Raw genomic sequence first — 57,671 nt, 5'->3', positions numbered from 1 at the left:
CGTATTCCTTGCCGTAATGCGTATTCGGCAACACCAACGGCTGATGGTTGTACCCGTGATATCCGATTTCGCCGTTTTGCCGAAGCAACAATCCTCCGTAATACTCGAATTGTGTGTTGTCCGTCTGTCGTACCGGATCATCCTTGGTGTCATCGCCGTAATTCTCAATCATCACACCGGTGAAACGAATACCGTACCGTTCCGCAAGACGCACCAAATCCGGCCACCATACTTGAGAATAGAATTCAGAAATACTCATGTTGTAGTCACGTTTGATGTATTTGCCATTGCCAGACGGTACCGGAGAGGGAAAATCATCCAAGTAGAACGCCGCGCTGTTAATCACCGGATAGGCCATGGCAGAACCGAGCAGACTGAACGCCGAAGCGTAAAATCCTCGAAACACCTTGCCGTAAATGCCGATATTGCACATCACAGCCGTTCCTGACTCCACCGCGTTCCTCCACACCAATGGCGTTCTGCCATTGCTGCTGACCGCTTCCACCTGTGCACGATCATTCAATGCGACGCTCAGCGACGATTTGAACGGGTCACTGAATGTGTATGTCTGGCCGCCACCCAACATAAAATCTCTGGACGGTGTAATGCCTTTAGTCGCCACATATTCGTATGTGGACGATTCAATGCCGATCTGCGGGCCGATCACGTCCAAATAGCCGGTTTTTTCGGGAGTCATGGCAAACATGACTCCGCCGCCCTTTTTGGCCCATTGCATGATTTGCAGCACGTGCTCGCCCAGACGGTCGAGATTAGGCATGGCCACCACTATGGTGCTGTAGTGATTCAACGCTGGAAATTCAGCGTTTTCGTCAGCCACGTCAACCGTAGTGGTAGGGACTTTCATATCAAGCAGAATCTGGTCGAGCATGGCTTCGGCATCGCTGACACCCTCCTGCGAACTGTCAACCACCAACAGATTCGTGGCTTTTTGTCCAGCGATGGCATTGGCAGCAGGAATGGCTTTGGCTCGATCCAAATACGTGATGTCGAACCGCGTGGCACCATAATGCACGCCCAGGCTTTCCACCAGCAACACCAATGCAATGGCCATAAACACAGCCCAGACCTTGACCAGACCTTGCCAGCGGAATCGCTTCCACTTGGCCAACACGTCTGACAGGAATCCTCTGATCATGCGCGTTCAGCCTCCTTGGTTCCAGTCCAGAACCGCAGCGTGCGTCTTCCTTGGCCACCGAGATAAATATGCTTGCTTTCAATCTGCTGAACGGTTTGACGCAACGCATCGCCATCATTGCGTGCGGCATCGAGCCGTAGACGCATCAGCCATACATCGCCTTGATCCGGCCACCGTTCCATAGCGCCGTCAATAGTGTGCGCGGCATCATCAAAGAGTCCAAGATCGATCTGCATTTGCGCAAGACGGCATGCAATGTAATAATCGTCATGTTTGCGAAGTCGTTCCTGCAATACTTCGGCATATCGCTGCTTCTGCAACTGCAATGCGTATCCTTGCGCAATACCGGAATTGACATATCGTTCCAACGCATCGCAATAGCGTTCCAACACCGTTTCGGAATTTCGATGCTGCAGATAATCGTTACGGCAGCGCTGCAATGCAAGATCTTCTTTGGCACTGATCTGCGCCATGGCGGTAGCCGCGTAATGCACGACTTCCACATCCTCATTCAGTCTGGCCTGCGACAGCACATCGATATAACGGCTGGGATTGTCGTTGAGAATGGACATCACCAGACTGCGCCGCTGACTCGAATCGTTGACGATCAGTGCCTCTTCCAACGGCACTGTATTGGCGAAATCAGCTCGTTCCTCAACCAGGATGCTTCGACGTTCCTCATCATCCACACGCATTTGCTCAAGCCCCGGAGCCGTGTGCTCACCAGCGCGAATCAGCGTGCGCGTATGCAGCATCAGCACACATAACGCCCCCCCCCCATGGCACCAGCAGCATGAAAGGAAGCAGCCGCCCCTCCACGCGAAGCACGCCAACGCGAGACAATACGCACAGCAGCACGCATATCATTACATGCACGGCGATAAGCAGCATCGCCATCACCGTCGCGTTCACACTGTGCCGCCTTCATGCGATGCAGAATCATTCGGCGCAACGTTCCTGCGCAGCGTTTCATCCGCTTGCGATTCGGCAGCCACTTGTTTCGAAGCCTCAGCCAGCAACGAATCTTCCTCGTGGTCTGAAACCAGCGTCACATGCAATCCAGCCTGGGTCAAACGCTTGTTGATGATCGGCAGCTCATGCTCGCTGGCCTGATTCATGAGCACATACACATTGCCGTCCTGCAGCACACCGGCCTCATCCGTTTGGCGAATGGCTCCCATCAGGCGGCTGCCATCGTCTTGCCAAGCGTCTGCCACACGCAGCAGCAGATGATCGCCCATATGATCGTGCTTGAGCTCGTTTGCAGCCAACACTTTAGGCAGAAACTCCTGGGCGTTCAAGAATTCAGTGCCGGGCACCAGCATCGTCTGCCGTGCAACATTCTCATAATCGAAGGCACGCACCATAGCGGATTCCACCAAGCCGCACATGATGGTGAACAGATTCTGGAAGTACAGGTTCATTTGGTCGGGCTGGGCTTTGGCAAGCACAATCACCACGGCCAGCTTGCCATTGGCATGCACGCCCGCCGCATACATTGGAAGGTTTTGTTCGAGATTGCGGTTTACCCACAATCCGCCATGATCCAAGGCAATGACAACGTTGGCATAATTCTCAAGCAACGTAGATTTGCTGAACAAAGATTCAGTCTGCGGGCTTGCGGCCACCAAACGCGCGAAACGACCACCATTATCGATTCGGTAAATACCGAAACTATCGCCGCCCAACGTATCTTGCATAATGCGAATGGCCGCACGATACAGCTTTTGAGGCTGCACTTCGTCCAATTCACGGGTCATCGCATACATTTTGCCGAAACTGTCACGTCTGCCGATAATCTGCCCGCGCAACATACGACGATCATCGAGCACATCGTGGTACAGGTCACGCAGGAACGCAAGTCGTTCACGCAGCAAACTGTTTTCGTCACGCATGAATCGCAGGTTTTCGCGATTGCGCATCTGTACATACCCACATACTGCGCCCGCAACGAAATACACCACAAACGTAATCCAGTTCGACGTATCGTAAAACAGTGGCGCGAATGACGCACCGTTCGACACGTACGACAACGCCATGCCGGCACATGCGAGCGCGGCCGCGAACACGCCTGCGTTCAGTCCGTACATCGTGCCGACGATCACCACGAAAAACAGGCGCAAATCCACGGTTCCCAGCTGACTGTTGCCTTGTACCGCGGTGCGAAGCAGTTCCTCCAGTATGAACGTGACGCAGATTTCGAATGCGATCCATGGTTTCGAATGGTTGCGCAGAAAATCCCAGATCAGGTGCTTTTCGGACTGTTCCTGCGCACGCGCCTCTTTCCAGCGTTGCAGCACCAGGGGAAGATCCTGTTTGAGCGAATATCGCGGCGACCAGCCATAACGCAAGCGCAGCGCATGGTCGTCTGCCGGGTAATGCCGTGTCCTGTCTTCGCCAAAAGTCACCGATAATCCAGGAAATGCCGCGCTAATCACATCAGCCAAATCACCGTATGTGAAGTCAAACGCGTTGGGCACGTGGAATACTTCGCTTTCAGCGGTCCAATCGTCGAACATGCGGTAGATCAGTTCGGCAAGATCGTCGGCGCAGAGAAAGCATGTCTGCTGCTGTTCGCGTTCGCAGAATGAGATCGACCCTGCTGACGCCTGTTCGAACAGTCTGCCGAAATATGCGGTTACCCCATTGCGTTCGGGTGCATACAAGTATGGGCAACGAATGATTTTCGCTTCCAGACGGTAGGTGCGCGCGTAATACAGGCAGAGTTCTTCCGATGCTCGAGACATTAGGCTTTTGCTGGTATCGCTTACGTCGTCGTTTTCCGGATAAGTGAATTCGGATTCGGGGCCGCTGACCATCAGCATTTGCGTTTGCCTGTTGCGAATGGCATGCAGAAGTCTTCGCAATGCTCCCAGGTCGCCGTCTCTGTCGCTGCGTGGGGTCAGATTTTCGGAAAAGAATACGATGCGATCAAATTCGTATGTGGTAAGGGCTTCGGCAAGGGCGTTGGCGTCAGACATGTTGACGATTCTGAGATGGTCATTGCCGTCTACGGTGCCTTCGCGTTCCGCTATCACCACATGGTCTCGGGGAAAGGCATGCTGAATCCACTGTTTGGTAATGAAATCGGTATTACCGACCAAGAGCACTTCCATGCTACCGCCCCAGTGAATATTCCCTTAACGGGGTTTGGCATAGCTCTGCCCACAAACCCTCCATTGTTCCTGTCTTATGGTATTCCAGTGTAATCCGCCAACAGACAAATTCACCCTTCAACGGGGGTTTCTTAGTCATTTCTAAGTAAAGCATAAGATGACACACCCGTACGGGGCATTGACACGCCCACATCACGAATTCAGCAAGACATGAGATTGAGAGAGCCATGACCGAAGAATCTGCCCCTTCAAAAAGTCATGGCCTCTCTGCAGTCAGTCCGCCGTAATTTTGGTTCCTATATGACTTAAAAGTGATGAAAAACAAAAAACCTCGGAGATTTCCGAGGTTTAAAGCCATGGTGGCTCCGAGCGGCATCGATCCGCTGACCTAACGATTTTCAGTCGTTCGCTCTACCAACTGAGCTACAGAGCCATGAACAGGAACCTGTTCGAGCGACCCCGGCCGGACTTGAACCGGTGACCTCCGCCGTGACAGGGCGGCGCTCTAACCAACTGAGCTACGGGGCCATTGCCACCTTGTTACCAAGGTAAGTACCCCCTGAGAGAGTCGAACTCTCGTTGTCAGATTGAAAGTCTGGTGTCCTAACCGTTAGACGAAGGGGGCGCTTTCAGCGTTTCCGCTTGACAACTCGCTTAACTATACGCGAATCATCGAAACATGCAAGTCTCGGCGTGTCGCAACGTTGCGGAATTGTGGAAACCATGCTGTCCACATGTTGAAGATCGTTGGAATAAAGCCATTTCAACACATGAACAGCACAACATGAAGCCTCATACGCGGCGATAGGTGAAGTCATGAATCACACGACCGGCAGCAAGTCCTTTTTTCTCGAAATTCGTCAAAACTCGACCAGAAAAACGTTCGGATTCACTGAAATCGGCGTGTCGCAGACTTGCGGCTTCGCCGGCATTTCCCTTGCCGACATGCTCAACCGGCAGACTCACCGTCAACGTGCCGTCATTATGGAAGCCTTCAATACCATCCATGACCTCATGCACATGCAATGCATAGTCTTCAATATCGGTAGCGATACGCCACACTCCTCCAGCCTGCAGCGTGCGATGAATCTCACCGGCAAGCTCCGGTTGTACGATGCGGCGCTTGTGATGACGCATCTTGGGCCATGGATCAGGGAAGAAAGTCCACACTTCGGCGATCGAGCCATCTGCGGCGGCTTTGAAGAGTTCGGGAGCGTTGACCTGTGCGATGCGCAGATTGGCAAGGCCTTGCTTGCCCGCAAGCAGCATGGTGTGCGCCACACCTGGATCGTAAACTTCGAGCGCCAGAAAATTCATTTCTGGGTGTTCGGCGGCCGCGGCAACCACGTTTTCGCCCTGACCGGTGCCAATTTCCACAATCAGAGGATTGGCATTGCCCCACGCTTCCGCAATATACGGCCGGTCGAACACCAGATCGTTTCGCACGTCAAGGGAGCCTTCACCTGCATTGATATTCAAAAGATAGGTATCGGCATAGGTATCCCATGCACGCTGCAAGCGCGCGTCGAGCCTGGCGGAACGACGCACGAAGGAAAGCACCTTGCGCCCATACAAGGCAGGACGCCGACCAGCATCAGCCTGTAGTTCACCTTGCGTTTTTGACATGTTTTGTTCGTTTTCGCCGTTTACTTGATTTTCAGTCGGCGTGTTCACATCTTCTTGCATACCCTATTTATAGAGGAAACGCAGGAACGGGGCGATTATGTGCGTTACTGTTCATGTGTTATACTCAGATTGTTCAAAAAGTAACAAACTAGAGCAAAAGTGAACAATGTTCGTTGAACGTTCGTTTTTCGAACCAAAGCGCTTTATCGCTCATTTGGAGGAAAGGCCAGAACATGACAGTTCTCGTCACTGGTGGGTGCGGCTACATCGGCGCCCACGTCGTCCACGCTCTTCATCAGGCCGGCGAACAGGTCGTCGTCGTTGACGATCTGAGCTACGGCAAGCCAACCCGCATCGAAGGCTCCCGCCTGTACGGCATGGATATCGCCGCTCCGGGTGCCGGCGAACGTCTCGCCGAAATCATGAAGGCCGAAGGCGTCGACTCCGTCATTCATTTCGCCGCTCGAAAGCAGGTCGGCGAATCCGTTGAGAAGCCGCTGTGGTACTACCAGCAGAACATCAACGGCATGCTCAACGTACTCATCGGCATGCGCGACTCCGGCGCCAAGAAGCTCGTCTTCTCCTCTTCCGCAGCCACCTACGGCGTTCCGCCGGTCGACGTGGTGCCGGAAGACGTCGTTCCGATGCTGCCGATTAACCCGTACGGCCAGACCAAGCTGTTCGGCGAGTGGATGGCTCGCGCCTGCGAAGAGCCGTACGGCATTCGCTTCTGCGGTCTGCGCTACTTCAACGTGGCCGGCTGCGGTCCGGTCGAGCTCGAGGATCCAGCAATCCTGAACCTCATTCCGATGCTGTTCGACCGCCTGAAGAAGGGCAAGGCTCCGGCGATCTTCGGCGACGACTACCCGACTCCGGACGGCACCTGCGTGCGCGACTACATCCACGTCTCCGATCTGGCCGACGCCCACATCGCCGCCCTGAAGTATCTGGACCGCGACGAGCGCAAGTACGACGCCTTCAATGTCGGCACCGGCGAAGGCACCTCCGTGCGCCAGATCGTCGATGAGGTCAAGAAGGTCACCGGCCTGCCGTTCAAGGAGGCCGTCATGGGCCGTCGCGCGGGCGATCCGCCGCACCTGATCGGTTCCCCGAAGCGCATCAACGAAGAGATGGGCTGGCACGCACAGTACAGCGTGGAAGACATCGTGAAGTCCGCCTGGGCAGCATGGCAGGCCAATCCGGAACACCACATCGACGTCGAAACCTGGAAGCAGGCCGACTGATTTCAACAAAACGTAGTGTCGTGAGCGACAACACGGCACCGCAAACGTAACGGCCGGTCGTATATGAGAAGTTTTCCCCTCATATACGACCGGCCGTTGTTTTGTTTTCCCGCTATTTTCCGATTCCACAAATTTTTTCCTTCGCCGATCCATGCAAATATTCGCCGATGACACGCCGTGATTTGCACAATGGCGACTTTGCCGTAATATATACATCTGTTGTCAGTTGCAAGACTGAAACAACGGCCCCGTAGCTCAGTTGGTTAGAGCGCCGCCCTGTCACGGCGGAGGTCACCGGTTCAAGTCCGGCCGGGGTCGCTTTTTTTATTTCTTTTTTAAATCTTTTCAAATATCTTTTTGCAATTGTCGTATTGCGGTCGCCGCGCGAGCATATCTCTCATACAAAAAGCCCGGTTCAAACGAACCGAGCTTTTCAATCACCTCGAATGGCACATTCAACATAGGTTCAGAGCCGCTGTTCGACCCAATCGACGATGAACGGAGCCACTTCCTCAATCTGATCGATCGCCACTTCGAATTCATGGGCGCCACCATACCATGGATCGACCAGGTCAATCTCGCTTTCGTAACCTGCAGCAGGCTTGGTGAGGTTCGGATCGAAACTACGGTACATATGCACGTTCTCACGCTTGACCTGCGGAAGCTGACGCAACAACGCACGCATGTGGGAAGCGGTCATCGGCAGGAACAGGTCGGTACGCTCGATCTCATCATGAGTGATGCGGTGCGCGAAATGGTGCGCCGGAAGCTCATATCCACGCTCACGCAACACCTTGACGGCGCGACGATCGATAGGATTGCCGTATTCCTCATCGCTGACGCCGCTGGATTCGACATTGACCTTGTCGGCGAGTCCACGACGCTCGAATTCGGTGCGCAGAATGATCTCGGCCATGGGAGAGCGGCAGATGTTGCCGGTGCACACGGTCATCACGGTATACATGGGTTTACTCCTCGTGATTTCTTTCAAAGGTTATGAAACGGAATCCAGCAATATCGTCGGAACCTTTTCTTGTGCCCTGCCATACGCCTTCCTCGGCCACCTTCCACGCCCCAGACTCCACCAGTCCTTTGATGTCAGGCGCATAGGTGTCGGCATCAACGTGCATGCTGATTTGGGTCACGTACGCCTTGTCCGCAAACGGCATCGCCTCGTGGAACAGCTGACCGCCACCGATGATCCAGATTTCACTGCGATCGAGACCATCATCCGGAATGGCTTCCTGACGGGCCAGATCAAGCGCATCGTCCAAACTGTCGACCACGGTCGCTCCAGGCGCCGTATAAGACGAATCGTGCGAGACCACGATATTGTCTCGATTTGGCAACGGACGATACTTCAGGCTCAGGGATTCCCACGTCTTACGCCCCATGATGACCGGATGCGAGACGGTAAGCTCCTTGAAACGCTTCATGTCTTCGGGCAGATGCCACGGCATACCACCCTTAAATCCGATGGCGCCGTCATGACCTTCCTTGTCACAAGCCTGCGCCCAAATCAGATTCACCGAGAACGTCTTGGGGAAATCATCACCCCAATCCTCCTCGTCCTCAAGCCCGGCATGTCCGGGCTCGGGTTCGTGATAGCCACTGCGGCTACTGTCATGCTCCATTTCACTCACTCCTTGAAGTTGAACTAGGGTCAGTAGTCTAACGTCTGGCGACGACTCTCAGACCGCCACCGGCGCCTTGATGGTTGGATGGTGCCGGTAGTCGACGATTTCAAAATCACTGTAATCGTAATCGAACAGAGAAGCGGCTTTGTTAATGCGGATATGCGGATACGGATATGGATCGCGGCTCAATTGCTCCAGAACCTGATCGATGTGATTGTCGTACACATGGCAGTCGCCACCCGTCCACACGAACTCCCCCGGCTGCAGTCCGGTCTGCTGGGCAATCATCAGCGTCAGCAACGAATAGGACGCAATATTGAACGGCACGCCGAGGAACATGTCGCAGGAACGCTGGTACAGCTGACATGAAAGCTTGCCATCCGCTACGTAGAACTGAAACAGCGCGTGGCATGGCGGCAACGCCATATTCTCCACTTCGGCTGGATTCCAGGCAGACACGACCATACGGCGGGAATCCGGATGGTTCTTGACCAGATCGAGCACATTGCTAATCTGATCGATGGTGCGATTGGGATCATCAGGCGTAGGCGCCGGCCAGCTGCGCCACTGCGCACCATACACGGGGCCCAAATCGCCGTTCTCATCGGCCCATTCATCCCAAATATGCACATTGTGTTCCTGCAGCCAACGCACATTCGTGGAACCCTTCAGGAACCACAGCAACTCATAGGCAAGTCCCTTGAAAAACACCGTTTTCGTAGTGAGCAGCGGAAAATACTCGCTCAGGTCGAATCGCATCTGCTGGCCGAACAGGCTGATGGTGCCCGTGCCCGTGCGATCGGACTTCAACGTGCCCTCCGTCAGGATACGACGCACCAAATCCTCATATGGCATGGGAATGCCGGTTTCCGGGCGTGCCGGAATGCGAGTACGAATATCTGCAAGTTGTTCAGGTGTCAAAGCCATGCTTGCAAGCTTAACAGCACAGAATCGCAGGTCAAGCATATACCGTCCGCGCGTTGATGTTTCTTGCGCTTTCGGAATACTTCACGGTGAATGGACATCGATGGATTACATTAGGTATGTAAGCGAGGAGCGAATGGCGCTCCCGGCAAGACGATGAGGAGTTCACCATGGGCAAGAGACTGTGGGTCGAGCGTAACAAAGACGGTTCTTGGGATGCGTTCAGCGAGGATGGCGCGCATATCAAGTTCGGCAAAGGCCGCGGCCAGTTCACGCCTGGCGACCTGATGAAAATCGCTTTGGCCGGCTGTGCCGCACTGTCGAGCCAGTTCGCCGTCGAACATACCTTGGGCGAGGGCAAGGGTGCGAAAATCGTTGTGGATGGCACCTATGACGCCGACAACGACGCTTATATCGGTTTCGACGAGCAGGTGGTCATCGACGCTTCCGACGCCGGCCTGAGCGACGAGGATGCCGAGAAATTCAAGGAACGTGTCACCCGTCATATTGACAAGGGCTGCACGGTGAAGCATACGTACGTGGAGAAAACTCCGGTCCGTATGAACGTCACCATCAAGCACTGACGTTTTCTTTGTAAAAGATTTTTTAAAAATAAATGGCGATTGCGACGCTTTTCACAGCGCTGCAATCGCCATTTTCATATATATTTATTGATTTTACTGACGTTTCGGGTCGATCTTGGTTTCGATGGCTTCGACCACTTCCGGCTCGGCCTTGGCGACCGGCACCTCTTCTACACCCTTGATATCGTCGAGTGCCTTCGGCTTGACCTCGGCCGGCGAACTCGGAACCGTGTCAAGACGGGTTTCCGCAGCCTCGACATACTTGCGGGGCACCACATACACCGGGCCGACCGCGTGCTGCAGCAAACCCTGGCTGGTGGAGCCGAGCAGCAGACCAGTGAAGCCGCCACGACCACGGGAACCGACCACGACGACGTCGTGATCGTAGCTGGCCTTGGTCAGCGCGCCAACTGCCGGGCCAGGCACGATTTGCTTGTTGATCTTCAAATCCGGATGGGCTTCCTCAAGCGGCTTGATACGCACTTCAAGATCATCCTTGAACGAAGCCATCACACCTTCATCGTCGGAACCCTTCATATTCGGCACCGCGGAGATGACGTCAAGCTCGGCATCCCATGCGGCGGCGAAATCAGCCGCGATCTCAAGGGCCTTCAAACCCCACTTGGATTCGTCGGAGCCGACGGCCACCTTGGCGATGGTGTTGTTCAAATGCATCAGATTGCCATCATCGTCGGTGTACGGCACCACTACGATCGGGCAGTACGCATATGCCGGCAGACTGGAGCTGGTGGTACCCAGCAGACGTTCCGCCAAGCCGCCCTTGCCACGATTGCCAATGACGATGAGATTGTAGTTGCGAGACAGTTCCACGAACACGGACGCCGGATCGCCTGTGACGATGAGGGTCGTCGCCTCAACGCCCTGTTCATCGGCGATGGCCTTGGCCTTCGACAGAATCTCCTGAGCGTCACTGTGGGCCGCATTGTCATCTCCCATGGCGGTGTACGTCGCGTCAAAGGAGACAGCGGCATAGCTCGGCAACGAGTACGCACATACGATTTGCAACGTCAATCCCGCATGCTTCGCATAATTCGCAGCCCACCACGTGGCCTTGTAGCTGGCGTGGGATCCATCAACACCAACGAGGATTGCCTTGTCATTAATCATGGGACGACCTCCTTGAATCACCTCGGCAATGCCACCATGCATTGCCTCTAAGCTCCACCATACCGCGCGACATGCGGTTTTGTCAGCAACGACTCGATCTTTTCCATACAAAAAGGCGCATCCCCGAAAGGATACGCCTTAAAAAGTCAAACCGTATGTTCGCTCAGAGCACACGACGAATCGCATAGCCACCTGAGAACACAGCCAGCGAAGTAACCTGCGTTCCCTGAGCCGGATTCAGCGCGTTGATCACCATGCCGTTGCCAATATAGATCGCGGCATGCTGAGTATTGACGATGATATCCCCTGGAGCTGCTTCGGCAATGCTTCCTACAGCCGTTCCAACGCTCATCTGGGCACCAGAATAATGCGGCAGGCTTACACCGAACTGGGCGAACACCCACTGCACGAAACCAGAGCAATCCCAGCCGGACGGAGTATTGCCTCCAGACACATACGGATAGCCTTGGAACTGCAGAGCATAGTCGGCCAATGCCTGACCAGTGGCACTCGCAGGAGCCGTAGGAACGCTACTGATGTCGGCACGTTCGGAAGAACGGCTGGCAGTCTGAGTTTCAGCCTGTGTCTGTGCCTGAGCCTGAGCCGCCTGTGCTTGAGCCCGAGCTTCAGCCTCAGCCTGCTCCTGAGCCTTTCGGTCCTTTTCTGCCTGAGACTCGGTCTGGGGAACATCCAAACTTTCGATGCCACCCCAATCGGCGTTAGACTCAACATCCGTGGATGTGTGCTCGGCGAGAAAATCACGCTTGGCCGCGGTGGTCTTCGGGAAAGAACGTGTAGCGGTTACCGTGGTATCAGCCATAACACTGCCTGCGCTTGCGGCTGGAACCGCCGCACCCAACGAAGCAGACACAGCAGCAACGGCGAAGATACTCGTGAAACGTTTAGCAATATTCATCGTGTCTGAAGCTACCATAAACGTTCCCCTGCAACAGAACAGCAAGACAACCAGAACAGTGTCATATCATGCGACACGCCGAGGCAATCACGCTATGCCGAAGAACAGGATGGCAAGCGTAAATTAACGAAACCAGAGAAATCAGTAATGGATATATGTCAACTGCAAGGCTTCCTGCGCAGTGAACGTACGATCGGAAATCACACCAAGACCCTTGACGTTGGATTCCGAAATCTTGATCGAACCGTCGGCATTCACCTCTTCGACAATCGCGACATGCCCGTAATAGCTGTCCGCACCCTGTTGGCCTGGAGCGAATACCACGATATCGCCAACGTGGCGTGCCGTGTTATCAACCCAATAGCCGAGAGCGCGAGCGGAATCACCCCAACTCCGCGCATTGCCAAAATGGCTTCCGGCAGGCAGGCCAAGCTGTGCACGACGAGTATACGCCCACCATGTGCACTGACCGTATGGGTAGTCATTGCCGGTATCACCGGTGCCGTGGTTCGGATTGAAGCCCGAAGGAAGAAGACCGGCGTCCTGATCCATGAGAACGGCGACATTGGGATTGTCGGCAATGGACTTTGACAGAAGATTCGTGTCCATGGAGGAACTGGTTTCGCCAAGCTGCCAATCACCGCTATTGCTGGTGGAGGCCAGAGCGTCGAGATCGCTACGGGACTCGGAACGGGATGCCGCATTGTCGGAGACGCGCTTCATCTGCGTAGTAGTGGTGGCATTGTCGGCAAAAGTCATTTCAGACGCATTCTGCTGACCGACCGCCATGGCAGTGGCCGCGGTGCCGACCAACGCGGCCAGCGATGCGGAAGCCATGAACGCGGAGCGACGACCGGCTACACGAGCAGCCTCACGCATGGCGCGGCGGCTCATCGGAGCCACCTCATTCAGCTTCTCAGCAACCGCAGGCTCAAGACCCACAACGGCACCCTCACCATTTGCCAGCTGGACCATACGAACGGCCTTGGCGGTGTGGGAACCGCGGCTCGAGGTGAACAACACCTTAGCAACGCTGAAACGCTCATTCGAAACCTTGGCAGCTTTATGCGCCGCATGCCTCATATATCAACACTCCTTGCGGATTACTTCAACCACAGCAAGCTTATGACCGCGTGGTTACAGAACCGTCACGGAAGCTCAGGCTACACCGACACCGGGATATCGCAGTCATCATCGCCACATCATGGTTCCGAAAAGCGGTCATCACCACGCACAATCCGACCGTCTGACTACCCTAGGTTGTCATGACGAACACTGTGACCATTCCTTCCAACGTGCTTCCGGAAGACGGACGTTTCGGCTCTGGCCCGACCAAAATCCGCCCGGAGCAAATCCAAGCGCTTGATAAGGGAGCCCGTGATCTCCTGGGAACCTCCCATCGACAGACCCCCATCAAGCAGGTGGTCGGCTCAATCCGCGAAGGACTGTCCGAATTCTTCCAGACCCCCGACGGCTACGAAGTGGTACTAGGCAACGGCGGAGCCAGCGCGTTCTGGGATATCGCCTGCGCCTCGCTGATCACCCGCAAGGCCGCATTCGGCACGTACGGCTCATTCAGCTCGAAGTTCGCCAAGTCAGCGCAATCCGCACCGTTTCTCGAGGAGCCGGAGATTTTCGCAGGAGAGCCGGGAACCTACCGTCTGCCGGAGCTCACGGAATATGTGGACTCCTACTGCTGGGCCCATAATGAGACTTCCACCGGCGTTGCCGCACCGATCAAACGCATCGCAGGCACCAAGGAACAGGGCGCACTCACGCTGATCGACGCCACCAGCGGCGCCGGAGCGCTGCCGGTCGACATCAGCCAGACCGACGCCTATTATTTCTCCCCACAGAAGGCCTTCGGCTCCGACGGTGGTCTGTGGATCGCCGTGCTTTCCCCCGCCGCGGTCGAACGCGCATACGGCATCGCCAAAAGCGTGGACCTTCCGGGCGCACGCCGCTGGATCCCACCGTTCCTATCACTCACCTCGGCCATCGAGAATTCGCGCAAGGATCAGACGCTCAATACTCCGGCCGTGGCTACGCTGATCATGTTGGAAAACCAAGTGCGCTGGCTCAACGACAACGGTGGCCTCGCCTGGGCTTCGGCACGTTGCGCAAGGTCGGCGTCCCTGCTGTACCAGTGGGCGGAAAAGTCCGATTACGCCTCCCCGTTCGTCGCCGACAAGAACGCTCGTTCCAACGCCGTGGTCACCATCGACCTTGACGAACGCATCAGCGCCACCCAAGTGGTTGCCGCACTGCGCGAAAACGGCATTGTAGACACCAACGGATACCGCAAGCTGGGACGCAACCAACTGCGCATCGGCGTGTTCCCATCGGTGGATCCAAGCGACGTCGACGCGCTCACCCGCTGCATCGACTATGTGGTGGAACATCTGTGACGCAAGGTAAGGTATGACGATATGAAGATTGCTCCGATCATTGACCCCAGCGCGAGGAAGCCCTCCCCCAAACCAGTGCGCGTGGATTTACGCAAGGTGTTCACGTTCGGCACCACGCTTTGGGCCATCGCGCTGATCGTCTGCATCGTATTGCTGGCATTCGGCATCAACGCCGAGCGTGCGCAGACCGTATGCGAGGCCGGCACGGTCATTGGCGTACTTATGCTGGTTTGGGAGCATTTCGACCGTTGGGACTATCGACGTCTCGGCGAATAACCGGCAGTACACCCCCCGAAATTTTTTTCATAAATAAAAGCATGATGCCCGCCTTGCCTTATTGAAAGCAAGACGGGCATCATGCTGTCTCCCTGTATTACTCCCCAGCCAATGGCAATACCAGCGCGAACGTGCTTCCCTGCCCCGGACTGCTCCACACTGAAGCGGAACCATGATGTGTCAACGCAACATGCTTGACAATCGCAAGTCCCAAACCAATACCATCGCCGGAATGATCATTCTGATTATCGCCACGATAGAATCGCTCGAAAATACGGCTTTGTTCGCCAATGGCAATGCCAGCGCCACGATCAAGCACGCTGATTACCGCCTCCGTGCCCTCCTCATTGGCTTTGGCCACAACATTGATCGTCGAACCGTCCTTTGAATAGGTGATGGCGTTTTCAACCAGTTTGGTCAGCGCCGCCTGAATCTGTTCGGCCTCGCCATTGATTTCCAGGCTTTCGTCGCCCTTCATATCGATGGTGATATTGCGTTGCGCCGCCACCTCACGATGGGAGTTGACCACAGCCCGCACTGAATCCATCACATTGATACGATTGTCTGCGGTCGGCAGGACCGGCTTCTGCGCCTTGATAAGCAGCAGCAGGTCGGAGATCATATGCTCCAAACGGGAGCAGGACTGACGCAGCTGCATGGCGTTGCGCTCAACATCCTGCTGGCTTGTTCCACCTTGTTCCACGATATCCGCCAATTGTTCCAGCGATTGTGTGGGCTTGAGCAGCTGTTCGGACACATTGGTGATGAAGGAGTCACGTACCTGCGAGAATCGTACGCTTTCGCTGACGTCGCTGATCAGCACCACCACCAGATTGTCACTGAGTTTACCGACGATGACTTTCAACCAGTTTGGCCTTGACACGGTTGCCGTGGGCTTACCGGCTGGCGGTTGCCCAATCAGCGCCTGTTTCGCGGCTTGGCGAGTGGAAAGCTTGCCTGCTTTCGGCGCATGTTGCGCAACATACGCGGTGGTGGTGGTCAGATCGAACTGCTTTTTACCACCGAAGGAGCGCACTTCGCGTACCGCCTGAAGCACACTGTCTTCGATGATGACGTCGTCTCGCACCACACCAAGCGAATATGCGGAAGGATGCGCACGAATCACCTCATCATGCTCATCGACCACAATGGAAGCCAACGGAAGCATGGAAAGCAACGCATTGGTGGCATCGTCCAATGTGTCATCATCGGCATCATGCTCATCATCATCATTGTGGTGCGTCAATGAACGCCACCACGAGCCCAAAGATTCAACCATGATTTCATTCTCGCATACTCCTACGGCTCTATGTTCCACGACACCACAGCCCGTTCATGAACGTAAGGTGAACGCGCCGGTGAACTTTCACAGAACAACACGAACGCTGGTTATGAATATGGCGTTTTTCTAATAAACTTATGAAAGGTATTACCAGACCTGAAATTGTGAAGCATTGAAAGGCAAGTCACATGCGCGTTATTTTCAACGAAGAGCTCAAGGCTGTTGCCGATGATCTCGACCACATGGTCAAAGGCGTTCGCAGGGCGATCAACGGTGCCGGCGACGCGCTGCTGAACCAGAATCTTGAAGCCGCCCAGGCCGTTATCGATGGCGACATCGAAATCGATGCCCTCGAAGCCAGCGTTGTCGACCAGTGCGTGAAGCTGCTGGCCAAGCAGAACCCGGTTGCCACCGATCTGCGCGTGGTTGTTTCCACCATGCGTTTGGCCACCACTTTTGAACGTATGGGCGATCTGGCTCGCCACATCGCCGAAGCCGCCCGCCGCACCTACCCGGCTTCTCCGCTGCCGGTCGAAGCCCAGCCGCTGTTCGCCGAAATGCAGGCGTTCTTGGACGACGTCGCCGACCAGACCGTGGCCATGCTGTCTGACCGTGACACCAAGACCGCCGAACAGATCATCATCAACGACGACAAGCTCGACGAACTGCACAAGAAGACCTTCGAACTGGCTCAGTCCGAGGATTGGTCCGGCACCAACCAGCAGCTCATCGACGTGGTACTGATCGGCCGCTTCATGGAGCGTCTTGGCGATCACGCCGTGTCCGCGGCTCGCCGCGTGGTGTACATCGTCTCTGGTTTCGACCCGTCCAAGGAGCCGACCCGCGACGAAGGCACCGACATCGCCTGATTTTTCTTGCGATCTTCTTTTCCATCTTCCTTTTAAGAAGGCGGCTTCCGTTCCCCGCGGAAGCCGCCTTCTTGTTTTGTTTTTGCAATCGTTCGGCACGAATCGTCAAGCACTATCTCCCGCATTATTTCACTTCCGTCAAGCCGTAAGAAAAATTAAACAACATGTCTATTTTTTGCCCATATACTTTTACGTAATGTCGCGGCACAATATGTGCAGAGACATCCAAAGGAGGCAGTCATGTATTATTCCAACGGCAATTACGAAGCATTCGCCCGACCGAAGAAGCCCGAAGGCGTGGACGACAAGAACGCGTACATTATCGGCACTGGCTTGGCCGCACTCACCGCAGCCTGCTACCTGGTGCGAGACGCGCAAATGCCGGGCAGCCACATTCACGTATTCGAAAAGGACGCGGTTCCGGGAGGCGCCTGCGACGGCGCGAATATTCCCGGTGTCGGCTATGTGATGCGCGGCGGCCGTGAAATGGACAACCATTTCGAAGTGATGTGGGATATGTTTCGCTCCATTCCATCCATCGAAGCGGAAGGCGTTTCCGTACTTGACGAGTATTACTGGCTGAACAAGGAAGATCCCAACTTCTCACTCTGCCGCTCCACAAAAGCGCGCGGTGTTGACGCAGGCACGAACGGCAAATTCAATCTGTCGGACAAAGCCTCGATGGAGATCATGAAATTGTTCTTCACTCCGAATGAGGAACTGTACGGCAAGAAAATTTCTGATTATTTCGATGATGAGGTGTTCAATTCGAATTTTTGGATGTACTGGCGCACTATGTTCGCTTTTGAAAATTGGCATAGTGCGTTGGAGATGAAGCTGTATATCCGTCGATATATTCATCATATTGGCGGATTGCCGGACTTCAGTGCGTTGCGTTTTACCCGTTACAACCAGTATGAGTCGATGATTCTGCCGATGATCAAGTATTTGGAAGGATTCGGCGTGCAGTTCCACTACAACGTGAAGGTGGAGAACGTCGATTTCAAGATCGGCGGTGGCATGGGTCCAGTTCGGCAGCATACAGGCACCGGTCAAGACACGATTTTAAAGAAGCAGGCTGAATCCGGCGTGTTCGTACGCAATCCGTATAGCTCACCAACCAAGAAAATGGCCACGCGCATCGATTTGACCGAAGCGGATGGCACCGCGCGAAGCATCGACTTGGGTGAAAACGATCTAGTGTTCATTACCAACGGCGGCTGCGTGGAGAACTCGTCGATGGGATCGCAGACTGAGCCGGCCGCGTGGACTCCGGAAATCAAGCCCGGCGGCGGTTGGGACATGTGGCGTCGCATCGCCAAGCAAGACCCGAGTTTCGGCCACCCGGACGTATTCTGCGGCGATCCGGAGCATTCGAAGTGGATGAGTGCCACCGTGACCACACTTGACATGGAAATTCCGCCGTATATTCAGAAAATCTGCAAGCGCGACCCGTTCTCCGGCCGCGTGGTAACAGGCGGCATCGTCACCGTGGAGGATTCCAACTGGCTGCTGAGCTGGACTTTGAACCGCCAGCAACAGTTCCGAGACCAGCCGAAAGACCAGCTGTGCGTGTGGGTGTACGGCCTGTTCCCCGACAAGCCCGGCAACTATGTGAAGAAGCCGATGCAGGAATGCACCGGCGAGGAGATCTGCGAGGAATGGCTCTACCATATGGGCGTACCGGTCGAAAAGATCGCGGATCTGGCCAAAAACCACGCGAACACGGTTCCGGTGATGATGCCGTACATCGACGCGTTCTTCATGCCTCGTTCCGCCGGAGACCGCCCTGATGTGGTACCGGACGGCGCGGTGAACTTCGCTTTTCTCGGTCAGTTCGCCGAAACCCCGCGCGACACGATCTTCACCACTGAGTATTCGATGCGCACCGGCATGGAGGCTGTGTATACCTTGTGCGATGTGGACCGTGGCGTGCCGGAAGTGTGGGGCTCGGTCTACGACGTACGCAACCTGCTCAACGCCACAGTGATGCTGCGTGACGGCAAGCCAATTACCGACATGAAGCTCAACCCCATTGAAAAGACCGTGTTGAAACAGGTTCTGAAGAAACTCGATTCCACCGATATTCCGATGTTACTTAAGGAATACGGCGTGATCTGAGCCGATTGCAATTGACATCCGTCTACCGCACATCCCATGTTCCGTATTTCATCCGGCAGACGGACGCAATAACCCAACAAGGGCACCAGACGCAAAAAGGTGGAAACCCACGTACTGTGGATTTCCACCTTTTCATATACGTTCCGCGCGATTGAATGCGATTATCTGCGTATCAATCGCAACAAACTCACTTCTGGCCCTGGGCGGCGACGGCAGCGGCACCAGCAGCAGCGGCCTCCGGATCCAGGTACTCGCCACGCGGCTTGATCGGCTTGAAGTTCTCGTCCAGCTCGTACAGCAGCGGCATGGCGGTCGGGATGTTGACCTTGGCGATCTCCTCTTCGGAGAGGTTGTCAAGCATCTTCACGATGGCGCGCAGGGAGTTGCCGTGAGCGGCGATCAGAACGGTCTTGCCAGCCTTCAGTTCCGGCTCGATGTCGGACTTGAAGTATGGCTCAACGCGCTTGACCACGTCGGCAAGGCATTCGGCTTCCGGAACCGGATCGCCGGTGTAGCGCGGATCGTTGTTCTGCGCATACTCGTCGTTCGGATCAATCTCCGGCGGCGGAGTGGCGTAGGAACGGCGCCACAGCATGAACTTCTCGTCACCGTACTCCTGACGGATCTCGGTCTTGTTCTTGCCCTGCAGAGCGCCGTAGTGACGCTCGTTCAGGCGCCAGCTGCGCTGGACCGGAATCCACAGGCGATCAGCCTCGTCCAGCGCCACGTTGGCGGTATTGATGGCACGACGCAGCATCGAGGTGAAGACAATATCCGGAAGAACATTCTTCTCCTTGAGCAGGCGACCGCCATTCTTGGCTTCCTCGACACCCTGCTCGGTCAGCGGGACGTCGACCCAGCCGGTGAACTGATTGGTTTTATTCCATGCGCTCTGTCCATGACGGAGCAGTACTAGTTTGTAAGTCATGTTTGCCAGTCTACCGCCTCGCACACCCAAAAACGAGTGTTTTCTCGATTATTCGAGTTACGTTTATGCAACAATTTTCATTCCGCCGCAATCTACCGTCAGTCAAACGTTATGCAAGCATCGTCGATAGCACGAAAATCGCTGCGACAGTCAACGAATCGAGCGAACATAGCGGCAATGCTCTACGGTAGGTTTTTCTTGCGATTGCATATGATGCGGCAATTTGCGCCGCACACAGTATTGTAATAATTGCGATCAGTGGAATGCTGTTTGCTGCATATATCGACGATTGCAACAGATGGTGCAACGCAATCAATGCTGAAATAATCAGGATTGCAATAGTGAAGACAGTGCCGTTTTGCCGTCCCATTGCAGTCATCCACGTATGTTTGCCGTGATTGCTGTCAGATTCGATGTCGCGCAGATTGTTGACGCACAGCACGGCAACCGCGACCAATCCCGCAGCTGAACCACCAAGCAGTCCATCAGGCGTGATCGCGCCAGACAAGGCGAACATGGTGCCGCAGGTGGCCACCAATCCGAAGAAAATGAATACGAAAACCTCACCCAAATAGTGGTAGCCGTATGGGTGTTTGCCGCCGACATAGAACCAGCCGGCAAGCAAACAGGCTAATCCCACCGCAATAAACCACCAGTAACCGGTTAACACAACGACTGCCAATCCGCATAGACACGCAGCCAGCGCGCAGATTCCCGCTGCAGCCAGCACTTTCTTGGGATTCACACCGGAAGCCACGAGACGAGCGGGGCCGTGCGATAACTGTTCGCCGGCAATCGCACGCCCCGCATCCGTACCGCGAATGCCATCGGAATAATCGTTGGCGAAATTAGCCGCTATTTGCAACAGCAATGCCACGAAACCGCACAACGATGCCACCACAACACGACGCTGGCCCGCATCGTGCCAAGCCAACGACGCACCAATCAACACCGGCGCAATCGCCAACGGCAACGTTTTCAGCCGCGCCCCACGAATCCAAATCATTATTCCCATATGCGGCAATTTTATAAGGATGGCTCCGGCGGGCTGACGGCCCACTGGACCGTCAGCTTTTCCGCCTCGCGTGAAGCCGATATGAATTAAGGCTTTGCCTTAATTCAGCGGTATTTTTTGTAAGGATGGCTCCGGCTGGAGAACAGTCCACCGGACTGTTCTCTTTTCAGCCTCGCGTGAAGCCGATATTGAATTAAGGCTTTGCCTTAATTCAGCGGCTTCACTAGTGGGAAGGTGATGGTTTCGCGGATGGTGGCGCCGGTCAAGGCAATCAGCAGTCGGTCGATGCCCATGCCCATGCCGCCTGCCGGAGGCATACCCACGCCGAGAGCCTCGAGGAAGTCCTCATCAATATCGCAGGCTTCTTCGTCGCCCGCGAGCGCGTCCTTGGCCTGGGCCACGAAGCGTTCACGCTGCACAACCGGATCATTCAATTCGGAGTAACCGGTAGCCAGCTCGAAGCCGCGCACATACAGATCCCACTTTTCGACCACGCCTGGCTTGGAACGGTGGCCCTTGACCAGCGGAGAAGTTTCGACCGGGAAGTCACGCACGAAGGTCGGCTCAAACAGCTTGTCTTCGTAGAAGTGCTCCCACAGGTGTTCGACGAGCTTGCCGTGGTTCTCCACGTCGTCGCGTTCCACACCGAGCTTGTCGGCAATGGCACCGAGATGTTCCACGGAAGTGCCCGGATTGTCCGGACCGCCATTCGGAACGATTTCCTCGCCAAGTGCTTCGGAGAGGGAATCATACATGCTGATGGTCTTCCATTCGCCGCCGAAATCATATTCGGAACCGTCCATCAGGGTCACCTTGTGGGTGCCGAACACGTCCATGGCAGTGTCTTGCACGAGCTGCTTGACGAGCGCACCGATAGTGTCGTAGTTGCCGTAAGCCTGATAAGCCTCGACCATGGTGAATTCCGGAGCATGGGTGGCGTCGACGCCTTCGTTGCGGAAGTCACGGTTGATTTCGAATACGCGGTCGATGCCGCCAACGAGGCAACGCTTGAGGAACAGTTCCGGCGCGATGCGCAGGTACAGGTCAAGGTCGAAGGCGTTCATATGCGTGGTGAACGGACGTGCGGCGGCACCACCATGCACGGTCTGCAGCATCGGGGTTTCAACCTCGAGGAAGTCGTGATCAGCGAAGGTCTTACGCAGGGAAGCAACAGCCTTGGAGCGGTTGCGCACCATATTGCGCATCTTCTCGTCGGCGATCATGCCGATGTACGGCTTGCGGGTGCGGGTATCCTCGTTCAAATCCTTGTGCAGGGCCGGCAGCGGCTGCAGGGCCTTGGCGGCAATGGCCCATTCGGTGGCGAACACGGACAGTTCGCCGGTCTTGGAGGCGATCACACGGCCCTTGATGAACAGGTGGTCACCCAAGTCAACCAGCTGCTTGAACTGCTTCAAGGAGTCGGCACCAATCTCCTTCTTGGAAATCATGCCCTGGATCTTGGTGCCGTCGCCAGCGGAAAGCTGCACGAAGCACAAGCCACCGGCGTTACGCAGGAAGAGCACGCGACCGGCGATGCCGACCACGTCTTCGGTTTCGTCTCCGGCTTCAAGCTTGCCGTCATACTTGGCGCGAACCTCTTCGATGGTTGCGGTGACGTCGAGGGTCACCGGGTACGGCTGAATGCCGTCCTTAAGCATCATAGCACGCTTGGCCACGCGCATCTGCACCTGTTCCGGGTGCGCCAGCGGGCCGAATTCCTTATTGCCTGGATCAACGGCCTCATCCAGGGTAGCGCCGTCATTGATCTTGGCGTAGATAGCCGCATCCTGCTGCAGCAGCATTTCGGCACGTTCCACTGTGGTCATAGCGGGAACGGCAGCCTCTTCATTCTGATTTTCTTGCGATTCGATGGTCTCACTCATAAGCCCACAGTGTACCGAGAAGCCACTACACCACACGCGACACGCCGTATTTGCATTACCTAAGCAATCGTGTAGTATTTCCAACTGTTGCAAAACGGGCTGTAGCGCAGCTTGGTAGCGCGCTTCGTTCGGGACGAAGAGGCCGCGGGTTCAAATCCCGCCAGCCCGACAACTCAAGGCGGAACTTCGGTTCCGCCTTTTTTATTTCCCAGCGCATCAGCGGTACAAAACAGCATATGCAAGACGCAACCACCTGAAAAATCAAAAAACACGTAATACACAAGCGCGTAAAACAAGCGCACACCAACACGCTTCACATTCATGGAGGAGAGACTGTGAAAAGAAGCATTCTGGCTTTGGCTTCCGGCGCCTTTATTCTTGGTGCCGCCGAATTCGTGATGATGGGCATTTTGCCCCAGACCGCTGCCGCCATGCAGGTTAGCATTCCTGCGGCAGGCCATTATATTTCCGCATATGCGATCGGCGTGTGCGTAGGCACGCTGATTCTGGTGTTCGGCCGTAAAGTACCGCCGAAGAATCTCATTATTCTGTTCATGATCATCGCGCTGGTCGGCAACACGTTGAGCGCGGTTTCGTTCAATTCCCCCATGTTGCTGGCGGCTCGTTTCATTTCGGGCTTGCCGCATGGCGCGTTTTTCGGTACGGCCACGCTGATCGCCAAGACTTTGGCCGATAAGGGCAAGGAAGCGCAGTCCGTGTCGATGATGGTGACGGGTCAGACGGTTGCCAATATGTTGGGTGTTCCTGCGGGCACATTGCTTTCGGAAATGTTGTCGTGGCGTTTGGCGTTTGCGATTCTTGCCGCTTGGGCGTTGATGACGATGGTGTTGGTGATTGCGTGGGTGCCGTTCGTCGCGCCGATCAAGGACGCTGGCATTAAAGGGCAGTTCCGTTTCCTCACTCACGCCGGTCCGTGGTTCATTCTCATGGCGGTGTTCTGCGGCAATTCCGGTATTTTCTGCTGGTGGAGCTACATTTCGCCGTGGCTGCAGAAGGTTGGTGGATGGGATTCCTCGATGGTTCCCCTATTAATGGTGCTTGCTGGTTTCGGTATGGTGCTTGGCGGTATTGCTGGCGGCCGTTTGACTGATTTGTGGAAGCCGGGTGCCACTGCCGGTCTTTCGCAGGCCATTGCCACGGTTGGTTTGCTGTTGGTGTTTTTCGTTCCCGGCAATCTCGTTACGACTACGATGTTGACGTTCATGCTTGGTTTCGCATTGTTCTTCAACTCGTCTCCGCAGCAGCTGCTGATGGTGCAGGCCGGTGAGGGTGGCGGCGAGCTGATTGCAGGCGCGGCCGTGCAGATCGCGTTCAATTTCGGCAATGCAATCGGTTCGATCGTTGGTGGCGCCGCATTGACGGCAACCGCCATGAACTACCATTACACCGGTTTGGCCGGCGCTCCGATCGCTTTGATCGCGGTGATTATGCTGGTCACCTATTCACGTCGTTACGAAACGCATACAGGTGCTACGGAGCGTATGCGCGAAGTGCATGTCTAACATTCGACAGTCAGTTATTTCGATTATTTCTGTTATTTAACGGGATATCTCATCAAAATAATTATGATGAGATATCCCGTTGTTCTTTTTACGTCGTATCGCATGTTCCCCATCTTTCGTTGTTTCGCCATCTGCGATGCCGTCTGCAGTTCGGGAGATGATGGAGGTCACCGATGAAGGGATTGCGATGGCAGACAGTGATGTCAATCTGAATATGAATAATTGCGATGACGGTTGCGCAACATTTGATGTACAGCGATTTTTGCGTGGTCTTGATGCGATTTTCGATGCGCATAAGGCTCCTGAACAGGCTGAACCATATCTGCAGAAGGCGCGAACCGAAGCCGAACACAGTCATGATGACGCCGGTTTGCTGACGGTGTTGAACGAAACGATGGGGTTTTACCGTTCGCAAGGTCGACATACCGACAATCTGCCGATTATCCGCGAATCGTTAAGCATTGCGGATCATTTGCATCTTCAGGAAATCGACCCGCAGGCGTGGGCTACGACGCTGATCAACGCGGCCACGGGCATGCGAGCCGCAGGCCAGTACGAGGAGGCCGAACAGCTGTACCGTCGGGCGCTTGACGCGGCCACATCCGCCTTCTCCCCCACCGACCGACGTCTGGCCGCGCTGCACAACAATGTGTCCATGTTGTACAGCGAAACCGGTCGTCTCAATCAGGCGAAGCGCGAGCTGGAACAAGCGCTGGACCTGTTGGAGCAATCTTCCCCCGATGCGAGCGCTGACATAGACGTCGCCTCCACGTACACCAATCTTGCGTTGCTGCTCCTGCAGATGGACCGGCATTGGGCGAGCGACGCCATACAGCACGCCCAGAAAGCGTTGACAATCTACCGTACCGGGCATTTGGAACATAGTGCGCATTATGCTTCGGCGCTGGCCGGCTATGCGCAGGCCTGCTATATGGCCGGCTGCCTGCAGGATGCGGTTTCCGGTTATGAGCATGCGTTGAGCGTGATTGAAGAATGCTACGGACGCAACACCGACTACTATCACACGACTGCAGCCAATCTTGAAGCGGCAAAACAGGCGTTGCATAAACACATGCCATCAGCACATAAAACACGAGAATCGCAAGAATATCAAGAATATCAAGAATCTCAAGAATCCTTGAAATCTCAGCATTCACCGAAATCAAGCGAATCTCAGCAATCAAGTGAACCGCACTATATGGCAGAATCCGGCGCATCTTCGATTCCTGCGATTTCTCACCATATTTCGGGACTTGCTTTGTCTCGCGCATTCTGGAATGATCTCGGCAAACCGTTGCTTGCCGGCGCATATTCGGCATATCAGGGGCGGATTGCCGCAGGTTTGGTCGGTTATGGTTCGGAATGTTTCGGTTTCGACGATGAGTTTTCGCGCGATCATGATTTTGCACCGCGTTTCTGCCTGTGGCTTACTGATGAGGATTATGATGCGATTGGCGAGCAATTGCAGACTGATTACGATGCGTTGAGTCGCGATTTCACTGTTGACGAGCAAGGCAAGCCGCATTTTGCAGGGCATGGTTCGGCTGATTCCAACACTCTTGCCGCATCTCAATCGCCACTTACGCCGCGTGCACAAGGCGAGTGCCGCCGCGATGGCGTGTTTCGTATCGGTGATTTCTTCGAGCGGATCACACTGTTTCGTGAGGCTCCGGCGCAGAACGACTATGCGTCTTGGCTGAGTTTGGACGATGCGACACTTGCCACTGCCACAAACGGTCAGGTGTTCGCTGATCCGTTGGGGGTATTTTCCAAGACTCGGCAGGGGTTCAAGTTCATGCCGGAAGATATTCGACTTTCCTTGATTTCTCGCCGTTTGGGCATGATGGCTCAGGCGGGGCAATACAATCTGCCGCGCATGCTGCAACGTGGCGATGGTGCTGCTGCGATGTTAAGCATTCATGAGTTCGTGAACGCCACGGCTTCGTTGGTGTTTCTGATCAACGAGCCGGTGAGCGTTGGGTATCTGCCGTATTACAAATGGCAGTTTGCTGCCATGCGTAAGCTGAGCCGCCGTATGGCAACAAGGCTTGCCGGCGTGTGCGAGCAGCTGGAAGACATATTGCGATTGAGCTCCGCCGCATGTTTCGGCGGTGCCGGTTTCGGTGAAGGCGGCAAGGGTGCAAAGCCTGCGGCAGAGCACATTATCGCCACTGTTGAGCGCATCTGCAGTGATGTTGTGGATGAATTGCTACGGGAGGGATTGACCGAATCTCACGAAACTTTTGTGGAATGGCAACGTCCGTATGTTGAGGACCATATCAAGTCCGATGCAAGTTGTCTGCACAGCCTGTGATTGCAATAACTTCATTGCAGGCATCGCACATTCAGATCAGTAATCAGACGAAATCAAGAATCGAAATCATATGAATAGCAATGTAATTTCAGATGTAATAGACGGTCACGATACAGCAAATCTTGTTGAATCCATTATCAAACTGGAGTGGAATCAGTTTCAGCAAACCAATAATGAGGGCGGCCGCGCGTCCTGCCAAGGCAATTGGCCGATGTTTCATCAGATGCGTGCCAGTCAGTTCATGACGTGGCCGGAGGAATTGCTGCGCAGCTACCGGTCGGACTTGCAGGAAGCCGACCGTGTTGGACGTAATTTGGTGACGGAAAAGTATGGTCGCATGATGCAATCCACATATCCACAGGAGTATTGTGCAAACATTGCGCCGTATATTCCCCGGATTTCCGCGGATCGCAACGCCTTGCAGGAAGGCATCATAACAGTTCAGGTGTCGTGGGCGCGTGATTTTCGTGAGCGTTTTCCCCATCTTGGCGAGGCGATGCGTGTGCTGACCACTGTCGAAGATACGCCAGAGACCACGTCGTTCGAAACGTATCTGCGCGGCGAATTGGGCACCTATTCCGACCGCACTGTGGCATTGTACCGCGATTTTGTGGAGCGTTTACGGCATGAGCAGCGCAATCTCACCGAAGAGACGATTCGCAATACGGTTCGTCTGGCTGGATTTGAGGACTTGGCACAAGCTGAGGCAGCACAGTAAAACACAGTGAAAACACACCGTGAAAAATACCGAAAGCTGCAGTAAGCCCCGTACATCACAATAAAAAAATGACCACCATGGTACGACCAAAATCCAACATCAAGATGGAAAAGCAAGTGTTGGATTTGGTCATGCCATGGTGGCCACGTATTTGTTTGTGATATCAGCCTCGATTTCGTTGGTGCAGCTGACATCAGGGGTTATTCAGCTGACTCTCATGATCGTTCCGAAAGCGGCGACTTATCCGAATCAGTCGAAAAGGCCGTGGTATTCGAGTTATAGGGAGCGTCGAATGGATCGTCGCTGTCCACATCGTTTCCATTCTTGGATCGGTTTGAATGCACCGCGCTGACTATCACCCAAATCACGGCGACGGCGATAAGCAGCACGCCGATGCCCCCGAGCAGGAATACGAAGAACTGTTTCGGATCGCTGGCCCACCACCAGAGATTCATTGGCACATGCATGCCGCAAAGCAACGTCACCACCCCCATGAAGCACGTGAACACGCCGAGCGCGATGGTCGAACCGCTTCTTCCGGAAGGTCTGATGATGTCGTCTCCAATCTGCCGATTCTTGTGCCCGACATTCGCACCGGCTGCCGAAGCGGTATAGGTCGGAACGCTTTGCGCTGGAACGGATTCCACGCGCGGCTTATCATCCTGCGTTGCACGCCCACTGTGCTGCGAATGGTCATACGTGGACTGCGCATCCACGGTATGCAACGTTTCGGTAGGCATATCTCCGGCATCCGTCATAACCGGCATTTCCTGGGTTTTGTCGTCGCTCATGGTCACTCCTTTCCCGCTTTGCCCAATGTGTTGTCGGACGCATACTGCACCGCGACGCTGCCGCCGACCGTTGCCATAGTATTGATCCGCAGCCCGGCTGGCCTGACCGGAGCCTTGTCATCACCGGTGAAGCACGGCCAATATTGATGATTGTCGTAGATTTCGCGGTAGGCCTTGTCCACATCCCCGTCTTTGAAGGGGGAATCGGTCCTAGTGGAATCGGCGCCGGTATCCGTGCCATCTTCCGTAGCGGTCTCATCATCGAAATCCTCGATGCCGGATTCGTCTCCGTACGAGCCGCAACTCCAATCGTAAGTTCCCAGCGCACGCTTTTTCACTACCGATTTCGTGGAATCGTTGCCCATAAGCGAGACATAGATATTGCCGGAATCCAACGTGAGCCCGTCCGAACTGCCGACGAAATCGGTGATGTTGTAGAAATCACCGTCAGACCCGAACGCCCACCAGCAGCCGTTCGGCAAGGTCACCACGACCTGTGCGCTTGAGGCCACCACATTCAACGTTCCTGTAGGGCAGGAAGTTGTGCCCTGTGTGCCATCCTGAAGATCCACTTTGTGCGGACCGTTGTTTTTCGCGTAATCGCTTAAGTCGATATGCAGCACGTCGGTGGCGTAATCATTGCCTTGCGCGACGATGCCCTGCTCGTATCTGCTCATTTCACTGGCGGTGGAGCCCATGGTGGTTATTCCCGACACATTGACCCTCTTGTAGGATGAGGAAATGCCCGTGTTAATCCGATAGCTGAACAGCGAATAACTCGCCAAAGCCATCACCATGACCAACGACATGAATATGGATATCCATGTCAGAGGATGCAGTCCTCCCGTTCTTCTGCCCGCGAATCCGAGCGCGACAATAACGATTCCCGTCACCAGACAGATGCCACCGACGAATGCCGCGCATGCCTGCAACGTATATTCGGTACCCCGCTGCCCGCCTTGAACGCCGTACGTCATAATGCACCATACGCATAGCGCGCATGCGATCATCGTGAGACCGAACATCATCAATACCAGCAGTGGACCAGCCGGTTTACGACGTCCGTATTTGGGTGACCTAGGCGCCTGCGCTACCGGGGCTGCCGGAGCGGTAAATGTTGGAGGAACATTGGCCGTGGCAAAAGCGGCCGGACCATTGACCTGCTGTTGGTAGGCATGATACTGAGGCTGTTGAGGCTGAGGGCGTTGGGGCTGATGCGATTGCGATTCCGGTGACGAAGCCGTGCTGTCCGCCCCGTTATATGCGCCGCTCGCCTGCATCGGCTGAGTATAAGGATTTGATTGCGCTGAAGATGGCGATGCAGGAGGCACCGGCTGCCCGTACGGAGGCCCTCCATATTGAGGCTGACCATATTGCGGTTGACCGTACGGAGCCTGACCATACGGGGGCTGCTGCCACTGAGCTGGACGAACATTCGGCGCATAAATCTGCCTATTGAGCAGAAGCCACAGCACCAACGCGGCCAACGCGAAAGCAAACCATCCTGCCCCCGGCAAACAGATGGCAACAAGGCAGCACAACAGCGCGCCAATGCAATTCCAATCCCACTTGCCGTTAATCAAATCCTCAGCAAGAATCTGATTGTCGCGCTCATCCGGCAGCACAAACCACGCCAGGCCATAGAACGCGGCACCCGCGCCGAAAAACAGTGTGGCAACCACCATAAGCGCACGAACCAACGTGGTATTCCAACCAAGACGACGTGCTATGCCATCGCATACGCCGCCAATCCAACGGTCATGTCCACGCTTGACCTGGCTGGAACGAATCCACGCGAAGAAACGGCCACCGCGAGAAGGTTGCGGCGAACCGTACGCAGGCTGCTGATAATACGGTTGTCCAGCAGCGGGCTGCGGCCCTGCGTTGCCGCGATCACCCAGCGGATCATTATTTGCATTGCTCATGGTTCCATTACAGCAACTCGCGCGTGCCACACGTATCGGGGAACACCCTGAATCTGCCCTGAACACTATATGAATGCCCTGAGACGGCATCCCTCACAGGGCACAATAGAAGTATGAAATCCTTAGGAAAACCGTGGTACACGCAAAGCCAGTACGATCAGGCGAGCGCCGTATATATGCGCTACTGCTGCGACCAAGCCCTGCATGAGGGACGTCCGATGCCGACACAGCCGGCCAAACTGCCGTTGATGCGTCCTCCATACGGACGCATGGGAGCCGGCGTATGCAAGGCGATCAGCATGCATTTGGGCATTGCCGTGCTATGGGTGCGCCTGTTTTTTCTCGCCACCACATGTCTGTTCGGCGCGGGGCTGATCGCTTATATCTTCCTGTGGATGGCGCTGCCCGTGGGCGATCCGGTGCAGCAGGCGTACATCATCGCAGGCAAGCGCTCACCATGGCAGGCACCGCTTTCCCGGGGCAACATGCCGTACGGGACATATCCCGTTTCCCCGGAATATCAATCTTTTACAGCTACGCAAGATGGTCAGCACACACAACCACCATCTTTTGAAGATACGACTGAACGCAACGACGGAACGTATGACAATACGCAATCTTCCAGCGAAAACCTTGAACAGACACTGAAGAAAGCACCAAAACCCGCTTTGCTTGCATTAGCTGGTCTGATACTGCTTTCCATCTGTTTCGTCATGTTCGCAGGCGGTGTTGAACGCGCTCTGATTATGCCCCTACTGCTTGGTCTGGTCGGTATCGGCGTCTCTTGGTTGCGTTTCAACGCCGAAGAAGGTCAATTATGGACGATGCTCGGCGGCATTGCGATTATTTTCGCCGCATACGCTTTGTATGTCAGTTCCTGCATACATTTTGACGCGTTTTCCATGATTCGGATACTGTGCGCCGGTTTGGCACTGCTGATTGGCGTATTGCTTGCGATTGTGCCATGGATCATGGCGCTGATTCGCGATTTAGGTACGGAACGCGCATCGAAGGAACGCGAAGAGGAACGTGCCGACATGACCGCACATCTGCATGATGGCGTACTGCAAACGTTGGCACTGATTCAGTTGCATGCCGACGATCAGCAAACGGTGTTTTCGCTGGCGCGCTCGCAGGAACGCGAATTGCGTGAATGGCTGTATCAGGAACGCACCACGTCTGACCGTTCCGTAAACGCCGGTTTGAAAGAGATCGCCGCACATGTGGAAGACACGCATGGCAAGCCGATCGAAGTGGTGACGGTGGGCGACGCACGTCCAAGCGCGCAAACCGATGCGCTGCTTGACGCCACGCAACAGGCGCTTATCAATGCGGTAGCGCATGGAGGAGAGCCGATTTCCGTCTACTGCGAAGCAAGCAGCAAACTTGTGGAAGTGTTCGTACGCGATCATGGCAACGGATTTGACGTGAATGCGATTCCCGCGAATCGCCTTGGCATTCGTGAATCGATTATCGGACGAATCAAGCGTCGTGGCGGTACAGTGGAGATTGTATCGAGACCGCAATGGGGCACGGAGGTGCGCATGCATATGCCAATCGCAGACATGCCCACATCCGCAACCACAGCCGCCGACGCGAATGCGCAGCAATCGCACGAACCGCAAAGCAACTCACAACAAACCGATTTTCCCAATCACCATAACCGTCAATCCAACAATCAACGTACCAATCAATTCAGCAATCAACCTACCAACCATTTTGAGGAGCAGCAATGAACGAGCAGGAACAGCAGATACGTATCGCCATCGTTGACGATCATGAAATGTTCCGTGCGGGCGTTATCGCAACGCTGCAGCCGCATTTCGACATCGTCGGGCAGTCGTCCGATGTTGAGGGATCGGTGGCGATGATCGCGCAGACGAAGCCGGATGTGGTGCTGCTTGATGTGCATGTTCCCGGCGGTGAGGGTGGCGGCGGAGCTGAAATTCTCATGAAATCGCGCGCATACTCCCCTAATACCGTGTTTCTGGCACTGTCGGTGTCTGATTCACCGCAGGATGTCGGATCGGTAATTCGTGCCGGAGCGCAAGGCTATGTGACAAAGACGATTTCCGGCGATGATTTGATTTCTTCCATCAAGCAAGTACATGAGGGCTATGCCGTGTTTTCGCCGAAATTGGCGGGATTCGTGCTCTCCGCCTTCCAAAATGGCTCACCGGCTGGCATGGGTGGCTCTGCAAGCGGACCGATCCACGATGACGAGCTGGACCGCTTGTCGAACCGTGAGCAGGAAGTCATGCGCTTGATCGCGCGCGGCTACACGTACAAGGAAGTGGCAGCGGAACTGTTTATTTCCATCAAAACCGTGGAAACGCACGTCAGCTCCGTACTACGCAAACTGCAGCTGTCAAACCGCACCGAACTCACCCGCTGGGCCGCCGACCGCCGCATCGTATAACAATCAGTCTTCCCTTTTACCCCGCCTCGCCCCAGCCCACCCACTGGGAGGATCTGGACGCTCACAGGGCCGACAACGAGATAAAACTTCCAGCAAATGGAGGAATCCGGACTCTCAAACGCTTTTGAAGGCCCGTTTTGCTGCGATATACATGAACGGGGCTTACTGAAAAAACTTCAGTAAGCCCCGCAGAAAATGGCTTGCTTGCGATATTTTTTTTACTTCAGAATAGCGTCAGTGTTGGTAACGGTGACCAGCGGCGTGAACAATGCCATGGTGTTCAATGCCATCTGATGGTTCTCTGGCGAACTGCCTGCACAAGCGTCAGCAGCAACGCGCACCGCTACACCATTGTCAGCTGCGGCGAGCACAGTGGTAAGCACACAGCAATCGGTGGCGACACCACATACCGTGATCTTTTTAGCGCCTTTAATGGCTTCGCTCAGCACGCTTCCCCACTTGCCGAAAGTGTCGCAACTGACCACGGCATGGCCTTGCGCCAATTCCGCGGTATCCGCGGTGAGATCGTACATCGGATCGTCAGGAGCAACCAAAAACTGCGGCCAATTCTTGAAATAATCAACCCAAGCGTTTTGCGGCGGCTCAGGCGCAACATATCGCGTGTAGACCACACGATCGCCGAACGCCCTAGCCAATCGTGCGAACGCTTCATCAGTAGTGTGATAGGAGCCGTCCGGGCAAGCCCATGCGGACCATTCACTTTCCGCAAAAACACGCTGCCTGTCGATAACTACCAGCCATTCATCTTCCGCAATCATGACTTTTCCTTTCTTAAGTATTGTTTCCGCGTATCACTCGTGTTCCGTCAAACTTCCGAAACCGGCAAATCGGCTTCCTGCTTGGCGATATCACCGCGCTGGAAAATCAATGAGCCCGCAAGGCCAACGACCAATGCGACGATGACGCCGAGGTTGGCGGCGGCCCAACTACCGTCCTTGCCTCCGATGAGGAACAGCAGATAGCCCTGCCAGTTCAGCCAGCTGGCAGCAGTGTTGACCACCAACCCCCAGCCGAGCACGGTACCAACGATGAGAATGGCAAAAGACTTGCCGTTCCACGCGCCGTAGCGTCCCTTCGAATCGTACAGATCCGCAGTGCTGTAGTCCTTCTTGCGAATGATCACGTCAGCCACGAACATGCCGGCCCATACGGCCATCGGCACACCGAGGGTGGTCAGGAAGCCTTGGAACGGGCCGATGAACGTATCGGAGAAGAAGGTTACATAGACCACGCCAAGCACGGTCAGCGCCGCGGTGAACGCGGCCGCCACGGTACGCGGCAGCTTCACACCGAACGACAGCAGCGCAAGCCCGTTGGAATAATTGTCCATAATGGAGCCGGACATCAAACCGAGCACGGCCACAATGGTGTACGGAATCAAGTACCAGGTCGGCAGAATGGAAGCAATGGCACCAATCGGATCATTTCCAACGTTTTCAGCCATATCGGCATTGGAAACAGCCAGCAGCAGACCGTAGAAAATCAGGAACACATTGGCGATGGACGCACCGAACGTGGTCCAGAACACAATGCCGCCATTAGAGGACTTGCGTGGCAGATAGCGCGAGTAATCGGCAGCGATGTTCACCCAGCCCAAGCCAAAGCCGGTCATCACGAAGAAGCAGCAGCCGAGCATGGCCGGCAATGATCCCGCAGGAACCGAGTTAATGGCGGAAAAGTCGATATGTCCCCAGCCGAGAATGAAGAAGCCGACGGTGATCACACCGGTCACGATGGTGATGACCTGCTGGCAGCGCATAATCAGGTCGTATCCGAAAATACCTGCGACCACCACAAGGCTTACCACCACAATGGTGGAGATGATCTTGGGCGCGGCGCCAGAGCCCCAACCGAGTTTTTCGATGGTGCTTGATAGCGCCAGCACAGCGGTGGTGGTCAGTGAAATCTCCCAGCCCAATGTTGCGATCCAGCTCAACGCCGCCGGCACTTTGGCACCTTCCACACCGAACGTGGCGCGGGTGAGCACCATGGTGGGCGCGTTGCCGCGTTTGCCCGCGATGGAAATGATGCCGACCAGCAGGAACGAGACAACCACGCCAATAATGGTCATGGCGGTGGCCTGCCAGAACGAAATGCCGAAACCGAGCGCCCACGCGCCGTACGACATGGCGAACATGGAAACATTGGCAGCGAACCAAGGCCAGAACAGGCTGGCTGGCGTGCCTTTACGCTCCTCTTCAGAAATGGTGTCAATGCCCTGCTCCTCAATGGAGAGGGTTCCTTTCTCATTGCTCATACGAATCCAATCTCCTTGAATCTGCCGCATGACACTGCAGGCAGGCTATATGCACGCCGTATCAGCGCAATCGCGCACATGATATAACCACTTATAGTCATTTATACCATAAGTCTTAGAACACCCTTCCCAGGAGCCGCTCAACCTCCTTTCGATCAGGGCAGGTAGCCGGCCCCGATCGCGTTACAGCCAACGCCGAAGCAGCATTGGCGCAACGTACAGCATCCTTCAACGGCACGCCTTCGCACAGCAGGGCGCACAACACACCCGCGTGACAATCACCGGCGCCATTGGTATCCACCGCTTTCATTGGAAAACCAGGAATTCGCAGCGCTTCGTCACCGGGAATCGCCAACCACGCACCATCCGCGCCCACTCGAACGATTACAGGAGATCGCAATCGATCGCACAGCCACGCAACCGTCTCTTCATTGACATTCGCGTTCTCAATCTCTTGCACAATATCCTGCGAAACCTTGCAATCGCAAGAATTGCCATTATCGAGCGCCGCCAAACGTTGCGCAATCAACGTTGCCTCGCATTCATTGCACGACCATATCGGACGATATGCGAGCATCACACGGAAAACGTCATCATCAACTGTCGCGATCATCGGAGAAGGATCGAATACTACAGTAAACTCGCGATGCTCAGTCGTTCTTTTCACAAAAGCAAGCAGCGCGTCCGCCGTGCGATGCACCAACGTGTATCCGCTCACATGCACGACATCCTGCTTTTCTGGATTCACAGAATCGAACGCATCGACACTGCCATATGCTTCCGCGCCTCTCGTCGAAATGAACGTCCGTTCAGCATTCGCGTCGGTCAACGCCACGCAAAATCCCGAATCGCGCACGGCATCCCGCTTGCCAATATGCTGAATTCCCTGATTTTCCAACGTTTGTAGAATCTGCGAAGCCCACGGTCCCGTACCAATCACACCAGCATGAGACGCCTTAACGCCCATGCGGCGAACGGCATACAGCGTGTTGAAGCTGGCACCAACCTGCGTTTGCACATTGCCGGCAAACACATCTTCACCTGCACGCGGCACCGCGTCCACATTCATGGTCAGATCGACAATAACCTGCCCAAGAGAAATAACTTTTCCAGTCATTGCAATGTCTTTCGCACTTTCGTCATAGTTTCGCCAACCACGGCTCCTGCAGATCAAACGATATTTGCATCATTAAGCGCACTATCATCACGTAATGCGCTTAGTGACGTAACAGTGCCGACCAAATCAAGGTGATTATCTTCAGCAAGTTGTGAAAGCACCTGATCAAGCATGGTTTTGTCGAAACCTTGCATACCATGCCACGCCCCCAGCATCGCACCCGCAATAGCCGCAATGGTGTCAGTGTCACCACCGACAGAAGCCGCGAAACACAAAGCATGCGTGGGATCGTCAAAAAAGCGCGCCGCAATGGCGAAAGCGGCGGCCACGGACTCGTTCGACTCCACGCTGGTACCGCAATCCCATTGCAGCACAGCAGCGAATTCGTCGTCATTGAGTCTGCATCCATCAGTTTCGGCCCAATTCATGAAATATTGCACGCGCGCAAGCACCGAAGCCTTTGCCGACCAATTGCCACGCTGCGGAAGCTTCTGCACGAATTCCACCGCGAGGTGCAAAAAGTCACGTTCTCCCTCAATAGCAAAGCTCACCGCCGCAGCCACTAAAGTGGTCGCTTCAATGCCCTGCACCGTGTTATGCGTCACCACACAGGATCGCCAGGCGGCGTCGGCGAGCGCTTGGCCTGGACGGAATGCGATGCCCACCGGCGTGGCACGCATTGCACCGCCGTTGGTGGTGCCGAATCGGCCGGTTTCTTCCAAACTTACGCCTTCGGTAAGTTTTTGCAGCGCTGCTTTGGTGGAAGGTCCCAGCAGGTCAAGCGACCCCTTGGCCTTCATCGCAGCTTCCCATTGCAGCAGATCGTGGGCATATCGGGTGTTATCAATGCAACCGTTATCGTCGATAAGTCGCTGTGCGAGTACGAAAGCCTGTTCTGTATCGTCGGTGACGGCACCAGCTTTCATATTCGGTGCGATTGGCTGCTGCGGCACGGCATTCATCAGTTTCGTAATCGGACCGTCGTAATACTGGCGAATCTGCTCAGCCGACATGCTTTGCGTAGGCATTCCCAACGCATCGCCCAACGCAAGCCCAGCCATAGCTCCCATCGCCCGGTCCTTCATTTGCATCCCATTCTTACGCATAGTCGCAGCAGCCTTTCTCACAACTCAGCCTGATCGTACACCGAACAGCATCACAATCCCTCCCCAATCCTTCCAGCCACTGGAAGAAAATGGACGCATACCAGCTCCCCAACGGGGAAAAACCTCCAGCAACTGGAAGAATCGCCCCGCTACAGACCATCCCAGCGACCTAAATCTTCCACCCACTGGATAAAAACAGATGCCCACGAACCCCTCAATGGGAAAAATCCCCCAGTCACTGGAAGGATCTGGACGCTCACAGACCCGCCAGCGGGGAGATTGTTCCAGTGGATGGAAGAATACGGACTCTCACGCGCTCCCTAGCGGGGAGATTATTCCAGTGACTGGAAGAATTGGGACTTAGACGGTGCTGAACCGAACTTGGGCGGAGTTTGTCCGGATTGCAGCAATAAAAAAGGCTTACCGGGAGCTTAGGACGCTCTCAGTAAGCCTTGTAGGCGGGTAAGGCGAGATTCGAACTCGCGGAGGCTTGCACCTCAACGGTTTTCAAGACCGTCTCTTTAGACCGCTCAGACACCTACCCTTTGTGTGTCGACATCACTGCCAACACACAAGATGTCAATATATCACAGCGTAAGGAAGTTGTGGAATCAGGCTTCCCACTTGGTCGGCTCAATGACTTCCTTGCCACCCATGTAGGCACGCATGGCCTGCGGAATGACGATGGAGCCGTCCTTCTGCTGGTGGTTCTCGAGAATGGCGACCAGCCAGCGAGTGGTGGCCAGCGTACCGTTCAGCGTGGAAACGGCGCGGGTGCCGCCATCTTCCATACGTTCGCGAATGTTCAGGCGACGGGCCTGGTATTCGGTGCAGTTGGAGGTGGAAGTCAGCTCGCGGTAGCGGCCTTGGGTCGGAACCCAAGCTTCGCAATCAAACTTACGTGCTGCGGAAGAGCCCAGATCGCCGGCAGCGGTATCGATGATGCGGTACGGCACCTCAACCTTGCCAAGCATCTCCTGCTCCATGGCCAGCAGGTGCTCATGCTCCTTGTAGGAGTCCTCCTGCTTGGTGTAGACGAACATCTCCACCTTGTCGAACTGGTGCACGCGGATGATGCCGGAAGTATCCTTGCCAGCAGCACCTGCTTCGCGGCGGTAGCAGGAGCTCCAGCCGCAGTAGCGCAGCGGACCGTCGGACAGGTCGAGAATCTCGTTCTCGTGCATACCTGCGAGCGCCACTTCGGAGGTACCGACCAAGTACTGCTCGTCAGGTTCGCGCAGACGGTAGATTTCGTCGGCGTGGGAGTTGAGGAAGCCGGTGCCGCGCATCACTTCCGGACGCACCAACGTCGGGGTGATGGCCAGCGTGAAGCCGTGCTCTTGAGCCTGGTCCACAGCCATGGTAAGCATGGCTATCTGCATGCGGGCCACCTGGCCGCGCAGGAAGTAGAAGCGGGAGCCGCCGACCTTCACGCCACGTTCCATATCAATGCCGGCAACGCCACGACCGAGGGTCAGGTGGTCCTTCGGTTCGAAGCCTTCAGCTGCGAAATCACGAATCTGGCCAACCTTCTTGACCACCACGTAATCGTCTTCGCCGCCTTCCGGAGCTTCCGGCTCAACCACGTTGGAGAGCTTCCACATGGCGGTGGTGTACTCTTCGGCTGCGGCGTCCGCTGCGGCCTTGTATTCGGAAACCTTCTGGGAGAGTTCCTTGGTTTCGGCAATCAGCTTGGCCTTTTCGTCGGCCGGAGCCGCGGCGACCTTCTTGCCGATTTCTTTCTGCTGCGCACGTGCAGCCTCAAATTCCTTCAGAGAGGAACGACGGACCTCGTCGGAGCGCAGCACCTCGTCGACCAGTTCGACCGATTCGCCACGCTTGCGCTGGGATTCCTTAACAACGTCAGCATGTTCACGAATGAATTGGATATCAAGCATGTTTTCTAGACTAGTGCTGAAAGCCGACACTCGCCGCAAACCTTCCATTTTTGTATACAACGTGCAGGAATCGTCGAATAAATCGTACTTGATTCGCTTTTTTCACGTCTTACGTGAAAAATAGGTGACATGCCTATGCCAGTTATCATTGTGCTTGTCGTTCTTGCGGTCGCAGCGGTGTGCGCGGCCGCCTTTTTCGCGGTGCGTGCATATAAGCACCGTAGGTTTGCCGAGCAGCTCGACAAACGCGACGACGATCAGGTGCACTATGCGTTCGTGATCAATCCGTCGAAGCCCCAGGCGGAACAGCGCAAGCAGCATATTCAGGAGTTCTGCGAGGCGAAGCATCTTACGCAGATCGAATATATCGAAACACAGCTTGATAAGGATGGTCGTGCCTGTGCGTTGGAGGCGTTGGAGCATGGCGCCGATGTGGTGGTCGCGGTTGGAGGCGACGGCACGGTGCGCACGGTGGCGAGCGCGCTTTCGGGAACCGGTCACGCGCTGGGCATCATCCCTATTGGCACCGGCAATCTGTTTGCCCGCAATATGGGCATTCCCGTAGATGATATCGATGCTGCGTTGACCGTTGCCACGTCTCACGGCTCGCGTTTGGTGGATGTCGGCCGTTTGACGTTGCTCGATGATGAAAACGCCGATCATGGTCATGCGTTCCTCATTATCGCAGGCATCGGTTTCGATGCGGTGATGATCGACGACACCGATCCTGAGTTGAAGAAGAACATCAGCTGGCTCGCCTATTTCGTGTCGGGCGTGAAGAACCTGTTCGCCCCGAAGTACAAGGGCGACGTGACCATTACCAGCGCGAATGGCAGCACGCATACAACACACGGACTGACGTTCCGCACGTTCATGGCCGGCAATTGCGGACAGATTCCGGTGTTTTCACTCATGCCCGACGCCGTATACGATGATGGCATCCTCGATTATGAGATTATTGACACGTCCGGCGGTTTGATCGGTTGGGCGAATCTGTTTGGTGATGTGCTGCATCAGACCATCACCGGCAAGGCACAGCAGAGTCCGTTCTCCACGAATTCCACGGTTGACCAGATTCAGGGCGTCAGCGCAGAAATCAAGTTGGAGAAGCCTGTTTTGGCGCAGGTTGACGGCGATATGCTTCCCGAAACGCAGCATATTCGTTTCAGTGTGGAGCGTAAGTCGTTGTGCGTGCGTGTGCCGGAAGCGTCCGAAGCCAATACTACCAGTGTAAATCAGTAACTATTAATCGTAATTATCAATAATTATTTATTACGATGATTATGCATTTTATGCAGGTTATGCATTGATATTATCATTCTCATGCGATTCCGCCGCATGAGAAGTCACTCGTGCGACATGCAAGGTAAGATAGGCGATTTCCGCTTGCGAAAGACTTGCATTCAATCGCATTTTGACGATGATCGCGAGTTTGTTTGCGCAATCCGATGCTTTCGGATATGAGGTTTTGATGGATTCCACGATTGGTTCAGGCTCGTCATCAAGTTGTTCATGTTGGTGGATGCGCACGAAAAGATAGCGCAGATGCGTGATGAAACGCGCCACATTGACGCTGTTCTGGTCAAGGTTGATGCCGTAATAGCCTTCGATGACCGTCAGCATTTGCTGGATGACGCCGGTCATGGTGTATGTGGCGGAAAGATCGCCGGTGGAGAAGCCCGCATTGACCAAGTGCAGGGCCAAAGCCACGGCTTCGCAGTCCGGCAGGGCGCCGCCCAGATACGTGTTCATCGCATCGACCAGAGCTTTGCCTTTGGCATATTCGCTCGCGTAGAGCGAACGCACCTCGGCTTCCAGCGGATATTCGATGGTCTGTTTGTTTTGCGATCGGCGAATCGCACCGCAAATATGGTCGGATAATGCCAGCACCAATGCAGGCTGCCGGTCGGCCTGTTCCTTCAGACCTGCGCGGTTCATGGCGTCCGTAACGAGACGAATGATTTCGGGTGGGATCCCGGCCACCTGTTGGGCCATATGGTCGGGATCCTTGCCATCTGCGGGAATGAACCGACGGACGATCTTCGTGTCATCAACATGCTGTCCGGGCTTGGCTTGGAAGCCTATGCCTCGACCGGTGAGAATCACCTCACTATTGCCGTCTTTTGCCAGTACGACATTATTGTTGAATACGCGAAGAACGTCCACGTCGGCCCCTTCCGACTATGCGATTGGTCAGTGCTGAATGTCGATCACCGACTCACCGGCCTTGACATCGACGCCGGTCTTTGGCGTGACGGACGCGAAGGCCACTGTGTTCAGCACCGTCATCAACGTGGTGGTGCTGTATCCAGCTTCCTTAACCTTATCAAAGTCGACGACAACGAGGGTGTCCCCCGCGTTCACATGTTCGTTGGCCTTGACCTTCACATCGAAGCCTTCGCCGTTCATCTTCACCGTGTCGATGCCGACGTGCACGAGCACCTCCACGCCATCATCGGTTTTGATGCCGAATGCGTGACCGGTTTCGGCGACGGTCTGCAGCACGCCGGATACCGGGGCCACAACTTCGCTATCGGCCGGCTGGATGCCGACGCCCTCGCCGAGCGCGCGGGATGCGAACACCGGATCGCCAGTTTCGTCCAAGGAGATCACATGACCGGCGACCGTCGCGTTCACCACGGTGGTGGTGGCAGCAACCGGGGCTTCGGTCTTGGCGGCAGCAGTGGCAGTCACGGTGGCAACAGCTGGAGCGGCTCCCTCGGCTTCGACAGACGAGACAGCGGCTTTCTGATCGGCGGCCGCGCGGGCCAGCACTTCAGCCTTCTGTTCCGGAGTGCGGTAATCGAAAGTGATGATCAGAAGGAAGGTGGTGAGGAAGGACACGGCGATGGACACTGCATACACCCACATCTGGTTGAAGACCGGAATGGTCAGCAGCGAGGTGAATGCGAAGGTGGTAGTGGTCACGCCGTGCACGGTCTGGCCGGCGGCGGTGACGGACGGGAAAAGCCAACCAAGAATAGCGATGACGACGCCACCGAGACCGCAGCCCACCAGCATGCGCTTGTAGATGAGCTTGTAACGCAGGTGGATGCCGTACAGGGACGGTTCGGAAACGCCACCGAGCAGGCCGGCCGCGAGCGCACCCAGAGCGGTCTGGCGCATGGCCTTGTCCTTGTCACGCACAGCAAGGAAGAGCACGCCAGCGGTAGTGCCGAAGCAGGCGAAGTTCCACACGCCCATCGGGCCTTGGATGAAGTCGTAGCCGAGAGTCTGGATGTTCATGAGCATCAGGGCGTTGAGCGGCCAGTGCAAACCGAGCGGCACGAGGAACGGGTACAGCATCGGAATGATGATGGCGAAGATGAACGGGGCATGGGTGTTCATCCAGGCCAAGCCGACGCCGAGGCCGTTGCCGACCCACACGCCGATAGGGCCGATGATGAAGGCTGTCAGCGCGCCAACGATGATCATGCAGAAGAACGGCACGAAGACCAGCTGGACGCTTTCGGGGATGATCCTCTTCAGTCCGTGGTAGACGAGAGCAAGTACGGCGGCCATGAGCAGCGGCACGAATACGTTGCCGGAATAGTCGCTCAACGCCATCGGCAGACCGAATATGTTGGCCGTGCAAGACTTGGTGCCCAGAGCGGCGTTCTCCACGCACGTGGTGGTCTTGGCATCCATCAGGCCGGTGAACTGCGGGGTCATGAGGATGGCCATGATGGCACCACCCAGCCATGGGTCGACCTTAAGCTTCTTGGCCGCGTTGTAGGCGACCATGATCGGCAGGAAGTAGAACACACCCTTCCAGATGGCCTTCACGAACACCCAGCCTGCGGAGGCCTCGTCATTCGGAATAACGTTCAGCGAAATAAGCAGATTGACCAGCGCGATGATGATGGAAGCGCCGAGCAGCACGCCCAGAATCGGGCGGAAGGAATCGGCGAGATACTCGAAGAAGGAGTCCAGCCAGGCCACCTTGCCGCGAGCCTTGGAACGGGCTTCGGCCTTGACGTCGGCATTGCTCTTTTGACCATCGCCAGACGCGGAGGCACCACCGACACCGGCCATTTCAGGCAGATGCATGATGTTTTCGTACACGGTGGCAACGCCACCGCCGATGACGACCTGGAAACGGTCACCGCTCTGCGGCACCGCACCGAGCACGCCTTGCATGTGCTCGAGACCGTTCTGATCGACCTTGGATGCGTCAACCAATTCAAAGCGCAGTCGAGTGGCACAATGCGTCAGGCTGCGAACGTTTTCAGGACCACCGATTGCAGTGATGATCTGCGATGCAAGTGAGCCAGCCATCCTGTTTTCCTTTCTTTCCCTTACAACCGATTCGATCCAAGCAACACTGCTTCGGGCAACAAAAAAGACCTGAGATATGGCTATGGTTAAGCCATATCTCAGGTCTTGCGTCATTATGTTGACTAGCAACCCTGCTTCAGTCGAATAGCACAGAACTATACACCATCATCTGACATTGCGCAAATCAACCGAGAACACAATCTATCACTAGCGAAAATTCTTATATTTACGTCCAAACATGCAATAAACAGATAACGTATTCATCGCACATAATGGGACAATTACGCACATTCGCAGTAAAAGCGTGGCAGAATAGTGGCTATGGTTGCAAACAATGCGGGAATGCCCGCCACCCCAGCAGATCTGATTAATGTCGACGAGGTCATCGGCAAGTACTATGACGTCGTCCCCGACCCCAACGTTCCCGAGCAGCGTGTCTCCTTCGGCACCTCCGGACATCGTGGCTCGTCCCTGAAGACCTCGTTCAACGAGGCTCACATCGTGGCCATCACCCAGGCCATCGCCGAATATCGTAAGAAGGCTGGCGTGACCGGCCCGCTGTATATCGGCCGCGACACCCATGCCCTGTCCGAGCCGGCTTGGAAGACCGCCATCGAAGTGCTCGTCGCCAACGGCGTGACCGTGCGCATCGACTCCCGAGACGACTTCACTCCGACCCCGGTTGTGTCTCAGGCCATCCTGACCCATAACCGCGCAGCGGACGGCACGCAGCGTTTCACCGGCGAAGGCCTGGCTGACGGCATCGTCGTGACCCCGTCGCACAACCCGCCGACCGACGGCGGCTTCAAGTACGATCCGGTCACCGGCGGCCCGGCTCCGGCTGACGTCACCAACGCCATCGCAGACCGTGCCAACGAGCTGCTCGGCGATTTCAAGAACATCAAGCGTGTTCCGTTCGAACAGGCCGTCAAGTCCGATCTGGTCGAGCGCTTCGACTTCCGTGAGCACTACGTCGCAGATCTGGAGAACGTCATCGACTTCGACGTGATCCGTTCCTCCGGCGTGCGTCTGGGCATCGACCCGCTCGGCGGCGCTTCCGTCAACTACTGGCCGCTGATGAACGAGAAGTTCAACCTGACCATCGATGTGGTGCGCCCGCAGGTCGACCCGACCTGGAGCTTCATGACCATCGACCACGACGGCAAGATCCGCATGGATCCGAGCTCCCCGTACGCCATGAAGGGTCTGGTCGATTCCCTTAACAACGGCGCTTGGGACAAGTACGACCTGGTCGGCGGCACTGATCCGGATGCCGACCGCCACGGCATCGTATGCCCGAACTGGGGCGTCATGAACCCGAACCACTACATCGCTGTGTGCGTGGAGTATCTGTTCGGCGGCAATCGCCCGGGCTGGCCGGAAGGCGCCGGCATCGGCAAGACGCTGGTCTCCTCCTCCCTGATCGACCGCGTGGCCGCTTCCATCGACGCCAAGCTCGTTGAGGTTCCGGTCGGCTTCAAGTGGTTCGTCGACCCTCTGTTCAAGGGCGAAGTCGCCTTCGGCGGCGAAGAGAGCTCCGGCATGAGCTTCCTGCGCAAGGACGGCCGCGTGTGGACCACCGACAAGGACGGTCTGATTCCGGATCTGCTGGCTGCGGAAATCACCGCCAAGACCGGCAAGAACCCGGCACAGCTGCATCAGGAGCAGGTGGAACGCTTCGGCGAAAGCTGGTACAAGCGCATCGATACCCCGACCACATTGGAGCAGAAGCAGAAGTTCGCCAAGCTTTCCGGCGACGACGTTGCTGCCACCACGCTGGCCGGCGAAGACATCACCGCCAAACTCACCGAGGCTCCAGGTAACAACGCCAAGATCGGCGGACTGAAGGTCACCACCGAAAACAACTGGTTCGCGGCACGCCCGTCCGGCACCGAAAACATCTACAAGGTGTACGCCGAGTCCTTCGAATCCCCGGAGGCCCTCGACAAGGTGCTCGCCGAAGCCACCGAAGTCGTAGACAAGGCCTTGGCCGAGTGACATTCGGCTTAATCGCCATACAATAATCGCGGTCGATATGTGACCATGACGCAAGCAAAAGGTCCGTTCCGTAACATGGGGCGGACCTTTTGTCGTCTATTGGAAAACGCGATGGAGGCCCCGTCTCGACGAAGCACGGCGGCACCGGTCTGGACACCGAAACCGTACGAAGGACGGCCGAACGGCACCATGGCACGGCCACATTCGATTATGGTGATGACGTGTTCCAGGCTTCGGTCATGCTCTGTCTGGACGATTAGCACCCCGCATGGATGCCCTTTCCCTTTGCGAACGGACGTGGAGCGAGTCGCATGGCTTTCGTAGGGTAGAGGCATGACGATTACGGTTTCTACAGACGGTTCCGCTTTGGGTAATCCGAATGGTCCGATGGGTTGGGGTTGGGCCGATCACGAACTCGCAACAGGCGGCAAGCCGGGGCACCACCATGAGGGCGATTGCGACGCCGGCGGAGCAACGAACGGCACCAACCAGATCGGCGAACTGTGCGCGGTGTTAGAGGCGCTGCGCGCGCATCCCGGTTCCGAACCGTTGGTGATCGAAACCGATTCGCAGTATGCGATCAACTGTTCCACCACGTGGGTGCATGGCTGGAAGAAGAACGGCTGGAAGAACTCGCAGAAGAAGCCGGTGAAGAACGCGGATTTGATTCGCGCGATCGACGCCGAGATTTCCAAACGTCCGGGATCGGTGAAATTCGTATGGGTCAAGGGCCATGCCGGCAATGCGGGCAATGAGAAGGTGGATGAGCTTGCGCGCACTTATGCTGGCGATTGCCGTTCGAAGGTTCGCGAAGGATATCTTCCCTTGGAGGGTTGGCAGTCGCTGCTGGCTTCCGAATACTCACAAGGCATCGATGTTCCCGACGACGCCCAGATGCTGCTCGACGGCAAGATCACTTCGGATGAATACCATATCGGACGCGGGCAGGGCGAATCCGCCGGCGGCTCTCTGACCGACGATCTGATAGGTGCGTCCGATCCGGAACCGCGGCCGCGTTCCATAGCGGACATGCTGGTGGAACCCGAAGGCTACCCCACGCCCGACGAGGCGACGTTGCCGCTGCCTCCCAACGGAATGCCGGCAGAATCCGACGAAATGCCGGAACCGACCACAGTGCTTGCCACGGCGGTATCCGACTCCACGCCATCGGATACCGCGACATCTGACTCTACGCAATCCGATACCACCACACCACGCAAATCGTATGCGGAAATGCTGATCAAAACGGATTATTTCCCGCGTGAAGACGCGGAAAACACATCCGACGGAACGCTGCAGCCAACACAGTCCGAGCAATCGGCGACGCGGTCCGATGAAAGCGCCGACTCCCTGCAATCACCAGAAACACAGGAATCGCTGACAGACGCACCGCAATCGGCGACACAACCGCAACAATCCCAGCGACCACGCCGGAAAAGCCCTTCGGGACTGTCGGTGTCGGGTACCATTCGTTTCACGCCCCCGCCAAATTCCAGTCCTACGTTCGACGGCAGGCTCCGCCGTATTCGCGGCTACATCGCGGTGGAAGGGTATGTGCAGGGCGATGGCACACTGGTATTGGAGGACGCGCCGTTCGCAGTCAAACACAATTAGTGGAATCGCGCACTGGGACCCATATCCCCATCCAAAGAAGTGCGTGAAACACCTCGTGAAAACATTTGTCGGCAATTGATTGCTCATCATCGGCCAAGACATGTCGACAAACGCACAAAAATCAACACATCCGATAATATGGAGACGGTCTTAACCCCATATCGAAGGAGGATCATGGACAAGGCACAGCAGGACGCATTGAAGAAGGCAGCTGGCATCGAAGCTGCCAAGCTGATTCAGAACGGCATGATCGCAGGTCTGGGCACCGGTTCGACCGTGCGTTTCCTAGTCGACGAGCTCGGCCGCCGCGTACAGGAGGAAGGCCTGGAGTTCACCGGCGTGACCACTTCTCGCCGCACCCAGGAGCAGGCCGAGGGCTACGGCATCAAAATCGTCGACATCGATGACGTTGATCACATCGACGTGACCATTGACGGTGCCGACGAGGTCGACAAGAACTTCAACGGCATCAAGGGCGGCGGTGCTGCCCTGCTGTGGGAGAAGATCGTGGCCACCAACTCCAACAAGATCGTGTGGATCGTGGACGAATCCAAGGTCGTCGACACCATTGGCAAGTTCCCGCTGCCGGTCGAGGTGATTCCGTTCGGCGCGGGCCAGGTCGTCAAGAGGTTCGAAGCACGCGGATACAAGCCGGTGCTGCGCCTCGACGCCGAAGGTAAGCCGGTGCGTACCGACGAAAACAACTATGTGGTCGACCTGCACCTCGAGCGCATCGAACACCCGGAAGCTCTGGCCGACGACCTCATCAACACCGTCGGCGTGGTGGAGCACGGCCTGTTCCTGCACATGGTTGATCAGGTCATCGTGGGCGACCCGAACGGCCCGCGCGTGCTCACCAACTCCAACAAGTGAGATTAGAGCAGTAGCGGAAGTTCCGCGAATCCTTATGAGGCTGTGCGTTCACATCGAGCGCACAGCCTCATTTGCATCTATTGACATTGATGCTGCATTTTGCTTGTGACTTCGTTTTCATGATTTTCGTTTATCTCCTTGAAATATGCAAAAATCCCGCACATCAAAAAAGATATACGGGATTTTGTTTAAGCGACGCCTCAACCGCGCCTGAAGACTACTTGCGCTGGTGGCGAGTCTTACGAAGCAGTTTGCGGTGCTTCTTCTTGCTCATGCGCTTGCGGCGCTTCTTGATGACCGAGCCCATCTCAGCCTCCGTTCTTAAACTCAAAGGGTAAAAGTTTGCAACTTGCCCAATACTACACTGCTTCGGGGACGAACGCGCACAACCGCATTCATATGGTGGAAGCACACGCCTCTTTATTGGAAGATTAGATAAACCACAACCCTCATAGGCCACGACTAAATCATGCGTGCATCATGAGAGTCCAGTATCCGACCACCAAATGTCACAGCGGGAACTGCTGGTAGAAGCGACGCACCGAATCCTTGGCACCAGTGGCCTGGAACACCACGGTATCGTTACGCCAGACGGCGATGGCCTTGGTCTCATCGTTCGGATCGGTTTTGGCACTGTAGGCGCCGGTAGCCTCGCCGGAAACCTTCACATTGCCACTGCCCAGTTCCTTGCCGGTCATGGCACCGGTCAGATTGTCGTACTGGCTTTGCGCATCCTCGCCCTGGGACCACTGCGCCACTTCAAGAGTGACTTCCTGACCGTCCGTGCCGGTTGAATACGTCAGCGTGTACTCCTCAACCGGAGATGCGCCGCTCCAAGAAGTGCCGGCAGCGGCCTTGGTACGTGCGAAATTCAGTACGGCATCAGGCATGGCCTTCAGCAGTTCGCTGGCATCATCCGGCAAAGCCACCGCGTCGATGGACGGCGTGGTCGGCTCGGAGGCATCCTGCGACGCTCCCTGAGAAGTGGTGCCTTGGGAGCGCGCCTCGCCACCCTTGTTCAACGCCCAGCCGGGCCAAATAAAAGCGGATACCAAAGCGAGTACAACCACCAAAGCGGCGGCAACGACAGCCGCAATCAGCTTGCCATGGGAAGAGGAAGTTTGCGTATTAGACATGGCTGTTATTCTTTCACATCCGCAAGACGCTCAAATCCGGACGACACAATAGCGCAGCACCCCCGCATCAGCACCCCCTTAACATCGCGGCGAACACTTGTCTCAAAATATCCGTATTGTCGGCGGTATGGCAAAGACGTCCTCGCAATTTGTATGTTCCGAATGCGGCTGGAACGGCCCGAAATGGCTGGGCCGATGCCCCGAATGCGGCCAGTGGGGCACCATCGAGGAATTTCATGAGGCCCGTCCCGCCGCTTCGAAACGCACCGCGGCTCCCGGGCGCACATCGCGCACGCAATCGCATGCGGTGCCCGCTTCCACTGCGAAGCCCATCACGGAAATCGGCACGGAAAACATTTCCAGAATCAGCACGGGTTTCACGGAATTCAACCGCATACTCGGCGGCGGCATCGTACCCGGCTCCGTGACGCTCATCGCAGGCGAGCCGGGCATCGGCAAATCGACGCTGCTACTGGAAACCGCCGGCAACGTGGCCCGTCTTTGCGCGGCGCAACCGGAACGCAACACGGTGCTGTATATTTCCGGCGAGGAATCGCAGGCGCAGGTGCGTATGCGGGCATCACGCATAGGCGCGGTCGAGCCGAATCTGCTACTGGCCGCCACCACCGACCTGTCGACCGTGCTCGGACTGATCGAGCAAAGCAAGCCTGCGCTGGCCATCGTCGATTCCGCGCAGACCATCGTCTCGCAGGAAGTCGACGGAATTTCCGGAGGGTCGACGCAGGTGCGCGAAGTGGCGAGCGCCCTGATCGACACCGCAAAAACGCTTGATATTCCAGTATTACTGGTCGGTCATGTCACCAAAGACGGCTCGATTGCCGGTCCGCGCACGTTGGAGCATCTCGTTGATGTGGTCTGCCAGTTCGAAGGGGATGCTGAAACCGCGCTTCGCATGCTGCGCGCGGTGAAGAATCGTTTCGGTCCCACCGATGAGGTCGGCTGTTTCGATATGAGCGGCGAAGGCATCGAAGAGGTGACGGACCCGTCTGGGCTTTTTCTTTCGTCTTCCAATTCCGCCAGTTCCGCTCCGGTGGAGGGCACGTGCGTGACGTTCACGTTGGACGGCCACCGCAGCCTGCCCATCGAAGTGCAGTCGTTGGTCACCAAATCGGTATTGCCGACGCCTCGCCGTGCGGCGAATGGCGTGGATGCGAACCGCATCGCCATGCTGGTGGCGGTGCTATACAGGCATGGCAACGTCAATCTTCTGGCGAACGATCTCTATATTTCCACGATTGCCGGAGGTCAGGCACGCGAGCCGGGTTGCGATCTGGCGATTGTGGGCGCGTTGGCGAGCGCCGCGAAGTCGAAGGCGATCGGCCGCACCACGTGTGCGATCGGTGAGATTTCGTTGACCGGGCAGGTACGTCCGGTACCGCGACTGGAATACCGGTTGCGCGAGGCTGCCCGTCTTGGCTTCACCACCGCTGTAGTGCCGACATTACGTAGGGAAATCGCAATTCCCGGATTGTCGATCGTTCAGGTCGACACATTGCAGGATGCGCTTGGCGCCATGTTGCGGTAGCACACACCCTACATACCGTTTTCGCATGTATGTACGCGAAGCATACACATTATGTTATTTTTTAACCTATACTAGTGGGGCTCTTACGTAGATTCTTACGTAAGAGCCCCACTATTTTTTTGAATGCTGATACGTTTTTATCGAAAATATCAGCATTCATTAATCACTGTCATTATCGTAATTATTATTGTGATTAGAATCAGGCAGTAATTCGCTTGGTTTCCTCGACATTGCGCTTCAGCTCGTCGATCAGATCCTGTGCGGAATCGAACTTGATTTGCGGACGCAGGAATCCTGTAAATTCCACGCGCACCTGATGATCGTACAAATCAAGCCAATCGTCGGTGATGGCGTAAGCTTCGACCACGCGATCGTTCATTCCGGTCGCCTCGTTGAAGGTCGGCTTGGTGCCGATGGAAATCGCAGCGGGCCAACGATACGGCGAATGATCGGCAAGGCGGGCGTCAACGGAAGACGAGTCAAACTGTTGCGAAATACCATCGGACGCTGCTTCCGCATGGTCGCTCTCTGCAGTTTTCGACCCCAAGTCAACGAGCCAACCCGCATACACGCCGTCAACCGGCAGATAACCGGCCACATTGTCACTCAAATTCGCCGTCGGGAATCCAATGGTGCGTCCACGTTCCTCGCCGTGCACCACAATGCCTTCCACGGCGTGCGGATGCCCCAGAATCGCGTCGGCGTCTTTGATGCGTCCCTGGCCTAACAGGTAGCGCACGTTCGTGGAACTCCACACACGCACGGGCTTGGCTTGGTTCTTCTTGCTCCATGCGCGGCGTTCCGCCTTGGAAGCGCCTTCCAGCGGGTCTGTCGGCTCGCCGTGGCCGGTCGGCATAACCGGTTGGGCATTGGCTGGAACTCGGGTCTCTCCGGGACCTCGATCATCAACCACTTCAAGCTGGAACACGCCAGTAGCGAGCGCTAGATTCTCGATGGCTTTCACATCTCCGGCGCGATTTGCCCCCATGGCCGCGTCGGAGCCGAGCGCCAAAGTGCGCATACCCAGCTTGCCGACCATCTGGCCGAGGAAGAATCGGTATGATTTCGCTGCGAATGCCAGTGTGTAGTGCACGATGAGCGTGTAATCCACTCCCAGCTTGTTGATGGCGCGAAGACGTTCCTGCATGCTGGTGAGCGCTTGCGTGTCAACCATGTCGACTGGCGGCTCCTGACCGCCGTTCTTCGCCGCGTAACCGTGTACCAATGCAGGGCGCGGATCGAATAGCACCACCACGGAGAAGGACTGCTCCTTCTTGGCGAGTTCCACCACGCGGCGAATCACCGCCTGATGGCCCTGATGCATGCCATCGAACGAACCGATGGTCACCACGGATTTCTTATCGTTGCTCAGCGTAGGCCAATCCACCATGCCACTGGCATCAGGCGTGAGCGTGATTGTCTTCATCATGTCCTTCTTGTGTATGAATTCGTATCTGTAGTCTGATTGGATGGTTCAGTTGAATACCGCGACCGGTTTGGCCTCACCGCGTTTCGCACGTTCGAGGATAGCGACCAAATCGTTGGTTTCCTCAACGTACGCCGCCGTGGTCGTACGTACGTCATGCGCGATTCTGCGTCCGAAACGCAAGTCGGCCGCCTCTTGCTCGCTAACGGCCAGCATACTCATGGAAGCCGCGGCGCTGGCCACGGGATCGAGCGCATGATCGAGCGCATGATCGGCATCGTCAAGCACCGCACGATTGCGCGTCACTTCCATGCCTTCACGATTGGTGAATGTTTTGGATTCAGCGTGGGCGCTCATGACGTTGGGCATATTCACTGAGAATCTGCCGACGCGCGTGCGCCGCAACATCGTCAGGTGGCCTCCCAACCCGAGTTCCTCGCCCAGATCGCGTGCGAGCGCGCGAATGTAGGTGCCTGCGGAACAAGTCACGGTCACGTCGAGTTCCATAACGGGCTGCATGTCTTCATGCGGTGCAATGTTGGCAATCCATCCATCGCTTGCCTTCTCGGCCACGACTGCGCCAACAAGTTCCACGCCGGCACGATCGCTATGCGTGTAGCCGTAACGCACCTGCCGTACGTTGAACTCTTCGATGGTCACAGGACGTGCCTTAAGTTCCACATCCTTACCTTCGCGCGCTAGATCATAGGCGCGCTGACCGTTGACCTTAATGGCGGAGTAGACGTTCGGTACCTGTTCGATGCGCCCGGTAAACCGTTCTGCGATCAGCTGTTCCACAGCTTGACGTGAGGGAAAGCTCGCTGCCCACTCCCCCGGCAGCAACTCGCCTTCGGCATCGTCCGTGGTAGTGCGCTGCCCAAGGCGAATGGTGGCCTCGTACGTTTTGTTATGGTCGACAATGTAGTTGAGCAGTCGCGTGGCATTGCCGAATCCGACCACCAGCACGCCGGTGGCCATCGGATCGAGCGTGCCCGCATGCCCGACTCGTTTCATATGCAGGGCGCCGCGTACGGCCGCGACCACGTCATGGCTGGTGACGCCCTGCGGCTTGTCGATGACCAGCAGACCGGAATGTTCAGGCTTCTTCGTCATCGTCCCAATCTTCGACTTCGACGTCGTCATCGTCGAAATCATCGTCGTCATCCTCTTCCGGATGCTTGTACGGATCGGCTTCGCCCGCATACTGCGCGGTTTTGCGGGTTTTGGCGAGCTCTTCGTCACGCTTGCGCGCGATGGCGAGAATATCTTCGATTTCATGTGCTTCGCCCGGCACCTCGTCAAACACGAATTCGAGCTGCGGAGTCAGGCGCAGGCCGGCTTTAGTGCCCACGAGGGAACGCAGACGGCCCTTGGCTTGGTTCAACGCCTGCTGTGCGCGGCGACGCTCGCCCTGCTCGTGGCCTTCACGGCCAAGCTGGGTCCAGTAGACCTTGGCAATCTGCAGATCGTTGGTCACACGCACTTCGGTGATGGTCACGTTTGCGAGACGCTTGTCGTGCAGCTGCGCCTCCATGGAGGATGCGATCACACGTTGGATCAACGCCGCGATACGTGCGGCGCGAGGATTGGTTCCTGCCATTATCGTCCTTCAATCAGATGAATGTATCAGCTTAGTTTTTGAAATAAGTTCTTGTTGTATCGCGGAACGCCCGCAGCCGTATGTCAGCTGTGGGCGTTCCTTTCCTGTTATCGATCGCTGGTTCGAATCAATCGACTACTTACGTTCGATTTCCTGCATTTCGAAGGTCTCGATAATATCGCCAAGCTCGATATCGTTGAACGAACCGAGGTTGATACCCGCTTCGTAACCTTCCTTGACGGAAGTGACGTCGTCCTTGAAACGACGCAGCGAGGAAATCTCGAGATCGTTGACGGTTGCGATACCGTTGCGCAGAATACGGCACTTCGTACCGCGCTTGACTTCGCCGTCTTGCACCATGACACCCGCGATGTTGCCGAACTTGGAGGAACGGAAGATCTCGCGGATCTCGGAGTGGGAAGTAACGACCTCTTCGAATTCCGGCTTGAGCATGCCCTTGAGGGATGCCTCGATGTCTTCGATGGCCTTGTAGATGATCGAGTAGTACTTGATTTCCACGCCTTCGCGTTCGGCCAGATCCGCCACCTGACGGTTCGGGCGAACGTTGAAGCCGATGATGACGGCCTTGTCGACGGTAGCCAGGTTGACGTCATTCTGGGTGATGGCGCCGACGCCACGGTGGATCACCTGGATGCCGACCTCGTCGGACACTTCGATCTTCATCAAGGAATCTTCCAGCGCTTCGACAGAACCGGAGGAATCGCCCTTGATGACGATGTTGAGCATGTCGACTTCGGACTTGGCGAACTGCTCCTTGAGGCTTTCCAGAGACACGACCTTACGACGTTTGGCCAGCTGAGCGGCACGCTCAGTGGCCTGACGCTTCTCGGCAATCTGGCGTGCGGTACGGTCGTCGGAGGCCACCAGGAACAGGTCGCCTGCGGTCGGCACGGAGGTCAAGCCAAGCACCTGCACCGGAGTGGACGGCGCGGCTTCCTTCATGTGGTTGCCGTTCTCGTCAAGCATGGCGCGGACGCGTCCGTAGGAGGTGCCAGCGACGATGGAGTCGCCGATGTGCAGCGTACCGGACTGAACAAGCACGGTCGCCACGGCACCACGACCCTTGTCAAGTCGAGCTTCCACGGTGGCACCGCGAGCGTCCATATCCGGGTTAGCACGCAGATCAAGCTCAGCATCGGCGGTAAGAAGCACGGCTTCGAGCAGCTTGTCGACATTGGTGCCCTGCTTGGCGGAAATGTCAACGAACATGGTGCTGCCACCGTATTCTTCCGGCACGAGACCGTATTCAGTGAGCTGGCCGCGGACCTTGTCGGGGTTCGCTCCCTGCTTATCGATCTTATTGACGGCCACCACGATCGGCACGTTGGCCGCCTGCGCGTGGTTGATGGCTTCCACGGTCTGCGGCATTACGCCGTCATCTGCCGCGACCACGAGAATCGCGACGTCGGTGAGCTCGGCGCCACGGGCACGCATGGCGGTGAAGGCTTCATGGCCTGGGGTATCAAGGAACGTGATCTTACGCGGTTCGCCCTCAAGATCGACGGTCACCTGATATGCACCGATACGCTGGGTGATGCCACCGGCTTCACGTGCGATGACGTTGGTACGGCGAATGGTGTCGAGCAGTCGGGTCTTACCGTGATCGACATGGCCCATCACGGTAACGACCGGCGGACGCGGCTTCAGGTCCTCATCCTCCTGCAGCTCTTCCTCATCCAAGTCGATGTCGAACTGCTGCAGCAGCTCCTTGTCTTCCTCTTCGGCAGACACGATCTTGATATCCCAGCCGATTTCCTCGCCGAGAATCTGGAAGGTGGACTCGTCCAAGGACTGGGTTGCCGTGGCCATCTCACCAAGATGGAAGAGCACAGTGACCAAAGCAGCCGGATTGACATTGATCTTTTCGGCCAAATCGGCGAGGGATGCACCCTGACGCAGGCGAACGGTCTGGCCGTTGCCGGTAGGAATGCGCACACCGCCGATGACCGGGGCCTTCATCTCCTGGAATTCCTGACGCTTTGCCAGACGATTCTTACGGGCCTTCGAGGACTTGCCGCCCTGACGTCCGAATGCGCCTGCAGCACCGCCGCGACCGCGACCGCCGCCGCGTGCCGGACCGTTGCCCGGAGCGCTATTGCCACCCTGGAAACCGCCACCATTGGTATTGGAACCGCCACCGAAACGGTTGCCACCGCCTGCAGGGCGCTGACCGCCACCCTGACCCGGACGATGCTGGCCCCACTGGCCCGGCTTCGCACCGGTGCCCTGACCCGGACGACCGCGGAAACCACCACGCTGGCCGCCACCCTGACCCGGGCGGCCGCTACGACGGCCTTCGCCATTGTTGTTGGCGCTCGGACGGTTCATCGGATGCGGACGCGGAATGTCACCCGGTGTCGGGGTACGCATGCCCTGCTTGCGGCTGAACGGATTGTTGCCCGGACGCGGACCCGGAGTGTGCGGCTTCGCACCATTGGCGGCATTGTTGCCATTGCCGCCCTGCGGAGCATTGGTATTGTTGCGCTGTGCGCGAGGTCCCGGAACCGGAGCCGACTTGCCGCCCTGACGGCGTTCGCCCTGCGGACGCGGAGTGTTACCGTTGGCGCGATTGCCATGCTGGCGGGAATCACCCGGACGAGGCATGCGCTGGCCGGGCTTCGGGGCTTCGGACTTGGATGCTGCAGGACGTGCCGGCTTTGGAGCGGCAGGCTTTGCCGCGGATGCCGCAGGAGCAGCAGGAGTGGCGCGAGGCGCAGGAGTGGGCGAAGCCGCTGGGGCAACCGACTTCTTGGCCGGGGCCGCAGGCTTCTTGGATTCAGATGCGTTGCTCTGCGCGTTGGAAGCGAAAGCATTCCTCAGCTTACGGGCAACCGGAGGTTCAACGGTAGACGATGCAGACTTCACGAATTCGCCCATCGCCTCAAGTTTGTTCAAAACAGTCTTGCTGTCAACGCCAAGTTCCTTGGCAAGTTCATATACGCGTGCTTTCGGCACTCAATTTCTCCTATCTTGGGCCGCGCGCATACGAGCGCGACCGCTACTGATTCACGGCGAGCTTGTTCCTTCTCATCGTGCAACCATGTTCGTGATACCTCGTCTTTTCCCTGGGCATGACGGCATGAACCCCCACGCTTTGGATTATCGAGTCCAGCATACTCAAGCCCGTGGATTGAACGCCCACGGGCTTGCCGTTGCTGAAAGTGTTGGTTATTCGGCAGTTTCCTCACTGGTCGAAGCCTGCGCTTCTGCCATCTTCTTGGCGTGTGCCTCGGCGGATTCGATACCGATCTTCCATCCAGTCAGCTTGGCGGCCAAGCGTGCGTTCTGGCCTTCCTTGCCGATGGCAAGAGACAGCTGATCATCATGGATGAAGGCGATTGCGGTCTGGTTCTTCTCGCTGATCACCTGCACACCGGTGGCGACCGCCGGAGACAGCGCCGCGGCGACGAACTTCGCCGGATCGGCAGACCAGTCGACGATATCGATCTTTTCCGGTCCGAGATTCTCCATCACCGCACGCACACGAGCGCCGCCGGGGCCGATCAGGGCACCCTTCGGATTAACGCCTTCGGTGTTGGCTCGCACCGCGATCTTGGTGCGGGCACCGGCCTCACGCGCAATGGCCATAATCGACACGGCGCCGGAAACCAGTTCCGGAACCTCACGCTCGAACAGGCGGCGAACCAGCTCCGGATGGGAGCGGGACACTACGATTTCCGGGCCCTTGAGACCACGTGCAACATTCACCACATATACGCGGATGCGCTCACCGTGGCGGTAGCGTTCTCCCGGCACCTGCTCACGACGGGGCAGCAACGCCTCGACATCGCCAACGGCCACGTGCACATTGGAGGTGTCCTTCACGTCCTGCTGCACGATACCGGTGATCAGCTTACCTTTCTGTCCTGAGAACGCGCCGAACACCTTGTCGTCCTCGGCCTTGCGGAACAGCTGGCTGATCACCTGACGTGCGGTGGCTGCGGCCAAGCGGCCAAAGTCACGCGGAGTGTCATCGT

General features: G+C 56.2%; 46 protein-coding genes, 6 tRNA genes and 1 pseudogene (2 of these 53 cut by a window edge). 18 read left to right on the top strand and 35 right to left on the bottom strand.

Features of this window, described 5'->3' with window-relative positions; genetic code table 11:
* From BBKW_RS02195 to trmB, 7 genes and pseudogenes are all read right to left on the bottom strand, one after another.
* Nucleotides 1-1,156, bottom strand: partial view of a DUF2194 domain-containing protein gene (locus BBKW_RS02195; RefSeq protein ID WP_033500882.1) — the 5' portion only. 725 nt of this gene lie to the left of the window's left edge; the window shows 1,156 of its 1,881 coding nt (coding positions 1-1,156); its start codon is at nt 1,154-1,156; its stop codon lies off the left edge, out of view.
* Nucleotides 1,153-2,068: pseudogene (locus BBKW_RS02190) on the bottom strand (hypothetical protein). The gene BBKW_RS02195 and the pseudogene BBKW_RS02190 overlap by 4 nt, the downstream one beginning before the upstream one ends.
* Entirely contained in the window at nt 2,065-4,272 is a 2,208-nt protein-coding gene (locus BBKW_RS02185; protein ID WP_033500881.1) for an NAD-dependent epimerase/dehydratase family protein, read from the bottom strand. The pseudogene BBKW_RS02190 and the gene BBKW_RS02185 overlap by 4 nt, the downstream one beginning before the upstream one ends.
* A gap of 357 nt (nt 4,273-4,629) precedes the next feature.
* Nucleotides 4,630-4,705 (bottom strand) — tRNA-Phe (locus BBKW_RS02180).
* A gap of 21 nt (nt 4,706-4,726) precedes the next feature.
* Nucleotides 4,727-4,800 (bottom strand) — tRNA-Asp (locus BBKW_RS02175).
* Between the two features lie 25 nt (nt 4,801-4,825).
* Nucleotides 4,826-4,897 (bottom strand) — tRNA-Glu (locus tag BBKW_RS02170).
* A gap of 167 nt (nt 4,898-5,064) precedes the next feature.
* Nucleotides 5,065-5,958: a tRNA (guanosine(46)-N7)-methyltransferase TrmB gene (gene trmB, locus BBKW_RS02165; protein WP_033500880.1), complete on the bottom strand. Its 894-nt coding sequence runs from the start codon at nt 5,956-5,958 to the stop codon at nt 5,065-5,067.
* 173 nt (nt 5,959-6,131) lie between these two features.
* Between trmB and galE the strand changes: the two genes are divergently transcribed.
* Together galE and BBKW_RS02155 are read left to right on the top strand one after the other, a co-directional pair.
* Nucleotides 6,132-7,142 carry a UDP-glucose 4-epimerase GalE gene (gene galE, locus BBKW_RS02160; protein ID WP_003835604.1) on the top strand — a complete coding sequence of 337 codons (1,011 nt, stop codon included), beginning with the start codon at nt 6,132-6,134 and terminating at the stop codon, nt 7,140-7,142.
* A 244-nt stretch (nt 7,143-7,386) separates the two neighbouring features.
* Nucleotides 7,387-7,460 (top strand) — tRNA-Asp (locus BBKW_RS02155).
* Between the two features lie 148 nt (nt 7,461-7,608).
* On the opposite strand, the gene BBKW_RS02150 is transcribed toward BBKW_RS02155, so the two are convergent.
* The 3 genes from BBKW_RS02150 to BBKW_RS02140 are packed head-to-tail and all read right to left on the bottom strand — an operon-like array spanning nt 7,609 to nt 9,634.
* Nucleotides 7,609-8,106: a low molecular weight protein-tyrosine-phosphatase gene (locus BBKW_RS02150; RefSeq protein ID WP_033500879.1), complete on the bottom strand. Its 498-nt coding sequence runs from the start codon at nt 8,104-8,106 to the stop codon at nt 7,609-7,611.
* 4 nt (nt 8,107-8,110) lie between these two features.
* On the bottom strand, nt 8,111-8,776 hold the full coding sequence (locus tag BBKW_RS02145; protein WP_033500878.1) for a dihydrofolate reductase: 666 nt from the start codon (nt 8,774-8,776) through the stop codon (nt 8,111-8,113).
* A gap of 57 nt (nt 8,777-8,833) precedes the next feature.
* Nucleotides 8,834-9,634 (bottom strand): thymidylate synthase, encoded by an 801-nt coding sequence (locus BBKW_RS02140; RefSeq protein ID WP_193786582.1) that lies wholly within the window; start codon nt 9,632-9,634, stop codon nt 8,834-8,836.
* Between the two features lie 239 nt (nt 9,635-9,873).
* Between BBKW_RS02140 and BBKW_RS02135 the strand changes: the two genes are divergently transcribed.
* Complete coding sequence (locus BBKW_RS02135) at nt 9,874-10,287, top strand: OsmC family protein (RefSeq protein ID WP_003835595.1); 414 nt, start codon at nt 9,874-9,876, stop codon at nt 10,285-10,287.
* Nucleotides 10,288-10,380: 93 nt separating this feature from the next.
* On the opposite strand, the gene BBKW_RS02130 is transcribed toward BBKW_RS02135, so the two are convergent.
* From BBKW_RS02130 to BBKW_RS02120, 3 genes are all read right to left on the bottom strand, one after another.
* Nucleotides 10,381-11,415: a universal stress protein gene (locus tag BBKW_RS02130; RefSeq protein ID WP_033500965.1), complete on the bottom strand. Its 1,035-nt coding sequence runs from the start codon at nt 11,413-11,415 to the stop codon at nt 10,381-10,383.
* A 163-nt stretch (nt 11,416-11,578) separates the two neighbouring features.
* Nucleotides 11,579-12,349, bottom strand: coding sequence for a C40 family peptidase (locus BBKW_RS02125; RefSeq protein ID WP_033500877.1), 771 nt, complete (start codon nt 12,347-12,349; stop codon nt 11,579-11,581).
* Between the two features lie 123 nt (nt 12,350-12,472).
* Nucleotides 12,473-13,414, bottom strand: a complete 942-nt coding sequence (locus BBKW_RS02120) for a CHAP domain-containing protein (RefSeq protein ID WP_033500876.1) — start codon at nt 13,412-13,414, stop codon at nt 12,473-12,475.
* A gap of 182 nt (nt 13,415-13,596) precedes the next feature.
* On the opposite strand from BBKW_RS02120, the gene serC reads away from it, so the two are divergent.
* Both serC and BBKW_RS02110 read left to right on the top strand, forming a co-directional pair.
* On the top strand, nt 13,597-14,739 hold the full coding sequence (serC, locus tag BBKW_RS02115; RefSeq protein ID WP_033500875.1) for a phosphoserine transaminase: 1,143 nt from the start codon (nt 13,597-13,599) through the stop codon (nt 14,737-14,739).
* A 21-nt stretch (nt 14,740-14,760) separates the two neighbouring features.
* Nucleotides 14,761-15,015 carry a DUF2530 domain-containing protein gene (locus BBKW_RS02110; protein ID WP_033500874.1) on the top strand — a complete coding sequence of 85 codons (255 nt, stop codon included), beginning with the start codon at nt 14,761-14,763 and terminating at the stop codon, nt 15,013-15,015.
* 97 nt (nt 15,016-15,112) lie between these two features.
* Here BBKW_RS02110 and BBKW_RS02105 read toward each other — a convergent pair whose 3' ends face one another.
* Complete coding sequence (locus BBKW_RS02105; protein WP_048349496.1) at nt 15,113-16,294, bottom strand: sensor histidine kinase; 1,182 nt, start codon at nt 16,292-16,294, stop codon at nt 15,113-15,115.
* Nucleotides 16,295-16,485: 191 nt separating this feature from the next.
* Between BBKW_RS02105 and phoU the strand changes: the two genes are divergently transcribed.
* A complete protein-coding gene (gene phoU, locus BBKW_RS02100; protein WP_033500872.1) occupies nt 16,486-17,166 on the top strand; it encodes a phosphate signaling complex protein PhoU in 681 nt (226 codons plus the stop codon).
* Nucleotides 17,167-17,406: 240 nt separating this feature from the next.
* Complete coding sequence (locus BBKW_RS02095) at nt 17,407-19,287, top strand: oleate hydratase (protein WP_033500871.1); 1,881 nt, start codon at nt 17,407-17,409, stop codon at nt 19,285-19,287.
* Between the two features lie 187 nt (nt 19,288-19,474).
* Here BBKW_RS02095 and BBKW_RS02090 read toward each other — a convergent pair whose 3' ends face one another.
* From BBKW_RS02090 to lysS, 3 genes are all read right to left on the bottom strand, one after another.
* Nucleotides 19,475-20,215 (bottom strand): phosphoglyceromutase, encoded by a 741-nt coding sequence (locus BBKW_RS02090; RefSeq protein ID WP_003835576.1) that lies wholly within the window; start codon nt 20,213-20,215, stop codon nt 19,475-19,477.
* A gap of 109 nt (nt 20,216-20,324) precedes the next feature.
* On the bottom strand, nt 20,325-21,230 hold the full coding sequence (gene menA, locus BBKW_RS02085; protein ID WP_033500870.1) for a 1,4-dihydroxy-2-naphthoate octaprenyltransferase: 906 nt from the start codon (nt 21,228-21,230) through the stop codon (nt 20,325-20,327).
* Nucleotides 21,231-21,436: 206 nt separating this feature from the next.
* Nucleotides 21,437-23,113 (bottom strand): lysine--tRNA ligase, encoded by a 1,677-nt coding sequence (lysS, locus tag BBKW_RS02080; protein WP_033500869.1) that lies wholly within the window; start codon nt 23,111-23,113, stop codon nt 21,437-21,439.
* A 95-nt stretch (nt 23,114-23,208) separates the two neighbouring features.
* On the opposite strand from lysS, the gene BBKW_RS02075 reads away from it, so the two are divergent.
* Nucleotides 23,209-23,282 (top strand) — tRNA-Pro (locus BBKW_RS02075).
* Nucleotides 23,283-23,286: 4 nt separating this feature from the next.
* Here the strand turns inward: BBKW_RS02075 and BBKW_RS10425 are convergent.
* A complete protein-coding gene (locus BBKW_RS10425) occupies nt 23,287-23,436 on the bottom strand; it encodes a hypothetical protein (RefSeq protein WP_157872356.1) in 150 nt (49 codons plus the stop codon).
* 12 nt (nt 23,437-23,448) lie between these two features.
* Here BBKW_RS10425 and BBKW_RS02070 point away from each other — a divergent pair, with 12 nt between their 5' ends.
* The 3 genes from BBKW_RS02070 (at nt 23,449) to BBKW_RS02060 (ending at nt 27,668) form a co-directional block, all read left to right on the top strand.
* Nucleotides 23,449-24,636 carry an MFS transporter gene (locus BBKW_RS02070; protein WP_033500868.1) on the top strand — a complete coding sequence of 396 codons (1,188 nt, stop codon included), beginning with the start codon at nt 23,449-23,451 and terminating at the stop codon, nt 24,634-24,636.
* A 187-nt stretch (nt 24,637-24,823) separates the two neighbouring features.
* Entirely contained in the window at nt 24,824-26,950 is a 2,127-nt protein-coding gene (locus BBKW_RS02065; RefSeq protein WP_048349565.1) for a DUF4037 domain-containing protein, read from the top strand.
* A gap of 70 nt (nt 26,951-27,020) precedes the next feature.
* Nucleotides 27,021-27,668, top strand: a complete 648-nt coding sequence (locus BBKW_RS02060; protein WP_048349495.1) for a DUF4125 family protein — start codon at nt 27,021-27,023, stop codon at nt 27,666-27,668.
* A 215-nt stretch (nt 27,669-27,883) separates the two neighbouring features.
* Here BBKW_RS02060 and BBKW_RS02055 read toward each other — a convergent pair whose 3' ends face one another.
* Both BBKW_RS02055 and BBKW_RS09945 read right to left on the bottom strand, forming a co-directional pair.
* The gene (locus BBKW_RS02055) at nt 27,884-28,459 is read right to left on the bottom strand and encodes a DUF3784 domain-containing protein (protein WP_033500866.1); all 576 of its coding nucleotides are present in this window, start codon (nt 28,457-28,459) and stop codon (nt 27,884-27,886) included.
* A 2-nt stretch (nt 28,460-28,461) separates the two neighbouring features.
* Complete coding sequence (locus BBKW_RS09945; protein ID WP_033500865.1) at nt 28,462-30,384, bottom strand: PspC domain-containing protein; 1,923 nt, start codon at nt 30,382-30,384, stop codon at nt 28,462-28,464.
* Nucleotides 30,385-30,497: 113 nt separating this feature from the next.
* On the opposite strand from BBKW_RS09945, the gene BBKW_RS02045 reads away from it, so the two are divergent.
* Nucleotides 30,498-32,120, top strand: coding sequence for an ATP-binding protein (locus tag BBKW_RS02045; RefSeq protein WP_033500864.1), 1,623 nt, complete (start codon nt 30,498-30,500; stop codon nt 32,118-32,120).
* Nucleotides 32,117-32,803, top strand: a complete 687-nt coding sequence (locus BBKW_RS02040; RefSeq protein ID WP_033500863.1) for a LuxR C-terminal-related transcriptional regulator — start codon at nt 32,117-32,119, stop codon at nt 32,801-32,803. The genes BBKW_RS02045 and BBKW_RS02040 overlap by 4 nt, the downstream gene beginning before the upstream one ends.
* Nucleotides 32,804-33,021: 218 nt before the next feature.
* Here BBKW_RS02040 and BBKW_RS02035 read toward each other — a convergent pair whose 3' ends face one another.
* From BBKW_RS02035 to serS, 6 genes are all read right to left on the bottom strand, one after another.
* Nucleotides 33,022-33,582 (bottom strand): cysteine hydrolase family protein, encoded by a 561-nt coding sequence (locus BBKW_RS02035; protein WP_033500862.1) that lies wholly within the window; start codon nt 33,580-33,582, stop codon nt 33,022-33,024.
* Nucleotides 33,583-33,629: 47 nt separating this feature from the next.
* Entirely contained in the window at nt 33,630-35,081 is a 1,452-nt protein-coding gene (locus BBKW_RS02030; RefSeq protein WP_033500861.1) for a purine-cytosine permease family protein, read from the bottom strand.
* A 115-nt stretch (nt 35,082-35,196) separates the two neighbouring features.
* Nucleotides 35,197-36,198, bottom strand: coding sequence for a PfkB family carbohydrate kinase (locus tag BBKW_RS02025; RefSeq protein WP_033500860.1), 1,002 nt, complete (start codon nt 36,196-36,198; stop codon nt 35,197-35,199).
* Between the two features lie 53 nt (nt 36,199-36,251).
* Nucleotides 36,252-37,268 (bottom strand): ADP-ribosylglycohydrolase family protein, encoded by a 1,017-nt coding sequence (locus BBKW_RS02020; RefSeq protein WP_231858502.1) that lies wholly within the window; start codon nt 37,266-37,268, stop codon nt 36,252-36,254.
* Nucleotides 37,269-37,763: 495 nt separating this feature from the next.
* Nucleotides 37,764-37,848, bottom strand: a tRNA-Ser gene (locus BBKW_RS02015).
* A gap of 67 nt (nt 37,849-37,915) precedes the next feature.
* Nucleotides 37,916-39,202 carry a serine--tRNA ligase gene (gene serS, locus BBKW_RS02010; RefSeq protein ID WP_033500858.1) on the bottom strand — a complete coding sequence of 429 codons (1,287 nt, stop codon included), beginning with the start codon at nt 39,200-39,202 and terminating at the stop codon, nt 37,916-37,918.
* Nucleotides 39,203-39,331: 129 nt separating this feature from the next.
* On the opposite strand from serS, the gene BBKW_RS02005 reads away from it, so the two are divergent.
* Entirely contained in the window at nt 39,332-40,444 is a 1,113-nt protein-coding gene (locus tag BBKW_RS02005) for a diacylglycerol/lipid kinase family protein (protein ID WP_193786581.1), read from the top strand.
* Between the two features lie 57 nt (nt 40,445-40,501).
* On the opposite strand, the gene BBKW_RS02000 is transcribed toward BBKW_RS02005, so the two are convergent.
* Nucleotides 40,502-41,368 carry a PRD domain-containing protein gene (locus BBKW_RS02000; protein WP_033500856.1) on the bottom strand — a complete coding sequence of 289 codons (867 nt, stop codon included), beginning with the start codon at nt 41,366-41,368 and terminating at the stop codon, nt 40,502-40,504.
* A 27-nt stretch (nt 41,369-41,395) separates the two neighbouring features.
* Nucleotides 41,396-43,480: a glucose PTS transporter subunit IIA gene (locus tag BBKW_RS01995; RefSeq protein WP_033500855.1), complete on the bottom strand. Its 2,085-nt coding sequence runs from the start codon at nt 43,478-43,480 to the stop codon at nt 41,396-41,398.
* Nucleotides 43,481-43,801: 321 nt separating this feature from the next.
* Here BBKW_RS01995 and pgm point away from each other — a divergent pair, with 321 nt between their 5' ends.
* From pgm to rpiA, 3 genes are all read left to right on the top strand, one after another.
* A complete protein-coding gene (pgm, locus tag BBKW_RS01990; RefSeq protein WP_033500854.1) occupies nt 43,802-45,478 on the top strand; it encodes a phosphoglucomutase (alpha-D-glucose-1,6-bisphosphate-dependent) in 1,677 nt (558 codons plus the stop codon).
* 333 nt (nt 45,479-45,811) lie between these two features.
* Complete coding sequence (locus BBKW_RS01985; protein WP_033500853.1) at nt 45,812-47,092, top strand: RNase H family protein; 1,281 nt, start codon at nt 45,812-45,814, stop codon at nt 47,090-47,092.
* A 174-nt stretch (nt 47,093-47,266) separates the two neighbouring features.
* Nucleotides 47,267-47,965: a ribose-5-phosphate isomerase RpiA gene (gene rpiA / locus BBKW_RS01980; protein WP_033500852.1), complete on the top strand. Its 699-nt coding sequence runs from the start codon at nt 47,267-47,269 to the stop codon at nt 47,963-47,965.
* Nucleotides 47,966-48,182: 217 nt separating this feature from the next.
* Here rpiA and BBKW_RS10040 read toward each other — a convergent pair whose 3' ends face one another.
* Both BBKW_RS10040 and BBKW_RS01975 read right to left on the bottom strand, forming a co-directional pair.
* Nucleotides 48,183-48,272 carry a 30S ribosomal protein bS22 gene (locus tag BBKW_RS10040; protein ID WP_004268639.1) on the bottom strand — a complete coding sequence of 30 codons (90 nt, stop codon included), beginning with the start codon at nt 48,270-48,272 and terminating at the stop codon, nt 48,183-48,185.
* 202 nt (nt 48,273-48,474) lie between these two features.
* The gene (locus tag BBKW_RS01975) at nt 48,475-49,101 is read right to left on the bottom strand and encodes a hypothetical protein (protein ID WP_033500851.1); all 627 of its coding nucleotides are present in this window, start codon (nt 49,099-49,101) and stop codon (nt 48,475-48,477) included.
* A gap of 127 nt (nt 49,102-49,228) precedes the next feature.
* Between BBKW_RS01975 and radA the strand changes: the two genes are divergently transcribed.
* Complete coding sequence (gene radA / locus BBKW_RS01970) at nt 49,229-50,647, top strand: DNA repair protein RadA (protein WP_033500850.1); 1,419 nt, start codon at nt 49,229-49,231, stop codon at nt 50,645-50,647.
* 199 nt (nt 50,648-50,846) lie between these two features.
* Here radA and ribF read toward each other — a convergent pair whose 3' ends face one another.
* The 5 genes from ribF to nusA all read right to left on the bottom strand — a co-directional run.
* Nucleotides 50,847-52,073: a bifunctional riboflavin kinase/FMN adenylyltransferase gene (gene ribF / locus BBKW_RS01965; protein ID WP_033500849.1), complete on the bottom strand. Its 1,227-nt coding sequence runs from the start codon at nt 52,071-52,073 to the stop codon at nt 50,847-50,849.
* Nucleotides 52,074-52,121: 48 nt separating this feature from the next.
* Nucleotides 52,122-53,186 (bottom strand): tRNA pseudouridine(55) synthase TruB, encoded by a 1,065-nt coding sequence (gene truB / locus BBKW_RS01960; protein WP_033500848.1) that lies wholly within the window; start codon nt 53,184-53,186, stop codon nt 52,122-52,124.
* Nucleotides 53,170-53,673, bottom strand: coding sequence for a 30S ribosome-binding factor RbfA (rbfA, locus tag BBKW_RS01955; protein ID WP_004220007.1), 504 nt, complete (start codon nt 53,671-53,673; stop codon nt 53,170-53,172). Before rbfA ends, truB begins: the two co-directional genes overlap by 17 nt.
* A 135-nt stretch (nt 53,674-53,808) precedes the next feature.
* Complete coding sequence (gene infB, locus BBKW_RS01950) at nt 53,809-56,649, bottom strand: translation initiation factor IF-2 (protein WP_033500847.1); 2,841 nt, start codon at nt 56,647-56,649, stop codon at nt 53,809-53,811.
* Nucleotides 56,650-56,862: 213 nt separating this feature from the next.
* On the bottom strand, nt 56,863-57,671 hold the 3' portion of the coding sequence (gene nusA / locus BBKW_RS01945) for a transcription termination factor NusA (protein ID WP_003835972.1). 244 nt of this gene lie beyond the right edge of the window; only the last 809 of its 1,053 coding nucleotides appear in the window; its start codon lies beyond the right edge, outside the window — the gene reads right to left on this strand; the stop codon is at nt 56,863-56,865.

Origin of the sequence: Bifidobacterium catenulatum subsp. kashiwanohense JCM 15439 = DSM 21854 (assembly GCF_001042615.1) — a bacterium.
Lineage (GTDB): Bacteria > Actinomycetota > Actinomycetes > Actinomycetales > Bifidobacteriaceae > Bifidobacterium > Bifidobacterium catenulatum.
Note: the sequence above shows the minus strand (reverse complement) of the source record. Positions and strands in the feature narration are given on the sequence as shown.

What these genes read in the sequence shown, in the direction of transcription:
- ribF (WP_033500849.1), bottom strand. Translation starts at nt 52,073, where the DNA reads ATGAAGACAATCACGCTCACGCCTGATGCCAGTGGCATGGTGGATTGG.
- lysS (WP_033500869.1), bottom strand. Translation starts at nt 23,113, where the DNA reads ATGAGTGAGACCATCGAATCGCAAGAAAATCAGAATGAAGAGGCTGCC.
- BBKW_RS02125 (WP_033500877.1), bottom strand. Translation starts at nt 12,349, where the DNA reads ATGGTAGCTTCAGACACGATGAATATTGCTAAACGTTTCACGAGTATC.
- BBKW_RS02145 (WP_033500878.1), bottom strand. Translation starts at nt 8,776, where the DNA reads ATGGAGCATGACAGTAGCCGCAGTGGCTATCACGAACCCGAGCCCGGA.
- galE (WP_003835604.1), top strand. Translation starts at nt 6,132, where the DNA reads ATGACAGTTCTCGTCACTGGTGGGTGCGGCTACATCGGCGCCCACGTC.
- BBKW_RS02055 (WP_033500866.1), bottom strand. Translation starts at nt 28,459, where the DNA reads ATGAGCGACGACAAAACCCAGGAAATGCCGGTTATGACGGATGCCGGA.
- rpiA (WP_033500852.1), top strand. Translation starts at nt 47,267, where the DNA reads ATGGACAAGGCACAGCAGGACGCATTGAAGAAGGCAGCTGGCATCGAA.
- BBKW_RS09945 (WP_033500865.1), bottom strand. Translation starts at nt 30,384, where the DNA reads ATGAGCAATGCAAATAATGATCCGCTGGGTGATCGCGGCAACGCAGGG.
- pgm (WP_033500854.1), top strand. Translation starts at nt 43,802, where the DNA reads ATGGTTGCAAACAATGCGGGAATGCCCGCCACCCCAGCAGATCTGATT.
- BBKW_RS02110 (WP_033500874.1), top strand. Translation starts at nt 14,761, where the DNA reads ATGAAGATTGCTCCGATCATTGACCCCAGCGCGAGGAAGCCCTCCCCC.
- serS (WP_033500858.1), bottom strand. Translation starts at nt 39,202, where the DNA reads ATGCTTGATATCCAATTCATTCGTGAACATGCTGACGTTGTTAAGGAA.
- BBKW_RS02130 (WP_033500965.1), bottom strand. Translation starts at nt 11,415, where the DNA reads ATGATTAATGACAAGGCAATCCTCGTTGGTGTTGATGGATCCCACGCC.
- BBKW_RS02045 (WP_033500864.1), top strand. Translation starts at nt 30,498, where the DNA reads ATGAAATCCTTAGGAAAACCGTGGTACACGCAAAGCCAGTACGATCAG.
- BBKW_RS02040 (WP_033500863.1), top strand. Translation starts at nt 32,117, where the DNA reads ATGAACGAGCAGGAACAGCAGATACGTATCGCCATCGTTGACGATCAT.
- trmB (WP_033500880.1), bottom strand. Translation starts at nt 5,958, where the DNA reads ATGCAAGAAGATGTGAACACGCCGACTGAAAATCAAGTAAACGGCGAA.
- BBKW_RS02120 (WP_033500876.1), bottom strand. Translation starts at nt 13,414, where the DNA reads ATGAGGCATGCGGCGCATAAAGCTGCCAAGGTTTCGAATGAGCGTTTC.
- BBKW_RS02135 (WP_003835595.1), top strand. Translation starts at nt 9,874, where the DNA reads ATGGGCAAGAGACTGTGGGTCGAGCGTAACAAAGACGGTTCTTGGGAT.
- menA (WP_033500870.1), bottom strand. Translation starts at nt 21,230, where the DNA reads ATGGGAATAATGATTTGGATTCGTGGGGCGCGGCTGAAAACGTTGCCG.
- BBKW_RS01975 (WP_033500851.1), bottom strand. Translation starts at nt 49,101, where the DNA reads ATGTCTAATACGCAAACTTCCTCTTCCCATGGCAAGCTGATTGCGGCT.
- rbfA (WP_004220007.1), bottom strand. Translation starts at nt 53,673, where the DNA reads ATGGCAGGAACCAATCCTCGCGCCGCACGTATCGCGGCGTTGATCCAA.
- BBKW_RS02035 (WP_033500862.1), bottom strand. Translation starts at nt 33,582, where the DNA reads ATGATTGCGGAAGATGAATGGCTGGTAGTTATCGACAGGCAGCGTGTT.
- BBKW_RS02095 (WP_033500871.1), top strand. Translation starts at nt 17,407, where the DNA reads ATGTATTATTCCAACGGCAATTACGAAGCATTCGCCCGACCGAAGAAG.
- BBKW_RS02060 (WP_048349495.1), top strand. Translation starts at nt 27,021, where the DNA reads ATGAATAGCAATGTAATTTCAGATGTAATAGACGGTCACGATACAGCA.
- truB (WP_033500848.1), bottom strand. Translation starts at nt 53,186, where the DNA reads ATGACGAAGAAGCCTGAACATTCCGGTCTGCTGGTCATCGACAAGCCG.
- BBKW_RS10425 (WP_157872356.1), bottom strand. Translation starts at nt 23,436, where the DNA reads ATGAATGTGAAGCGTGTTGGTGTGCGCTTGTTTTACGCGCTTGTGTAT.
- BBKW_RS02020 (WP_231858502.1), bottom strand. Translation starts at nt 37,268, where the DNA reads ATGGGAGCTATGGCTGGGCTTGCGTTGGGCGATGCGTTGGGAATGCCT.
- BBKW_RS02185 (WP_033500881.1), bottom strand. Translation starts at nt 4,272, where the DNA reads ATGGAAGTGCTCTTGGTCGGTAATACCGATTTCATTACCAAACAGTGG.
- BBKW_RS02090 (WP_003835576.1), bottom strand. Translation starts at nt 20,215, where the DNA reads ATGACTTACAAACTAGTACTGCTCCGTCATGGACAGAGCGCATGGAAT.
- BBKW_RS02140 (WP_193786582.1), bottom strand. Translation starts at nt 9,634, where the DNA reads ATGCCATATGAGGATTTGGTGCGTCGTATCCTGACGGAGGGCACGTTG.
- phoU (WP_033500872.1), top strand. Translation starts at nt 16,486, where the DNA reads ATGCGCGTTATTTTCAACGAAGAGCTCAAGGCTGTTGCCGATGATCTC.
- BBKW_RS02030 (WP_033500861.1), bottom strand. Translation starts at nt 35,081, where the DNA reads ATGAGCAATGAGAAAGGAACCCTCTCCATTGAGGAGCAGGGCATTGAC.
- BBKW_RS02065 (WP_048349565.1), top strand. Translation starts at nt 24,824, where the DNA reads ATGGCAGACAGTGATGTCAATCTGAATATGAATAATTGCGATGACGGT.
- BBKW_RS02005 (WP_193786581.1), top strand. Translation starts at nt 39,332, where the DNA reads ATGCCTATGCCAGTTATCATTGTGCTTGTCGTTCTTGCGGTCGCAGCG.
- BBKW_RS02105 (WP_048349496.1), bottom strand. Translation starts at nt 16,294, where the DNA reads ATGGTTGAATCTTTGGGCTCGTGGTGGCGTTCATTGACGCACCACAAT.
- BBKW_RS02150 (WP_033500879.1), bottom strand. Translation starts at nt 8,106, where the DNA reads ATGTATACCGTGATGACCGTGTGCACCGGCAACATCTGCCGCTCTCCC.
- BBKW_RS02025 (WP_033500860.1), bottom strand. Translation starts at nt 36,198, where the DNA reads ATGACTGGAAAAGTTATTTCTCTTGGGCAGGTTATTGTCGATCTGACC.
- BBKW_RS10040 (WP_004268639.1), bottom strand. Translation starts at nt 48,272, where the DNA reads ATGGGCTCGGTCATCAAGAAGCGCCGCAAGCGCATGAGCAAGAAGAAG.
- serC (WP_033500875.1), top strand. Translation starts at nt 13,597, where the DNA reads ATGACGAACACTGTGACCATTCCTTCCAACGTGCTTCCGGAAGACGGA.
- radA (WP_033500850.1), top strand. Translation starts at nt 49,229, where the DNA reads ATGGCAAAGACGTCCTCGCAATTTGTATGTTCCGAATGCGGCTGGAAC.
- BBKW_RS01985 (WP_033500853.1), top strand. Translation starts at nt 45,812, where the DNA reads ATGACGATTACGGTTTCTACAGACGGTTCCGCTTTGGGTAATCCGAAT.
- BBKW_RS01995 (WP_033500855.1), bottom strand. Translation starts at nt 43,480, where the DNA reads ATGGCTGGCTCACTTGCATCGCAGATCATCACTGCAATCGGTGGTCCT.